Source organism: Streptomyces sp. SID13666 (genome assembly GCF_010548325.1).
In the GTDB taxonomy this organism is placed as follows: domain Bacteria; phylum Actinomycetota; class Actinomycetes; order Streptomycetales; family Streptomycetaceae; genus Actinacidiphila; species Actinacidiphila fildesensis.
On record NZ_JAAGLX010000010.1, the window covers coordinates 115,343 to 172,452 of the forward strand.

At 70.6% G+C, this 57,110-nt stretch carries 49 protein-coding genes, 9 tRNA genes and 1 riboswitch (2 of these 59 running past the window's edge); of the genes, 28 read left to right on the plus strand and 30 right to left on the minus strand.

Going from position 1 to position 57,110, the window contains the following annotated elements; translation table 11 throughout:
* Both G3I60_RS16210 and G3I60_RS16215 read left to right on the plus strand, forming a co-directional pair.
* Positions 1-381, plus strand: partial view of a GntR family transcriptional regulator gene (locus G3I60_RS16210; protein WP_138355839.1) — the 3' portion only. The gene continues 297 nt to the left of window position 1, outside the view; the window shows 381 of its 678 coding nt (coding positions 298-678); its start codon lies beyond the left edge, outside the window; the stop codon is at positions 379-381.
* A gap of 119 nt (positions 382-500) precedes the next feature.
* Entirely contained in the window at positions 501-1,151 is a 651-nt protein-coding gene (locus G3I60_RS16215) for a hypothetical protein (RefSeq protein WP_138355838.1), read from the plus strand.
* A 63-nt stretch (positions 1,152-1,214) separates the two neighbouring features.
* Here the strand turns inward: G3I60_RS16215 and G3I60_RS16220 are convergent, their stop codons facing one another.
* Complete coding sequence (locus G3I60_RS16220) at positions 1,215-1,943, minus strand: SLATT domain-containing protein (protein ID WP_164295184.1); 729 nt, start codon at positions 1,941-1,943, stop codon at positions 1,215-1,217.
* A 223-nt stretch (positions 1,944-2,166) separates the two neighbouring features.
* Here G3I60_RS16220 and purD point away from each other — a divergent pair, with 223 nt between their 5' ends.
* From purD to G3I60_RS16240, 4 genes are all read left to right on the plus strand, one after another.
* Positions 2,167-3,426 (plus strand): phosphoribosylamine--glycine ligase, encoded by a 1,260-nt coding sequence (gene purD, locus G3I60_RS16225; RefSeq protein ID WP_164295159.1) that lies wholly within the window; start codon positions 2,167-2,169, stop codon positions 3,424-3,426.
* A gap of 228 nt (positions 3,427-3,654) precedes the next feature.
* Complete coding sequence (locus G3I60_RS16230) at positions 3,655-5,379, plus strand: hypothetical protein (protein ID WP_138355836.1); 1,725 nt, start codon at positions 3,655-3,657, stop codon at positions 5,377-5,379.
* Positions 5,380-5,545: 166 nt separating this feature from the next.
* Complete coding sequence (locus tag G3I60_RS16235) at positions 5,546-7,084, plus strand: N,N-dimethylformamidase beta subunit family domain-containing protein (RefSeq protein WP_164295158.1); 1,539 nt, start codon at positions 5,546-5,548, stop codon at positions 7,082-7,084.
* Between the two features lie 102 nt (positions 7,085-7,186).
* Positions 7,187-8,086, plus strand: a complete 900-nt coding sequence (locus G3I60_RS16240) for a phosphoribosylaminoimidazolesuccinocarboxamide synthase (protein WP_138355834.1) — start codon at positions 7,187-7,189, stop codon at positions 8,084-8,086.
* A gap of 157 nt (positions 8,087-8,243) precedes the next feature.
* Here G3I60_RS16240 and G3I60_RS16245 read toward each other — a convergent pair.
* The 8 genes from G3I60_RS16245 to G3I60_RS16280 all read right to left on the minus strand — a co-directional run bounded on the left by G3I60_RS16245 (position 8,244) and on the right by G3I60_RS16280 (position 12,833).
* Positions 8,244-8,316 (minus strand) — tRNA-Gly (locus G3I60_RS16245).
* Between the two features lie 33 nt (positions 8,317-8,349).
* On the minus strand, positions 8,350-8,994 hold the full coding sequence (locus G3I60_RS16250; RefSeq protein WP_138355833.1) for a response regulator transcription factor: 645 nt from the start codon (positions 8,992-8,994) through the stop codon (positions 8,350-8,352).
* Positions 8,991-10,271: a histidine kinase gene (locus G3I60_RS16255; protein WP_164295157.1), complete on the minus strand. Its 1,281-nt coding sequence runs from the start codon at positions 10,269-10,271 to the stop codon at positions 8,991-8,993. Before G3I60_RS16255 ends, G3I60_RS16250 begins: the two co-directional genes overlap by 4 nt.
* Before the next feature lie 20 nt (positions 10,272-10,291).
* Complete coding sequence (locus G3I60_RS16260) at positions 10,292-11,116, minus strand: ABC transporter permease (RefSeq protein ID WP_138355831.1); 825 nt, start codon at positions 11,114-11,116, stop codon at positions 10,292-10,294.
* Positions 11,113-12,039, minus strand: coding sequence for an ABC transporter ATP-binding protein (locus G3I60_RS16265; protein ID WP_164295156.1), 927 nt, complete (start codon positions 12,037-12,039; stop codon positions 11,113-11,115). Before G3I60_RS16265 ends, G3I60_RS16260 begins: the two co-directional genes overlap by 4 nt.
* A gap of 154 nt (positions 12,040-12,193) precedes the next feature.
* Positions 12,194-12,266, minus strand: a tRNA-Gly gene (locus G3I60_RS16270).
* 58 nt (positions 12,267-12,324) lie between these two features.
* Positions 12,325-12,396: transfer RNA gene (locus G3I60_RS16275), tRNA-Gly, on the minus strand.
* A 119-nt stretch (positions 12,397-12,515) separates the two neighbouring features.
* A complete protein-coding gene (locus G3I60_RS16280) occupies positions 12,516-12,833 on the minus strand; it encodes an Lsr2 family protein (RefSeq protein ID WP_138355829.1) in 318 nt (105 codons plus the stop codon).
* 355 nt (positions 12,834-13,188) lie between these two features.
* Here G3I60_RS16280 and purS point away from each other — a divergent pair, with 355 nt between their 5' ends.
* From purS to G3I60_RS16300, 4 genes are all read left to right on the plus strand, one after another.
* On the plus strand, positions 13,189-13,434 hold the full coding sequence (gene purS / locus G3I60_RS16285) for a phosphoribosylformylglycinamidine synthase subunit PurS (RefSeq protein WP_138355828.1): 246 nt from the start codon (positions 13,189-13,191) through the stop codon (positions 13,432-13,434).
* Between the two features lie 56 nt (positions 13,435-13,490).
* Positions 13,491-14,165: a phosphoribosylformylglycinamidine synthase subunit PurQ gene (gene purQ / locus G3I60_RS16290; RefSeq protein ID WP_164607389.1), complete on the plus strand. Its 675-nt coding sequence runs from the start codon at positions 13,491-13,493 to the stop codon at positions 14,163-14,165.
* A complete protein-coding gene (gene purL, locus G3I60_RS16295; RefSeq protein WP_138355826.1) occupies positions 14,162-16,411 on the plus strand; it encodes a phosphoribosylformylglycinamidine synthase subunit PurL in 2,250 nt (749 codons plus the stop codon). The genes purQ and purL overlap by 4 nt, the downstream gene beginning before the upstream one ends.
* 100 nt (positions 16,412-16,511) lie before the next feature.
* Positions 16,512-17,312, plus strand: coding sequence for a PIG-L deacetylase family protein (locus G3I60_RS16300; RefSeq protein WP_164607333.1), 801 nt, complete (start codon positions 16,512-16,514; stop codon positions 17,310-17,312).
* 458 nt (positions 17,313-17,770) lie between these two features.
* Here the strand turns inward: G3I60_RS16300 and G3I60_RS16305 are convergent, their stop codons facing one another.
* Together G3I60_RS16305 and G3I60_RS16310 are read right to left on the minus strand one after the other, a co-directional pair.
* The gene (locus G3I60_RS16305; RefSeq protein WP_138355824.1) at positions 17,771-18,127 is read right to left on the minus strand and encodes a hypothetical protein; all 357 of its coding nucleotides are present in this window, start codon (positions 18,125-18,127) and stop codon (positions 17,771-17,773) included.
* A gap of 1,051 nt (positions 18,128-19,178) precedes the next feature.
* A complete protein-coding gene (locus G3I60_RS16310; RefSeq protein ID WP_138355823.1) occupies positions 19,179-19,640 on the minus strand; it encodes an ATP-binding protein in 462 nt (153 codons plus the stop codon).
* Between the two features lie 245 nt (positions 19,641-19,885).
* Between G3I60_RS16310 and G3I60_RS16315 the strand changes: the two genes are divergently transcribed.
* The 6 genes from G3I60_RS16315 (at position 19,886) to purM (ending at position 25,016) form a co-directional block, all read left to right on the plus strand.
* Positions 19,886-20,746 (plus strand): helix-turn-helix transcriptional regulator, encoded by an 861-nt coding sequence (locus tag G3I60_RS16315; RefSeq protein ID WP_164607335.1) that lies wholly within the window; start codon positions 19,886-19,888, stop codon positions 20,744-20,746.
* A 5-nt stretch (positions 20,747-20,751) separates the two neighbouring features.
* Positions 20,752-20,955, plus strand: a complete 204-nt coding sequence (locus G3I60_RS16320; RefSeq protein WP_164607337.1) for a DUF397 domain-containing protein — start codon at positions 20,752-20,754, stop codon at positions 20,953-20,955.
* Between the two features lie 64 nt (positions 20,956-21,019).
* Positions 21,020-21,223: a DUF4177 domain-containing protein gene (locus tag G3I60_RS16325; RefSeq protein WP_138355820.1), complete on the plus strand. Its 204-nt coding sequence runs from the start codon at positions 21,020-21,022 to the stop codon at positions 21,221-21,223.
* A 69-nt stretch (positions 21,224-21,292) separates the two neighbouring features.
* On the plus strand, positions 21,293-22,096 hold the full coding sequence (locus G3I60_RS16330; RefSeq protein WP_164607340.1) for a maleylpyruvate isomerase family mycothiol-dependent enzyme: 804 nt from the start codon (positions 21,293-21,295) through the stop codon (positions 22,094-22,096).
* A 210-nt stretch (positions 22,097-22,306) separates the two neighbouring features.
* Complete coding sequence (purF, locus tag G3I60_RS16335) at positions 22,307-23,824, plus strand: amidophosphoribosyltransferase (protein WP_138355818.1); 1,518 nt, start codon at positions 22,307-22,309, stop codon at positions 23,822-23,824.
* Between the two features lie 124 nt (positions 23,825-23,948).
* Entirely contained in the window at positions 23,949-25,016 is a 1,068-nt protein-coding gene (gene purM / locus G3I60_RS16340; protein WP_138355817.1) for a phosphoribosylformylglycinamidine cyclo-ligase, read from the plus strand.
* A 109-nt stretch (positions 25,017-25,125) separates the two neighbouring features.
* On the opposite strand, the gene G3I60_RS16345 is transcribed toward purM, so the two are convergent.
* Entirely contained in the window at positions 25,126-25,383 is a 258-nt protein-coding gene (locus tag G3I60_RS16345; RefSeq protein ID WP_138355816.1) for a DUF3073 domain-containing protein, read from the minus strand.
* A gap of 378 nt (positions 25,384-25,761) precedes the next feature.
* Positions 25,762-26,874, minus strand: a complete 1,113-nt coding sequence (locus tag G3I60_RS16350) for a Glu/Leu/Phe/Val dehydrogenase dimerization domain-containing protein (protein ID WP_138355815.1) — start codon at positions 26,872-26,874, stop codon at positions 25,762-25,764.
* A gap of 386 nt (positions 26,875-27,260) precedes the next feature.
* On the opposite strand from G3I60_RS16350, the gene G3I60_RS16355 reads away from it, so the two are divergent.
* On the plus strand, positions 27,261-28,106 hold the full coding sequence (locus tag G3I60_RS16355; protein ID WP_164607341.1) for a hypothetical protein: 846 nt from the start codon (positions 27,261-27,263) through the stop codon (positions 28,104-28,106).
* 480 nt (positions 28,107-28,586) lie between these two features.
* Complete coding sequence (bldC, locus tag G3I60_RS16360; RefSeq protein WP_003949541.1) at positions 28,587-28,793, plus strand: developmental transcriptional regulator BldC; 207 nt, start codon at positions 28,587-28,589, stop codon at positions 28,791-28,793.
* A gap of 438 nt (positions 28,794-29,231) precedes the next feature.
* On the opposite strand, the gene G3I60_RS45455 is transcribed toward bldC, so the two are convergent.
* The 6 genes from G3I60_RS45455 to G3I60_RS16390 form a co-directional block, all read right to left on the minus strand.
* Positions 29,232-29,414, minus strand: a complete 183-nt coding sequence (locus G3I60_RS45455; RefSeq protein ID WP_138355813.1) for a DUF6274 family protein — start codon at positions 29,412-29,414, stop codon at positions 29,232-29,234.
* Between the two features lie 140 nt (positions 29,415-29,554).
* A tRNA-Asp gene (locus G3I60_RS16370) sits at positions 29,555-29,629 on the minus strand.
* 161 nt (positions 29,630-29,790) lie between these two features.
* Positions 29,791-33,780, minus strand: a complete 3,990-nt coding sequence (gene hrpA, locus G3I60_RS16375) for an ATP-dependent RNA helicase HrpA (RefSeq protein WP_164295150.1) — start codon at positions 33,778-33,780, stop codon at positions 29,791-29,793.
* 313 nt (positions 33,781-34,093) lie between these two features.
* Positions 34,094-34,167: transfer RNA gene (locus G3I60_RS16380), tRNA-Phe, on the minus strand.
* Between the two features lie 4 nt (positions 34,168-34,171).
* Positions 34,172-34,246 (minus strand) — tRNA-Asp (locus tag G3I60_RS16385).
* Positions 34,247-34,284: 38 nt separating this feature from the next.
* Positions 34,285-34,357: transfer RNA gene (locus G3I60_RS16390), tRNA-Glu, on the minus strand.
* 220 nt (positions 34,358-34,577) lie between these two features.
* Here G3I60_RS16390 and G3I60_RS16395 point away from each other — a divergent pair.
* From G3I60_RS16395 to G3I60_RS16430, 8 genes are all read left to right on the plus strand, one after another.
* Positions 34,578-34,928, plus strand: a complete 351-nt coding sequence (locus G3I60_RS16395) for a metallopeptidase family protein (protein ID WP_187145304.1) — start codon at positions 34,578-34,580, stop codon at positions 34,926-34,928.
* A gap of 130 nt (positions 34,929-35,058) precedes the next feature.
* The gene (locus G3I60_RS16400; protein WP_164295149.1) at positions 35,059-35,529 is read left to right on the plus strand and encodes a hypothetical protein; all 471 of its coding nucleotides are present in this window, start codon (positions 35,059-35,061) and stop codon (positions 35,527-35,529) included.
* A 295-nt stretch (positions 35,530-35,824) separates the two neighbouring features.
* A complete protein-coding gene (locus G3I60_RS16405; RefSeq protein ID WP_164607344.1) occupies positions 35,825-38,182 on the plus strand; it encodes a DEAD/DEAH box helicase in 2,358 nt (785 codons plus the stop codon).
* Between the two features lie 106 nt (positions 38,183-38,288).
* Positions 38,289-39,848 carry an amino acid permease gene (locus G3I60_RS16410; protein WP_164607346.1) on the plus strand — a complete coding sequence of 520 codons (1,560 nt, stop codon included), beginning with the start codon at positions 38,289-38,291 and terminating at the stop codon, positions 39,846-39,848.
* Between the two features lie 83 nt (positions 39,849-39,931).
* Positions 39,932-40,004 (plus strand) — tRNA-Lys (locus tag G3I60_RS16415).
* Positions 40,005-40,194: 190 nt separating this feature from the next.
* A tRNA-Lys gene (locus tag G3I60_RS16420) sits at positions 40,195-40,267 on the plus strand.
* 148 nt (positions 40,268-40,415) lie between these two features.
* Positions 40,416-40,706 (plus strand): ribosomal protein L7/L12, encoded by a 291-nt coding sequence (locus tag G3I60_RS16425; protein WP_244809254.1) that lies wholly within the window; start codon positions 40,416-40,418, stop codon positions 40,704-40,706.
* A 166-nt stretch (positions 40,707-40,872) separates the two neighbouring features.
* Positions 40,873-41,367, plus strand: coding sequence for a GtrA family protein (locus G3I60_RS16430; protein ID WP_187144931.1), 495 nt, complete (start codon positions 40,873-40,875; stop codon positions 41,365-41,367).
* 5 nt (positions 41,368-41,372) lie between these two features.
* Here the strand turns inward: G3I60_RS16430 and G3I60_RS16435 are convergent, their stop codons facing one another.
* From G3I60_RS16435 to G3I60_RS16485, 11 genes are all read right to left on the minus strand, one after another.
* Entirely contained in the window at positions 41,373-42,854 is a 1,482-nt protein-coding gene (locus G3I60_RS16435) for an MFS transporter (protein WP_164607348.1), read from the minus strand.
* A 111-nt stretch (positions 42,855-42,965) separates the two neighbouring features.
* The gene (locus tag G3I60_RS16440; RefSeq protein ID WP_164295145.1) at positions 42,966-43,481 is read right to left on the minus strand and encodes a MarR family winged helix-turn-helix transcriptional regulator; all 516 of its coding nucleotides are present in this window, start codon (positions 43,479-43,481) and stop codon (positions 42,966-42,968) included.
* Between the two features lie 85 nt (positions 43,482-43,566).
* Positions 43,567-44,454: an endo alpha-1,4 polygalactosaminidase gene (locus G3I60_RS16445; protein ID WP_164607350.1), complete on the minus strand. Its 888-nt coding sequence runs from the start codon at positions 44,452-44,454 to the stop codon at positions 43,567-43,569.
* Positions 44,451-45,215 (minus strand): spherulation-specific family 4 protein, encoded by a 765-nt coding sequence (locus tag G3I60_RS16450; RefSeq protein ID WP_164607352.1) that lies wholly within the window; start codon positions 45,213-45,215, stop codon positions 44,451-44,453. The genes G3I60_RS16445 and G3I60_RS16450 overlap by 4 nt, the downstream gene beginning before the upstream one ends.
* Positions 45,212-46,294, minus strand: coding sequence for an NAD(P)-dependent oxidoreductase (locus tag G3I60_RS16455; RefSeq protein WP_164295142.1), 1,083 nt, complete (start codon positions 46,292-46,294; stop codon positions 45,212-45,214). Before G3I60_RS16455 ends, G3I60_RS16450 begins: the two co-directional genes overlap by 4 nt.
* A gap of 9 nt (positions 46,295-46,303) precedes the next feature.
* Entirely contained in the window at positions 46,304-47,017 is a 714-nt protein-coding gene (locus tag G3I60_RS16460; protein ID WP_138355802.1) for a sugar phosphate nucleotidyltransferase, read from the minus strand.
* Between the two features lie 104 nt (positions 47,018-47,121).
* Positions 47,122-48,114, minus strand: coding sequence for an SDR family NAD(P)-dependent oxidoreductase (locus G3I60_RS16465; RefSeq protein WP_164295141.1), 993 nt, complete (start codon positions 48,112-48,114; stop codon positions 47,122-47,124).
* Positions 48,115-48,176: 62 nt separating this feature from the next.
* Positions 48,177-49,598, minus strand: a complete 1,422-nt coding sequence (locus tag G3I60_RS16470) for a hypothetical protein (RefSeq protein WP_164295140.1) — start codon at positions 49,596-49,598, stop codon at positions 48,177-48,179.
* Entirely contained in the window at positions 49,595-51,118 is a 1,524-nt protein-coding gene (locus G3I60_RS16475) for a DUF3492 domain-containing protein (protein ID WP_164607354.1), read from the minus strand. The genes G3I60_RS16470 and G3I60_RS16475 overlap by 4 nt, the downstream gene beginning before the upstream one ends.
* A gap of 228 nt (positions 51,119-51,346) precedes the next feature.
* A complete protein-coding gene (locus tag G3I60_RS16480) occupies positions 51,347-53,590 on the minus strand; it encodes a hypothetical protein (protein WP_164607356.1) in 2,244 nt (747 codons plus the stop codon).
* A 574-nt stretch (positions 53,591-54,164) separates the two neighbouring features.
* Positions 54,165-54,806, minus strand: a complete 642-nt coding sequence (locus G3I60_RS16485) for an N-acetylmuramoyl-L-alanine amidase (RefSeq protein ID WP_164607358.1) — start codon at positions 54,804-54,806, stop codon at positions 54,165-54,167.
* 380 nt (positions 54,807-55,186) lie between these two features.
* Here G3I60_RS16485 and G3I60_RS16490 point away from each other — a divergent pair, with 380 nt between their 5' ends.
* Both G3I60_RS16490 and G3I60_RS16495 read left to right on the plus strand, forming a co-directional pair.
* Entirely contained in the window at positions 55,187-56,419 is a 1,233-nt protein-coding gene (locus G3I60_RS16490) for an LPXTG cell wall anchor domain-containing protein (RefSeq protein WP_164295137.1), read from the plus strand.
* A gap of 283 nt (positions 56,420-56,702) precedes the next feature.
* A riboswitch (cyclic di-AMP (ydaO/yuaA leader) is annotated at positions 56,703-56,839 on the plus strand.
* A 12-nt stretch (positions 56,840-56,851) separates the two neighbouring features.
* Positions 56,852-57,110, plus strand: the start of a protein-coding gene (locus G3I60_RS16495) for a M23 family metallopeptidase (RefSeq protein WP_164295136.1). Its footprint extends 761 nt past the window's final position; only the first 259 of its 1,020 coding nucleotides appear in the window; its start codon is at positions 56,852-56,854; the stop codon falls past the right edge of the window.

Here is a 57,110-nt window from a genome sequence, read left to right on the forward strand (position 1 = left end):
CGCATCGAGGGCGACCAACTGCGGGAAGTGCCGGCCGATGTCCTCGCGTCGGTGCGCCGCCGTGGCGAGGCCGCGGCGCGGGCCGCGCGGTCCGGCATGCTCGACGTACTCATCGGCTGTGACATCCGCTTCTGGCGCGAAGTCGCGGCATTGTCGGGCAATCCACACATTTGCGAATTCCTCGACCGGATCCGCACCCAGACCTGGATGTACTCGATCCCGTATCTGCGCGCCCATCCGATGCTCGCGGGCGTCTGCTGGTCGGACCACGTCGAACTCGTCGACGCCGTCCGGGACCGCGATCTGGCCGCGGCACGCCGTATCGTCGCCGACTACAACGAGCACGCCCTCGCCCTCATGGCGAAGCTGGCCCCCCGATAACGAGGGCGGGCGACCGCGCGAACGACCCTTCAGGACAGCCGGAAGGGTTCCACCTCCTGACGCCGACCGCGCCTCGCACTACGCTGGCCCGACGATCGCATAGACGACTTGGAGCGCCTGTGGCCTGCGACTTGTGGCTGGTTCCCCTTGTGGATGTGCTCTGCCACAGCCCCGAAAACCCTTTCTCCGAGGAACTGGCCCGCTACGACAAGGCCTTGAACGACGCGGGCCTGCCGCCGGTGCCCGTCCACACCTATATGCCAGGGCTGTCCGGCGACGTCGGCCCGGTCGCCGGCTTCGACTACGACGCCCTGCATTTCCTGCGCCGGGCCTTCCTGTTGAACCTGCAGGGCCTGGAGGTCACCCCCGTCGACGCGCTCGGCGGCGACTACGAGCAACTGCTGGAGATGTTCGAGGCGACCGCCCAGCAGTCGCACCTCGTCTGGCACTACGACCACGCCGGCGCGTACGTGCCGCTGGACTTCCCGCACCCGGTCGTCAACGACGAACTGCTCGAAGGCGGCGGCCCGCTGGGTTCGAGCCACGGACTGCTGCGCGATCTCGCGTCCGTCGCGGCGGCGATCGGCATCGACGCGGCCAACCCGCCGCAGGCCCCGGCCCCGCCGGACCGGCCCACCGGACTGGAGGAGCCGGCCGCCCCGCCGTCGTACGATCCCAGCCCGTTCGCCCGCGAACGGCATGTCTGGCTCGGCCTGCACGCGGCGGCGACCCGCTCGCTGGCGCAGGGCTCGATGGTGGTCTTCAGCTGAGGCGGCCTCCGGTCGAGGCGACGTTCGAGGCGGCCCTCAGCTGACGGAAGGGCCGCCGGCCGCTCAGCGGGCCGGCCCCTCCGGGGGCCGCTGGCGCGGCATGTTCGGACGGCCGCCGGGTGCCATCGGGAAGCGGCCGGCGGGGACCCCCTCGGTGCGCGCGGCCCACGGCACGGTGGCCTGCGCGCGCAGCGGCGCGGTCCGCGTCCCGAACTCCGTCATCCAGTCCGCCGTCTCCATCCTGACCAGGTCCGAGACGTCCTCGCAGAACCGGCGCAGCACCGCCAGACAGCGTTCGGCCGCCTCGGCCGCCGTGCCCTCGGTGGGGCCCAGCACCTCGCGGACGCTCTCCGACGCCCAGTCGAAGCGCAGCGCCTCCAGCCGCCGCTGCACCGCCTGCGCGGTGGCGACGTCCCGCATCCAGCCGGACGTCAGCCCGAAGCAGCGGTCGATGCCGACACAGGCCGCGGCGAGGAGCAGCGCCACATAACCCCAGCGCGCGGCGCCGGCCGCGGCCCCGGTCAGCTCGATCAGCGGCAGCCCCGCGCCCACGGTGCCGAAGAACGCGGCGGCCAGCCGCAGCCCGCGCGCCCCGTGCCGCTTCCAGACCCGGTCGGCGAGGTACCAGTCGGTGGTGTTGAGCGCCCCGGACTCGGCCCAGCGGTAGAGCTCCTCCAAGCGTTCGGCGGGCTCGCCCCAGTCGCCGAGCGGAAAAGGCAGCGCCCGCAGGTCCTCCTGGCTATGCAGAGCCCGTTGAACGGGCTCCTCCCGGGGAGCCTCCTCGGGATACATGTCCGGCTGGCTCACTGCGCGCTCCCTCGCATTCCGGCGCTCGTCTTCCGACACGACGAAGCTCCCTTCTTACCGCCGAACGGCTGACCATGGGGGAAGGATTTTTGGATTTCATCCCTTAAAGGCCGCGTGGTCAGGTATGGGCCGAACATCCGTCCCACTCGAAAGAGTGAGCCGCCGCGCGCGGCACGGGGCTCCGCACGGGGCCACTACCCTTGGGCACGTGAAGGTCCTTGTCATCGGCGGCGGCGCCCGCGAACACGCCCTGTGCCGCTCACTGTCCCTCGACCCCGATGTCACCTCGCTGCACTGCGCCCCCGGCAACGCCGGGATCGCGGAGGTCGCCGAGCTGCACCCGGTCGACGCCCTCGACGGCGCCGCCGTCGCCGACCTCGCCGTCTCGATCGGCGCGGACTTCGTGATCGTCGGTCCGGAGGCCCCGCTGGTGGCGGGCGTCGCCGACGCGGTCCGGGCCCGCGGTGTCGACTGCTTCGGCCCGTCCGCGGAAGCCGCGCAGCTGGAAGGCTCCAAGGCGTTCGCCAAGGAGATCATGGCCGGCGCGGGGGTGCCCACCGCCCGCTCCTACGTATGCACCACCGCCGAGCAGATCGACGTGGCGCTGGACGCCTTCGGCGCCCCGTACGTCGTCAAGGACGACGGACTGGCCGCGGGCAAGGGCGTCGTCGTCACCGATGACCTCGCCACCGCCCGCGCGCACGCGCTGGCCTGCGACCGCGTCGTCATCGAGGAGTTCCTCGACGGCCCCGAGGTCTCGCTGTTCGCCGTCACCGACGGTGTGACGGTCGTCCCGCTGCAGCCCGCCCAGGACTTCAAGCGCGCGCTGGACGCCGACGAGGGCCCCAACACCGGCGGTATGGGCGCGTACTCGCCGCTCCCGTGGGCCGACCCCAAGCTGGTCGACGAGGTCGAGCGGACCGTTCTGCAGCCCACCGTGGACGAGCTGCGCCGCCGCGGCACCCCGTTCGCCGGGCTGCTCTACGCGGGTCTGGCGATGACCTCGCGCGGGGTGCGCGTGATCGAGTTCAACGCGCGCTTCGGCGACCCCGAGACCCAGGTCGTCCTCGCCCGTCTCAAGACCCCGCTGGCCGGTCTGCTGCGGGCCGCCGCGACGGGCCGCCTCTCCGAGGTGGAGCCGCTGCGCTGGAGCGAGGGCGCGGCCGTGACCGTCGTCATCGCCTCGTACAACTATCCGGACACCCCGCGCACCGGCGACCCGATCACCGGTCTGGCGGACGTCGTGGAGCAGGACGAGCACGCGTACGTGCTGCACGCAGGCACCAGGATCGACGACGAGGGCCGCGTGGTGAGCGCGGGCGGCCGGGTGCTGTCCGTCACCGCCACCGGCGCTGACCTGGCCAAGGCCCGGGAACGGGCGTACCGCGCGGTCGCCCGGGTGCGGCTCGACGGCTCGCACCACCGGACCGACATCGCGGCCAAGGCGGCGGGAACCGGCCAGTCCTGAATCAGCCCTTGGGGTGGCTTTGCCCAAAGCCACCCCAAGGAGTGATGGCTTCTCCATCCGGCTGACGTGGCAGCGGTCCCCAACTACTGTGCCCCGGAAGCGCACTGCCGGACGGCGTGGTGCTGTGCGGCAAGTAGCCGTACAGACATTGCGATGTCCGTGGGCGGTGCGACAGTGGGATAAGCCGCCGACGGCGGTCCTGACAGTGAGACGGGGGTGAGCCGCCCGATGGCTGGAGAAACAGGTGAGGGAGTCGCACGCTCCCGTGCGCTGGCGGTGCTGCGGATCCGCAGCACCGCGCTCGCCGTGGCGCTGCTGCCCGCCGCAGCCGCCGTCGTCCTGCTCGTGGGCGGCGCCACCGGGCGGATCGGCGACAGCTGGGACGCGCTGCGGTGGTCGGTGGTCGGCGGAGCGCTGGTGGTGCTGGTGCTCGCGGGCGCCGTCGCCGCCGTCGTCGTCCGGGCCCGCCCCGCGGTCAGCCCGACGGTCCCGGTCGCCGAATCGTCGGCCCCCGACCTGTACCGGATGGTCCATGACCTCGCGGTCCGCCTCCAGGTCCCCACGCCCTCCTCGATAGAGCTCACCCCGGACTGCGACAGCTGGCTGGAGGACCGCCGCCCGGACGGAGCGGGCGCGGGCCGCTGGGGCCGCCGCCGGGAGCCGGCCGCGCCGGTGCTGGTGATCGGCTCGCCCTTCATGTGGTGGATGCGGGTCGCCGAGCTGCGTGCCCTGCTCGCCCCCGTCGTGGCCGGCACCGGACCGTCCGCCGACCCGGACATAGCCGCGGCCCGGCGCTTTATCCGGGGTCTGGACGCCGCAGCCGGCGTCGCCTCGGCGCGTTCACGCGGTCTCGTGTGGCCCGCGTACGCCTTCCTCGGCTGGGTCGCGCGGCTGCTGCTGCGCGGCTGCCGGGCGCATGCCGCCGAGATGGAGCGCGGCGTGGCCGCGTCCGCCTCGGAGCGCGCCCAGGCGGTGGACTACGGGCTGCGGATCGTCGCCCAGGAGCAGGTCGGCCTCGCCTACGCGGGCTGGGACCGGCTGCTGACGAGGGTCGCGCTGCCCGCCTGGCGGATGGGCCGCTGGCCGTCCCGGCTCGACGCCGGAGTGGTGGCCGCGCTCACCGATCTGTCCCGCCGCGACCGGCTGGCCGAGGGCTTCGAGTCCCGGCTGGGCGAGCGCCCCGCCTGCGATCTGCTCGAAGAGCCCGGCACCGTCGACGAGGCGGCCTCCCTGCTGGCGGCCCGGCTCTTCCACGGCGGCCCCGAGGGCCACGGCCCGGACTGGTCGCCGGTCGACTGGGACTCGTACCCCGAGGAGGTCGTGGACCGCATATGGCGTTCCGAGGCCGCCCTGCTGATCAGGGTGCTGGACGAGCCGGGCAGCGCCGTACCGCGCCCCGAGCGCGACCGGCCCGCGGTCATCACCGTGCAGACCGCCGAGCACACCGCGGAGAGCCGCGCCGGCGCCGGGCTGCTGATGGGCGCCCAGGCCGCCCGCCAGGCGGCCGTGGCCGGCTCCGTGGACTTTCCCGACGAGCCCGGCCGGGCCACCATCGCCCGGGTGATCGACCGGCTCTCCCGGGGCGGCAGCGAGGAGCTGGCGGCCCGGATCACCGGCCATGTCGCCCGCGAGGAAGCGGCCCGCGACGCCAACCGGACCCCCGCCACCGGCACCTCCCTCGCCCCGGTCTACCAACTGCTCCCGCCCCGCACCGGCCGCGAGCTGCTCACCGAACACGTCACCGCGATGGTCTGCTGCGCCGCCGTCGACACCGCGGGCGCCACGGCCGGCCTCGACTGGCTGGACGGGCCCGCCCTGCTCGTCAACGGCTCCCGCCGGGCGGACCTCGCGTGGCCGGTGCTGCGCCTCGTGGAGAACGGTGACGCGGCTCCGCTGCGCTCCTGGCTCACCGCGGTCGGCGTCCGGCTGGAGAAGCCCGTCCGCCTCGTCTGACACAGGGGCCACGCCGCACCCGCCGGATGACAGTTTCTGCCCCACTCGGAGCGAAACTGTTCCGATTATTCGCCACGAACAGTAACCAGGGGAGTGCGTTATGTGATGTGCTGGGTTCGGACGCGTGGGACTCGACCCGGGGGCGTGGCGAAGAAGGGGGGCACACGTGGGGACGGAGCAGATCCGGCGCTGGCAGTCGGGAGCGCTCGCGCATGGGGTGACCGACCCGTTCGGACAGGGCCCGTTACCGTGGCTGCGCGGCGCCGAGCAGTATCTGGACGACGAGGGGAACGTGGTCCCCTGGTACGTCGACCTCTCGGTGAGCCGCGGCGAGGCACCGGCCCGCCCGCAGGTACCGGGCCCGCGCACCGCCGATGACGTGCGCTGCCAGGTCAAGGGCTTCGCCTCGGCCGGCGCGGTCGCCCCGGGCGCGGCCATCGACTTCCGGGTGACCGTGGACCCGCCCCAGCAGTTCACCGTCGACATCTACCGCATCGGCCACTACGGCGGTGACGGCGCGTGCCACATGACGGCCAGCCCGCGGCTCTCCGGCATCGTCCAGTCGGCCCCGCTCGCCGCCGGCCGCACCGTCTCCTGCCATCACTGGTGGCAGTCCTGGCGGCTGCAGGTGCCGGGGTACTGGAAGACCGGCGCCTATGTGGCGGTGCTCACCACCGCCGACGGGTACCGCAGCCATATCCCGTTCACCGTCCGTGACGCACGCCCGCCGACCCCGCGCCGGTACCCGACCAAGGAGCCGCCGCACGCCCCCGCGCTCGACGCGGACCTGCTGCTGGTGATGCCCGACGTCACCTGGCAGGCGTACAACCTGTACCCGGAGGACGGCAGGACCGGCGCCAGCCTCTATCACGCGTGGGACGCCGAAGGCCGGCTGCTCGGCGAGGAGGAGGCGCCCGCCACGGTCTCCTTCGACCGTCCCTACGCGGGCGCGGGGCTGCCGCTGCACGTCGGCCACGCCTACGACTTCATCCGCTGGGCGGAGCGGTACGGCTACGACCTGGCCTACGCGGACGCCCGCGATCTGCACGCCGGCCGCGTCGACCCCTCCCGGTACCGCGGCCTGGTCTTCCCCGGGCACGACGAGTACTGGTCGGTTCCGATGCGCCGCGCCGCCGAGGCCGCCAGGGACGGCGGCACCTCGCTGGTGTTCCTCTCCGCCAACTCCATGTACTGGCAGGTCGAACTGGGCCCCTCGCCGGCCGGTGAGCCCGACCGGCTGCTGACCTGCCGCAAGCGCCGCGGCGACGCCCGCGGCCGCAGCGCCCTGTGGCGGGACCTGGGCGAGCCGGAACAGCTGCTGCTGGGCGTGCAGTACGCCGGCCGCGTCCCCGAACCCGCCCCGCTCGTCGTCCGCAACGCCGACCACTGGCTGTGGGAGGCCACCGGCGCGGCCGAGGGGGACGAGATCGAGGGCCTGGTCGCGGGTGAGGCGGACCGCTACTTCCCGCGCACCGCGCTGCCCGAGTCCACCGACCGGATCCTGCTCGCGCACTCGCCGTACGAGGACGCCGACGGCCGCCGCCGCCATCAGGAGACGTCGCTGTACCGGGCACCGAGCGGCGCCTATGTCTTCGCCTCCGGCACCTTCGCCTGGTCCCCGGCGCTGGACCGTCCGCACTATGTGGACCCCCGGATCCAGCGCGCCACGGCCAACCTCCTGGACCGGATCTGCAAGCACGATTAGGTTCCGATGGGTTCCGACCTGCCCGCTCGGCCGGACCCTGTCGGGTTGCACCCTCCCTCGTGCGGGAGAATCGGGAGCTGAGCCGCCGAGTGGGGAGGACCCATGTCCGGATTCGTTGAGAAACCCGTACCCGTCCAGGTGCCGGGACTGGTGCACCTGCACACCGGTAAGGTCCGCGACCTGTACCGGAACGCGGCCGGTGAACTGGTGATGGTGGCCAGCGACCGTACGTCCGTGTACGACTGGGTGGTGCCCACCGAGGTCCCCGACAAGGGCCGGATCCTCACCCAGCTGTCGCTGTGGTGGTTCGACCAGCTCGCCGACCTGGTTCCCAACCACGTCATCTCCACCGACGTCCCGGCCGGCGCCCCCGCCGACTGGGCCGGCCGCACCATGGTCTGCAAGTCGCTGCGGATGATCCCGGTCGAGTGCGTGGCCCGCGGCTACCTCACCGGCTCCGGCCTCGTCGAGTACGACGCGCACCGCACCGTCTGCGGCCTCGCGCTCCCCGAGGGCCTCGTCGACGGCTCGGAGCTGCCCGCGCCGATCTTCACGCCCGCCACCAAGGCCGAGGTCGGTGAGCACGACGAGAACGTCTCCTACGAGGAGGCGGCCCGTCAGGTCGGCGCCGAGACCGCGGCCCTGCTGCGCCAGACGACCCTCGCGGTCTACAGCCGGGCCCGCGATGTCGCCCGGGACCGCGGCATCATCCTGGCGGACACCAAGTTCGAGTTCGGCTTCGACGGTGACGAGCTCGTCATCGGCGACGAGGTGCTCACCCCGGACTCCTCGCGCTTCTGGCCGGCCGATCAGTGGAAGCCCGGCCGGACCCAGCCGTCCTTCGACAAGCAGTTCATCCGCAACTGGCTGACGTCCCCCGCCTCCGGCTGGGACAAGAACAGCGAACTGCCCCCGCCGCCGCTGCCGCCCGAGATCATCGAGCAGTCCCGCGCCAAGTACATCGAGGCCTACGAGCGCCTCACCGGCACGACCTGGTCCTAGCAGCCGGCTGCCCCAAGTGCCCGGCCGCGCACCCTGCGGCCGGGCACCCGGGCAGCCGCGTACGACGAAGGCCGCGTACGACGAAGGCCGCGTACGACGAAGGCCGCGTACGACGAAGGCCCCGGTGGAGAAATCCACCGGGGCCTTCGTTCTGCTGAGCGGACGACCAGGTTCGAACTGGCGACCTCAACCTTGGCAAGGTTGCGCTCTACCAACTGAGCTACGTCCGCATCGCGCGTGCTGTGTGCTTTGCGCGAGAGCCACTATACCCAACCGCGCTCCCGGGCGATGCGCGCGGCCTCATGACGGTTCTCCGCGGACAGTTTCGTGGCGGCCGAGGAGAGGTAGTTGCGCACCGTTCCCTGGGACAGCGCGGCCCGCCGGGCGATCTCCGCGATCGGCGCGCCGTCGGCCGCCAGATCGAGGACCTCGGCCTCGCGGACGGTCAGCGGGGAGTCCCCGGCGCTGATCGCGTCGGCCGCCAACTCCGGGTCCACGTAACGGCCTCCGGCGTGCACGGTGCGGATGATCTCGGCCAGCCGCTGCGCCGAGACGGTCTTGGGAACGAAGCCCCTGACGCCCGCCGTGAGGGCCCGCTTCAGGTGTCCTGGACGACCGTGACCGGTCACGATCATGGTCCGGCAGCCGGGCAGCTCGGCCCGCAGGGATGTGGCGACCGCCACACCGTCGGCGCCCGGCATCTCCAGATCCAGGACCGCGACATCCGGCCGGTGCGCCCGTGCCATCGCGAGTGCCTCGGGCCCGGAGGCGGCCTCGGCGACGACGAGGATGTCGTCCTCGTAGGACAGCAGCGCGGCGAGCGCGCCGCGGATGAGGTGCTCGTCGTCGGCGAGCAGAACGCGGACGCGCGCCTCGCCGGCCTCACCGGTCCCGATCGGATGCGTCATGCGGCTCCCTCCGTGCTCTGCGAACCTACGGCGGTGGTACCGGGGGCACCGGAAGCGGCTTCCCGGCGTTGCAGCGGCACGCATGCCGTCAGCCGGAACACCCCGCCCGTGTCCGGCTCCGCGGTCAGCGTGCCGCCCAGCGCGCCGACGCGCTCGCGCAGCCCGGTCAGCCCGGTCCCCGGCGTCGTCGGAGCGGCCACGGCGGGGACGGCCACCGCTCCGTCGTTCTCCATGGTCAGTACGGCCGAGCCGGCCGGCTCGACCAGCAGCCGGATGACGCAGCTGCGCGCGTCCCCGTGCCGCAGCACGTTGGTGGTGCCCTCTCGGACCACCCAGGCGATCACGGACTGGACGGCGGGCGACAGCGTCGCCCCGTCGTCGCCCTCGGCCCGGCAGTCGACGCCCGCGGCCCGCAGCACCGACAGCGCGCCCGCCAGCTCCACCTGAAGGTCCACCGACCGGTAGCCGCGGACGACCTCGCGCACGTCGCGCTGCGACTCCCGCGCGATGCGCTGCACCTCCACCATCTGGTCGATGGCCTCGGGCCGCCCCCGCTGGGCGAGTTGGACGGCGAGTTCGCTCTTGAGCGCGATCACCGAGAGATTGCGTCCCATCACATCGTGCAGATCCCGTCCGAACCGCAGCCGCTCCTCCGCGACCGCCAGCCGCGACTGCGCCTCCCGTGCCCGGTCCAGCTCCCACACGACGACCAGGATCCAGGCGGAGCCGCGGTAGGTGAACGCCATGGCGGCGCCCCCCGCCGCCACCGCGACGGCGTAGCCGGTGGTCTCACCCGCCGGCAGTCCCGCCGCCGCCGAGCACACCGCCACCAGTGCGGCCGTACCCATCACGAGCAGCACGATCCGGCGCGGTCGGCGGATGTTCAGCACCGCGGGGCCGATCGCGAAGGCGGTGAAGCCGGAGACGATCTGGACCGCCTCGCCCCCGGGGAGCAGGGTGCCGCGCGCCCGCAGGACCACGACGACCAGCACCGCGAGGGCCGTCGTGGCGCCGGCGGCGGCGAGCAGCCGGGTCGGCCGCTCGCGCCGGCCCAGCGCCCAGTCCAGCACCCGGGACACCAGCACCGCGCACAGCACGGCCTGCCCCAGCAGCGCCCACAGGACGACGCGCGCACCGATCGGACTGTCGGAGCGCTGGACCGCGCCGAGGACCAGGAACACCTCGATCAACGCGAAGGAGTACAGCGACCACCGCGTGTAGAGCTCGAAGCGGGCCGGATCGCTGCGCCGCTCCCACCATCCCGTCAGCTTCGGCACGGTCGTCCCCCTGGGCCTGGTCAGCGACGTGGTTCCCAGCGGAACCACCGGCGTACAGCAAACACCGCGAGCGCGGTCCAGGCCACCGCGAGCCCCAGCGTGCGCAGGATCTCGCCCGCCCCGGCGCCGCCCAGCCAGCCGAACCGTACGAGGTCGGTGACGGGCGTCACGGGCAGCAGCCGGCACAGATCGTGGGCCCAGCCGGGCAGCAGTTCCACCGGTACGAAGAGCCCGGATCCGATGAGCGACACCATGAACAGCGGCAGGGTGGTCAACTGCGCCACCTCCACACTCCGGGTGAAGACGGTCGAGACGGCCGCCAGCGCGGCCAGCAGCAGCACCCCCAGCAACACGCCCGCGACGAGTAGTTCCGGCCGCCGGGGAGCCGGCAGGTCCAGCAGCAGCGCACCGGTGGCGATCAGCGCCGTGCACTGCGCGAGCGCCACGGCGGCCGCCGGGAGGGCCGTCCCGGCCAGGATCTCCAGATCCGACGGTTCCCCGGTCCGCAGCCGCTTGAGCACCAGCTCCTCGCGCCGCGCCACATAGGCGGTCACCAGGTTGTAGTAGACGACGAGGAGCAGGATGACGCCGATGCCGCCGCTCATCGTCTGGGCGTTGCGGGTCAGTCCGGCTTCCCTGAGGTCGTGGGTCGGGACCACGGAACGCGTCGCCCAGACCATGCCGACCGGTAGCAGCAGCGCGGTGTACATCGCCGTCCGGTTGCGCCACAGCAAGGTGAGCTCGGCCCGGCCGAGCGCCACCAGCCGCGTACGGCTCCGGGTCCGTGGGCCCGTCGCCGGCACCGTGCCCGTTCCCTTCAGCGTTCCCGTACGCGTCGTGCTCATCGTGCGTCCCCCTTCGCGATGTCCATGAACGCCTCTTCCAGCGACGCGTGCCGCGCGTCGAGTCCGAGGAGCTGTACGTCCCTGTCGCGCGCCCACGTCAGCAGTTCCAGCAGGTCCTCCTGCAGCCGTTCGGTCCGCACCTCGATCCGGCGCCCGTCGGCGGCCGACGGGACGGACAGCGGCAGCCGGTCCGGCGTCACGCCCTCCGGCAGAGTGAAGTGGATCCGGGCCGGCCGGGCCGCCGTCACCTCGGCGGGGGTGCCGGTCGCGACGATCCGTCCGCCGCGCATGATCGCCAGCCGGTCGGCGAGGCCCTCGGCCTCCTCCAGGTAGTGCGTGGTGAGCAGGACGGTCGTGCCCCGGTCCCGCAGCTCGCGCACCAGTTGCTGGGTCTCATGGCGGCCCTCCGCGTCGAGCCCGGTGGTCGGCTCGTCCAGGAAGAGCACTTCGGGACGGCCGAGCAGCGCCATCGACAGGTCCAGGCGCCGCCGTTCACCGCCCGACAGCTGTTTGACGCGCACCTTGTGGCGGGTGCCGAGGCCCACCATCTCCAGCGCCTCGCCGACCGGCCGGGCCCCGGTCGTGCAGCCGGCCCACATACGGGCGGTTTCGGCCACCGTCAGGTCGGAAGGAAACCCGCCCTCCTGGAGCATTACGCCCATCCGCGGCCGCACCAGCGCCCGCTCCCGGTAGGGATCGTGCCCCAGCACCCTGACCTGCCCGCCGCTCGGCCTGGCCAGCCCCTCCAGCACCTCGACGATGGAGGTCTTGCCCGCCCCGTTGGTCCCCAGCAGCGCGAAGAGCTCGCCGCGCGCCACCGTGAACGTCACTCCGCGTACCGCCTCGAATTGACCGTCATATCGGCGGCGCAATCCGGCGACATCGATCACCTTCTCGTGCGTGTCCCCGCTGTACGTGTCCATATATCCAGCGTTCCGCCGGCCGGGACGTGCGGGCAGTGCGCGGTGTCATCGCCATTGATGACGAATGTCATGAAGCGCCCGTGTCGCCGACGCGAAGAAGGCGGAAACAATGAAGTCCCCGGTCGGAGATCCGACCGGGGACTTCATTGAACTGAGCGGACGACCAGGTTCGAACTGGCGACCTCAACCTTGGCAAGGTTGCGCTCTACCAACTGAGCTACGTCCGCACCGCGCTGTTGCGCAGGACTACTCTACCCGATCCATTGGACCGGTCAGAACAGTCAGAGCGGGTGACAGGGATCGCACACTGCGCCTCCCCCCTGGAAGGGGGGCGCTCTACTACTGAGCTACACCCGCGTGACTATCGACGACCTGGTCTTTCGACCCTGCCCTCGGCGTGCTCCAAACAGTAGCGGAACACAGGGGGTGCCTGTCCAGTCGGTAGGGCGCAAGATCACGGACGGACGCCCTCCGGCTCAACTCGCTTCGTTGAACGCCTCGTAGACCTTCTTCGGGATGCGGCCGCGCGGCGGCACGTCGAAGCCGTTGGACCGGGCCCACGCGCGCACCGCGGCCGGGTCGGGCGCGACGGCCGTGCGCTTGTAGACCTTTCCCGAGCGGGCGTGCTTCCGGCCGGCGCCGACATACGGCGACAGAGCGCTCCGCAGCTTGTCGGCATTGACCGCCGACAGGTCGATCTCGAAGGACTTTCCGTCGATCCCGAAAACGATCGTCTCCGCTGCCTCGCCGCCGTCGAGATCGTCGGAGAGGCTGACCACTACGCGCTGCGCCATGGGTGTCGGTCCTTTCGTGCGGAATCGGCTTCTGCCGGCCTCCTGGCTACCACTGATCAACGACTGATCTGCGGCTGAGCTGGGTCGATGCGATGAAGCCGACAAGTCGGGGACAATAAGTTTTCATTTGTACGATGCCATGCATTACGTCGGGAAGCCGGAGGATTATTCCTCCGCGTGTCCCGTCGCAATCGGGACCCTACGTTTCTTGAAACGCATCCCCTAGAGAATCGCACGGCCGATACTTAAACGTGATGAGCGTCAACCGGCGGAGAACAGGATATCTACCCGCGTAGATTTTTGCGACGGGTACGCTGAAGTCACTTCACGCACCACCACAACACCGGGAGTGCCAGTGGCACGCGTCGTAGTCGACGTCATGCTCAAGCCGGAGATCCTCGACCCCCAGGGCCAGGCGGTGCACCGTGCACTGCCGCGTCTCGGGTTCGAAGGGATCGCGGACGTCCGCCAGGGAAAGCGCTTTGAACTCGAGGTCGAGGGGCCGGTCGACGACGCCGCCCTCGCCCGCATCCGGGAGATGGCCGAAACCTTCCTTGCCAACACCGTCATCGAGGACTTCTCCGTGAAGGTGGAGTCGTGACCGCCCGCCCGTCACCCACCGCCACCCCAAACGAAGGCCCTCCGGGCCGCTGGAACATTCGAGTCGGCGTCGTCACCTTCCCCGGAACGCTCGACGACCGCGACACCCAGCGCGCGATCCGCGTCGCCGGTGCCGAGCCGGTGCCGCTGTGGCACCGCGACAAGGACCTCCACCAGGTCGACGCGGTCGTCCTGCCCGGCGGTTTCTCCTACGGCGACTACCTGCGGGCCGGCGCGATCTCGCGCTTCTCCCCCGTCATGGAGTCGGTCATCGCGGGCGCCAGGGACGGTCTTCCGGTCCTCGGCATCTGCAACGGCTTCCAGGTGCTGACCGAATCGCACCTGCTGCCCGGCGCGATGCTCCGCAACAACCACCTGCACTTCATCTGCCGCGACCAGAAGCTGCGGGTGGAGAACGCGGACACCGCCTGGACCGCCGATTACTCGGCCGGCCAGGAGATCTCCATCCCGCTGAAGAACATCGACGGCCGCTATGTGGCCGACGAGCGGACGCTGGACGAACTGGAAGCCGAGGGCCGCGTGGTCTTCCGCTACCTCGACGTCAATCCCAACGGCTCGCTGCGCGACATCGCCGGCATCTCCAACGCCGCGGGAAACGTCGTCGGCCTCATGCCGCACCCCGAGCACGCCGTCGAGCCGCTGATCGGCACCGGTCGCACCGACGGTCTGGGATTCTTCACCTCGATCCTGAAGAAGCTGGTCACCGCATGACCCTCGATACCGTCACGAACGCCGAAAAGACCCCCGAGGCCGACCAGCCCTGGGCCGAACTCGGCCTCAAGCCCGACGAGTACGCGCGCATCCGCGAGATCCTCGGCCGCCGCCCGACCGGCGCCGAACTCGCGATGTACTCCGTCATGTGGTCCGAGCACTGCTCGTACAAGAGCAGCAAGGTCCACCTGAAGCAGTTCGGCGAGAAGGCCCCCGAGAACGACGCCATGCTCGTCGGCATCGGCGAGAACGCCGGCGTCGTCGATGTCGGCCAGGGCTACGCGGTCACCTTCAAGGTCGAGTCGCACAACCACCCCTCGTACATCGAGCCCCACCAGGGCGCGGCCACCGGCATCGGCGGCATCGTCCGCGACATCCTCGCGATGGGTGCCCGGCCGGTCGCGGTCATGGACCCGCTGCGCTTCGGTGCCGCGGACCACCCCGACACCAAGCGCGTACTGCCCGGCGTCGTGTCCGGCATCGGCAGCTACGGCAACTGTCTGGGCCTGCCGAACATCGGTGGCGAGGTCGTCTTCGACGCCTGCTACCAGGGCAACCCGCTCGTCAACGCGCTCTGCGTCGGCGTCATGAAGCACGAGGACATCCACCTCGCCAAGGCGTCCGGCGCCGGCAACAAGGTCATCCTCTACGGCGCCCGCACCGGCGGCGACGGCATCGGCGGCGTCTCGGTCCTCGCCTCGGAGACCTTCGACGACGCCAAGCCCAGCAAGCGCCCCGCCGTCCAGGTCGGCGACCCGTTCCAGGAGAAGCTCCTCATCGAGTGCACCCTGGAGATCTTCAAGGCCGACCTCGTCGACGGCATCCAGGACCTCGGCGGCGCGGGCCTGTCCTGCGCCACCTCCGAGCTGGCCTCGGCCGGCTCCGGCGGCATGCGCGTCGAGCTCGACACCGTCCACCTGCGCGACTCCTCCCTCTCGCCCGAGGAAATCCTCATGAGCGAGTCCCAGGAGCGCATGTGCGCGATCGTCGAGCCCGGCAAGGTCGCGCGCTTCCTCGAGATCTGCGAGAAGTGGGACGTCATCGCCACCGTCATCGGTGAGGTCACCGACGGCGAGCGGCTGGAGATCTTCTGGCACGGCGAGCAGATCGTCGACGTCCCGCCGCGCACCGTCGCCCACGAGGGCCCGGTCTACGACCGCCCGTACGCTCGTCCGTCCTGGCAGGACGCCCTCCAGGCCGACGACGCGAACAAGCTCGCCCGCCCGGCGGGCGGTGATGAACTGCGCCGCCAGGTGCTGGCCCTCGTCTCGTCGCCGAACCAGGCGTCGAAGTCCTGGATCACGGACCAGTACGACCGGTTCGTGCAGGGCAACACGGTGCTGTCGCACCCCGAGGACTCGGGCATGGTCCGCATCGACGAGGACACCAACCTCGGCGTCGCCATCGCCACCGACGGCAACGGCCGCTTCACCAAGCTCGACCCGTACACCGGCGCGCAGCTCGCGCTGGCGGAGGCGTACCGCAACGTCGCCGCCACCGGCGCCAAGCCGCTCGCCATCTCGGACTGCCTCAACTTCGGTTCCCCCGAGGACCCGGACGTCATGTGGCAGTTCGCCGAGGCCACCCGCGGTCTGGCCGACGGCTGTCTGATCCTGGGCACCCCGGTCACCGGCGGCAACGTCTCGCTCTACAACCAGACCGGTGACGTCGCCATCCACCCGACCCCCGTGGTCGCGGTGCTCGGCGTCATCGACGACGTCAACCGCCGTACGCCGATGGCGTTCGCGGAAGAGGGCCAGCTCCTCTACCTCCTCGGTGACACCAAGGAAGAACTGGGCGGCTCCGCCTGGTCCGAGGTCGTCCACAGCCACCTCGGCGGCCTGCCGCCCGCGGTGGACCTGGAGCGCGAGCGGCTGCTCGGCGAGATCCTCATCGCCGGCTCCCGCGACGGTATGATCGACGCAGCGCACGACCTCTCGGACGGAGGCCTCATCCAGGCCGTCACCGAGTCGTGCCTGCGCGGCGGCAAGGGCGCCCGTATCGTCGTCCCGGACGACCTCGACCCGTTCGTCTTCCTCTTCAGCGAGTCGGCCGGCCGCGCGGTCGTCGCCGTCCCGCGCAGCGAGGAGCTCCGCTTCAACGACATGTGCGGCGCGCGGGGCCTCCCGGCCGCGCGCATCGGTGTCGTGGACGGCGAGACGATCGAGATCCAGGACCAGTTCACGATCCCGCTGAGCGAGCTGAAGCAGGCGCACGAGGCGACGATCCCGGCTCTGCTGGCCTGAGACCGCCTCTCGGCTCGGCCCCGGCTCCTCTTCCGAGGAGCCGGGGCCGAGCCGTTCGCATGCCTGCCGGCGCCTGCCAGGGCCTGTCAGGATGGCCGGGATGACGACGATTCTCGCGTTCCATGCCCATCCGGACGACGAGGTGCTGCTCACCGGCGGCACGCTGGCGCGGTTGGCCGCGGAGGGTCACCGGGTGGTCGTGGCCGTCGCCTGCGACGGGATCATGGGCGAGGCGACCGGCCCGGACGGAACCCTGCGCCTGGACGAACTGCGGGCGAGCGCCGCGCTGCTGGGCGTCGCCCGAGTGGTGCACCTCGGATACGCCGACAGCGGCCACGGCCCCCTGCTGTTCCCGGACCCACCGGACCGGGTGCGCTTCGCCCGCGCGGACGTGGACGAGGCCGCGTCGAAGCTTGCGACCCTGTTGAGTGAGGAGCGGGCCGACGTCCTGCTCAGCTACGACGCCCAGGGCGGCTACGGCCACCGCGACCACGTCCGGGTCCACGAAGTGGGCGCGCGGGCGGCCCGGTTGACGGGCACCCGCGTCCTGGAGGCGACGCTGCCGCGCGAGCCCATCGACCGGGTGTTCCGTGCGCTGCGCCTCCTCCGGGTGCCGGTCCGCTACGACCCGGAGGTCATGCGCACGTCCTTCACCCCGCGAGCGGCGATCACCCACAGCATCAACGTCCGCCCCTACGCCCAGCAAAAGCGCGCCGCCCTCGCCGCCCACCGATCCCAAGTGGGAGAGGGCAAAGGCCGCTCGTCGGCACTGTTCCGCCTACTGATCCGCCTCCCGGCACCGATCTTCGGACTGGTGTTGGGGAGAGAGTGGTTCGTCGAGGCGGGGGCGCCGCCGGGGCCGGGGAGGAGCGGGGACCTGTTGGGGGCCGGTAGGGGCTGAGGTCAGATACGGAGTGCTCTTCTGCGGCGCTGCGCACCTTGACCGGGCGGAGGGGGAGGCCCGGCGCTGCGCGCCTGCCAGCGAGGCGGTCCGCTGCGCTCCCCTTGCCGGGTGGTGGGCCGGTCGCCGCCGGAGGTGCCCTGGGAGTGGGGTGCGGGGCGATCCGACGGCCACCGCCGTATCGCCGAGCCCGCTGGGTCTCCAGTCGCACTACCAGCAGGTGATCTGCATGATGTAGACGCGTTCGTGCCGGGGAATGATCTGGCACAGAAACATGCCTCCAGGCACCAGGACGTTCTCGCCCCTGGGGGAGGCGTCTTGGTGGGTTGTGCCGTCAAGGTAGAGAGCCTCTGCCGCACGGACCAGTTCGTCGGCACGCTTTTCCACGGCGGCAACCAGGGCGGGCGGTGCCCCACCGATGACGTGTTCTTCGTTCGGGTCGTACTCCCAGCACCAATTCATCCGGCCACTGCCGCGCGTGCCTCTTCGGTCAAGGCGACGATTTCGTCCATGGCCGCACGCCAGGCTGGATCTTCTCTGGGGAGAGTCTGAGCCGCTCGCTCCGCCTTGCGCCGCCGCTCGGAGAGGTCCGGGCGACGCTCGATTTCGACTTCGCCTGACCAGATCAGCAGCCACATCCGAATAGGGCCGAGCGCGTCGTGCTGGGCAGCCATGGAGAACGCTTCGTTCTTCTGGCGCTCCATCTCCTCCAGCCGGTGCGGTGCGATCCGGGCGAGGGCGACCCGTAGAGCGTCAGGGGTTCGCTCGGGCCTGGGGATCAGCTCTCCGCCAGGGTGCTCGGGCTGCGTACTCATGGTCGTCTCCTCGGGTCGCACGAGCCACGGTACGCCAGCCAGAATCGTCGGAGCGGGAGGAACCGTCGCCTCCGTGAGGAGCCTCGGACTCCAAGGTTGTACCGGTCACGCTCAGCTCGCCGCACGATTTTCGGCGACGTTACCCCGAAGGAAAGGCACTCCAGAGCCTGAACCCGGGCCACGAACGACTGGTTGAGACCCGGACGGCGCGGCTCGGTCTGTGCGTGGGGAGAGAACGAAGGGGTGGGGAAGGGCGTGCCTGCTGGCGACGGCAGTGCGTATTGCTCCGGCGGTTCTTCGTGGCACGGCGGGTGGGTGGCTGAGGTCAGAGCGATACGGAGTGCTTTCTGCGGCGCTGCGCACCTTGACCGGGCGGAGGGGGAGGCCCGGCGCTGCGCGCCTGCCAGCGAGGCGGTCCGCTGCGCTCCCCTTGGCGGGTGGTGGGCCGGTCGCGGCCGGAGGTGCCCTGGGGGTGGGGCGTTTGAGGGGCCTTCGCAGGGGGCCGGGTTCGCTTCGCGCCACGGGCATGGCGCATGGGGGCGTGGTGGATTCAGGCGGGCCGCAGTTGGCGGGCTCTCGGACGGTGCCGGGCTCGCTTCGCGCCCCGGGCGGGGTGGTGGGCCGTGCGGTGCGCCTCCGGTTGACGTTTTGATCCGCTCTTCTCCCGGCGAAGTGGGGTGGCTGTGACACCTGGTGTTCCGTGGGACCTGTGAGGTGGTTTTTGAGTTGATGTGGATCACTAAGGGCGGTCAAAACTCAACATGCCGGGGCTGCGGCCACACAGTTCGTTCCCTTGGGAGCGGCCGGAGTTCGAGAGGCGGGGTGCGCCCCAACCCGCCGGGCCGTGCTGCCTCGTCGGCCGCAGCTCCCCTCCACCCCGCCCGGGGAGCGCAGCGGACCGGAATCCCTCCGCCTCGCCGGGCCGCGCAACGGACCGCTTCCCTGGCAGGCGCGCAGCGCCGGGGCCTCCCCTCCGCCCGGTCAAGGTGCGCAGCGCCGCAGAAGAGCACTTCGCACTGCTCTGACCTCAGCCACCGCCCGCCCGTTCCGGTTACGCGGCAGCGGACCCCGCCGCGATGTCCGCCCACACGAGCTTCCCCGCGAGCCCGAAGGGCTCCTCCCCGAGCAGGTGGCACCCCCACGCCGCCGCGAGCCCGGTGACCAGCCACATGCCGCGCCCGTGTTCGGCCTCGTCCGTGACGGTCAGGAACTCCGGCTTCGCGGGACTGGTGTCCCACACCCCGAGCCGCAGGTTTCTCTCCCGCCAGTGCAGTCGCAGACTGACCGGCCCGCTGGAGTGCTCCAGCGCGTTCGCGACGAGTTCGGCCGCGACGAGCTGCGCCACTTCGATCATCGGCGCCAGCCCGTACGCGTTGAGCACCGCTCTGAGCGTGCAGCGCGCGATGCCGGCGCCGCGCAGGTCGTGCGGGATCTGGAGCGAGTAGTCCCACTCGTCGTCGGCGCCCGCGCCCTCACCGGGCGGGGTTCGAGGGGGTTCGTCCTTCGCGTTCATGCGGCTCTCCGAACGGTTCTGGGAAACGCCCCCACGCGGTGGCCTGTCGCCCCTCCCGTGCCGGAGGCATGGGTGTAGCGATGCGCTGCCGTCTGATTGCGAGCGTGCGCCGTGTGATGGACGCATCACCGACGGTAGGGGGCATGTATGCTCCGTGGCAAGTTTGCGGACGGGGGATCAAGTGTTCTGGTGGCAGGCCGACTTGGGCGCACGGGACACTTGGACGAGCAGGAGAGGAAGGTGCCATGCCCGCAAGGGACGTCCCCACCGCACGTCAGGTACGGCTCGGAACCGAGCTCCGAAAGATGCGCGACAGGGCAGGCAAGACCGCCCGGGAGGCCGCCGGGCTGCTCGGCAACGACCAGGCGAAGATCTCGCACATGGAATCCGGCCGGATCGGCATCAGCGAGGAGCGGATCCGCCGCTTGGCGGCGTTCTATTCGTGCGACGACGAGACGCTGATCGACGCGCTCTGTGCCATCGCCAAGGAGCAGCGCGGCCAGGGCTGGTGGGACGAGTACCGGGGCGTCCTGCCGCCCGGTTTCGTCGACATAGCGGAACTGGAACATCACGCCACGTACCTGAGGTCGCTCCAGGCGCTCACTCTGCCGGGGCTCTTCCAGACCGAGGACTACGCCCGCACGATTTTCGCCGGTGGCATTCCGCGCATGCCCGAATCAGAGGTCGCTGTCCGGGTGGAGCACCGTTTGCGACGGAGAGCGATCTTCCAGCGTGCTTCGCCGCCCTCGTACGAAGCGATCATCCACGAGGCCGCGCTGCGCATGAGGTTCGGTGGCGCGCAGATCACATCCGCGCAGCTCGAACACCTTCTGGAGGTCGCCCACTGGCCCACGGTGACGGTGCGAGTCATTCCGTTCACCAACGAGACGTTCATCGAGGCGACGCAGACCGTGCTCTATGCGGGCGGGATCGCCGCCGAGCTCGACACTGTTCAGATCGACAGTCCCTTCGGCGGGTACTTCCTGGACTCGGAGGCCCAACTCGACAAATATCGGGCCTTCTTCAACGCTGGCGAGAAGGCGTCGCTCGACCCGAAGAAGTCGATCTCGTTCATCCGACAGATTGCACGGGAACTGCGAGACTGACCGGCATGACCTCATCGTTGCAGTGGCAGAAGTCCTCCTTCTCGGGAGCCGGCGGCGAGAACTGCGTAGAGCTGGCGGCCGCCGTCAACGGAACCGTCCTCCTCCGGGAAAGCGAAGCGCCCGGCGTTGTCCTCTCCACCACCCCCGCCCGCTTCGCGGCCTTCCTCGACGTCCTCAAGGCCGGCGGATCCGCCCCCGCCGCCCCGTAATCCCGCGGGAGCGTGGTTGGGTGGCGGCGGACGGATTCCGTACGTACGCACGAGGGGCTGGGCCATGTTCGAGTACAAGGTTGTTTCGTTCCGCGAATCGCTGATCGGTGACGCGCTGGACGGCGACAAGTTGGAGAAGACGCTCAACAAGCACGCCGGTGACGGCTGGGCGCTGAAGTCGATCACCGCGGCCGACGTCAAGGGCCGCATCGGCCCCGGCGCCGTCGAGGGTCTGCTGCTGACCTTCGAGCGCCCCCGCCAGGGCTGAGTCCGGGGCCGGGCCCCGGGCGGTGAAAGCCCGGGGACAACCCGGGGGGAGCCCCCTAGGCTCGGAGGCATGACGTCAGCCGGTCGCCGTGCCCGTAGTTATGACCCTGCCAGGACGCGTGCCGCGCTCGTCGCGCAGGTGGGGGCGGTGCGGGTGGCGGTGCGTTCGTTGACGGACGAGCAGTTGGGGTTGCCCTCCGGGCTGCCCGGGTGGGATGTGCGGCTGCTGGTGGCGCATATCGTGCGGCAGATCGATGCCGTCCGGTTGCTGCTCGGCGAGCCCGTGCCGGATCCGGTGCCTCCGGTCACCGGGTTGTCGGTGTGGGCGGTGTCCACCGCCGCCATCGCGGACCGGCTGGACGCTTCGACGCGGGAGACCGCCGCCGGCATCACCGACGTCAAGCACGCGCTCGACGCGGCCGCCGAGCGGATCGAGCCCTTCCTGGACGAGGCGGTCCGGGCGGACCGGATCGTTCCGCATGTGTTCGGGGCGATGCGGGCGCTGGACATGACCGTCACCCGGCTCGTGGAGCTGGTGGTGCACGGCGACGATCTGGCGCGCGCCACCGGTGTGGAGGTGGTGCACGACCGGCAGGCCGTCGCGGCCGTCACCCGGCTGCTGGCCGACGCGCTGGCGGTCAAGGCGCCCGGGAACTCCGTCGAGGTCCGCATTCCGCCGTATGCGGCCGTTCAGTGCGTGGAGGGGCCCCGGCACACCCGGGGCACGCCGCCGAACGTCGTCGAGACCGATCCCCTGACGTGGATCCGGCTCGCCACCGGCCGGACCGACTGGAAGACCGCGCTCCACGCCGCCGCCGTCTCGGCGAGCGGGGAGCGGGCCGATCTCGGTCCCTATCTCCCGGTCCTCGGCTGAGCCACCACCAGCGCTCGGCTGAGCGGGTCCGCAGGGCCCCCGTCCCCACCACCCCGTAGTGGGGTGCTCACACGGTGTCCGCTCAGGGCCCGTAAAGCACGTGATCCTCGCCTCACCTGCGGTGAGACACCCGTGGTCACACCCGTGATCGCGGGGTTCGCGGTCCGTCGCCCGTTCGGACGCGGGTCGAATCTGCCTTAGACTCGCTGTGTGCCTCGTGGTGATGGACGACTCAACCACGACCTGCTCCCCGGCGAGAAGGGCCCCCAGGACGCTTGCGGCGTCTTTGGTGTCTGGGCCCCCGGCGAAGAGGTCTCCAAGCTCACCTATTTCGGTCTGTACGCCCTGCAGCACCGCGGACAGGAGTCCGCGGGCATCGCTGTGAGCAATGGCTCCCAGATCCTGGTCTTCAAGGACATGGGGCTTGTTTCCCAGGTCTTCGACGAGACCTCCCTCGGCTCTCTGACCGGCCATATCGCCGTCGGTCACGCCCGCTACTCGACCACCGGTGCCTCGGTGTGGGAGAACGCCCAGCCCACCTTCCGTGCCACCGCCAACGGGTCGATCGCGCTCGGTCACAACGGCAACCTGGTCAACACGGCGGAGCTCGCCGAGATGGTCGCCGACCTGCCCCAGGGCAATGGCCGGGCCACGCGGGTGGCCGCCACCAACGACACCGACCTGGTGACAGCGCTGCTGGCCGGACAGGTCGACGAGGACGGCAAGCCGCTCTCCGTCGAACTCGCCGCCGGCAAGGTGCTGCCTCTGGTCAAGGGTGCTTTCAGCCTTGTCTTCATGGACGAGCACACGCTGTACGCGGCGCGTGACCCGCAGGGCATCCGCCCGCTGGTGCTCGGCCGGCTGGAGCGCGGCTGGGTCGTCGCCTCGGAGTCCGCCGCCCTCGACATCTGCGGTGCCAGCTTCGTCCGGGAGATCGAGCCCGGCGAACTGATCGCGATCGACGAGAACGGTCTGCGGACCACCCGGTTCGCCGAGGCCAAGCCCAAGGGCTGCATCTTCGAGTACGTGTACCTGGCGCGCCCTGACACCGACATCGCGGGCCGGAACGTCTATCTGTCCCGGGTGGAGATGGGCCGCAAGCTCGCCGCCGAGGCCCCCGTCGAAGCCGATCTGGTGATACCGACTCCGGAGTCCGGCACGCCGGCCGCCGTCGGCTACGCCGAGGCGAGCGGAATCCCGTACGGCACCGGCCTGGTCAAGAACTCGTACGTCGGCCGGACCTTCATCCAGCCGTCGCAGACCATCCGGCAGCTGGGTATCCGGCTCAAGCTGAACCCGCTCAAGGACGTCATCCGCGGCAAGCGCCTGATCGTCGTGGACGACTCGATCGTCCGCGGCAACACCCAGCGCGCACTGGTGCGGATGCTCCGTGAGGCGGGGGCCGCCGAGGTCCACATCCGGATCTCGTCGCCGCCGGTCAAGTGGCCGTGCTTCTTCGGCATCGACTTCGCGACCCGCGCCGAACTGATCGCCAACGGCATGTCCGTCGAGGAGATCGGCAAGTCGCTGGGCGCGGACTCGCTCGCGTACATCTCGCTGGACGCGATGGTCGAGGCGACGACGATCGCCAAGCCGAACCTGTGCCGCGCCTGCTTCGACGGTGTCTACCCGATGGATCTGCCCGACCCGGAGCTGCTCGGCAAGCAGCTCCTGGAGAGCGAGCTGGCCGGTGGCACCGACGCCGCCGACGCGCTGCGCCGTCCGTAGTCGGGCAAACTCGGACTACTGCCGTGACGCTCCACCCGGGAGTCGGCGCCCGTGAAACCGGCTCCCCTGATCGCCGCCCCGGCGATCGCACCGCATCTACTCGACGACGTGAAAGTTCCCAGCCATGCCTGAGAATACCGGCGCCAGCTACGCCTCCGCCGGCGTGGACATCGAAGCGGGCGACCGCGCTGTGGGCCTGATGAAGCAGTGGGTCAAGAAGGCCACCCGGCCCGAGGTCGTGGGCGGCCTCGGCGGGTTCGCCGGACTCTTCGACGCCTCCGCGCTCAAGCGCTACGAGCGGCCGCTGCTCGCCTCCGCCACGGACGGCGTCGGCACGAAGGTCGACATCGCCCGCCGGATGGGCGTCTACGACACGATCGGCCACGACCTGGTCGGCATGGTCGTGGACGACCTGGTCGTGTGCGGCGCCGAGCCGCTCTTCATGACCGACTACATCTGCGTCGGCAAGGTCTACCCGGAGCGGGTCGCGGCGATCGTCAAGGGCATCGCCGAGGGCTGTGTCCTGGCCGGCTGCGCGCTGGTCGGCGGCGAGACCGCCGAGCACCCGGGCCTGCTGGGCCCGGACGACTTCGACGTCGCGGGCGCCGGTACCGGTGTGGTCGAGGCCGACGAGGTGCTGGGCGCGGATCGTATCCGTTCGGGTGACGCGGTGATCGCGATCGAGTCGTCGGGACTTCACTCCAACGGGTACTCGCTGGTGCGCCACGTCTTCTTCGACCGGGCCGGCTGGGAGCTGGACCGGGACGTTCCGGAGTTCGGCCGGACCCTCGGCGAGGAGCTGCTGGAGCCGACCAAGATCTACTCGCTGGACTGCCTGGCGCTCACCCGGCTCGCCCCGGTGCACGCGTTCTCGCACATCACCGGCGGCGGTCTGGCCAACAACCTGGGCCGCGTGATCCCGGACCACCTGCACGCCACCGTCGACCGTTCGACCTGGCGGCCGGACCCGGTCTTCACCACCGTCGGTGAGCTGGGCGGGGTGGAGCGGCTGGAGCTGGAGAAGACGCTGAACATGGGCGTCGGCATGATCGCCGTCGTGCCGCAGGACTCGGTGGATGTGGCGCTCGCCACTCTCGCCGACCGCGGTGTGGAGGCATGGGTGAGTGGCGAGGTCGTCGAACGCGGTGACCACGCCGAGGCCGTGACCCTGACCGGCGACTACGCGAAGTAGCCAGGTCCGGGCGCCTGGGGTCTGTCCAGCGGACAGGCCCTAGGCACCATGGGCCATGACGAAACCCGGTCCGGGGCGGGCCCCGGACCGGGTCTGTAGAAGTGCAGCGTCAAGAGTGACGACGTTGCGGCGAGGGCTCGGAGTCCTCGTCGTCGTCATCATCGTTGTAACGACTCGCGTACTGTGCGTACGGATCGTCGTCGTCGTTCTCGTCGTCATCGTCCACAACAGGCTCCGGCGGAAGTACCGGAAGTGGTGACGATGCGCCCAGCTCGTCGGCCAGACGTGTCAGATCTGTACCGCCGCTGTTGTACTTCAGCTGGCGGGCGACCTTCGTCTGCTTGGCCTTGGCCCGGCCGCGCCCCATGGCTCGACCCCCTCAACGGCGGGGCTCGATGGCCCCGAGTCTTGACACGCGTTCATGAATCGGAGCGGTCTCTCCGGGGAGGGACCGGTCCGTAGGCCCTCAACGGTACCTGCTTCCGGAGCCGCACGGTACGTCGCCCGCACGACGCGCGTCGGAGCGGGAGCCGAAGTGGGCCCTGTCCTGGCTGGTCAGCCGTGATTTTACCCGGTTCTAGCGCGAACTTGCTATCGCGTCGTGCGTTCGGTCACCCACCGCGTCAGCGGGTGGACCACCGGGCCGTTCCGGGGGAGATCACCGGGCGGTCGCCTGCCCCCGGACAGGCGACCGCCCGCCGCACACCAGGTGAGCGGCGGGTGACCGGCGGGTAAGTGGCTGAAATCAGCCTGCCTCGGGACGCAGCCAGTCGGCGGCCGGGGTCCGGTCCGCGATGCGCTGCTCGGCGAGCCGGTCCGCGGCGGCGGCCGGCGGAATGCCGTCGGTCCGCGCACGGTCGAAAATGGCGGCGGTGGTGTCGAAAATCTTCGTCGCCTTGGCCTTGGCCCGGTCGAAGTCGAAGCCGTGCAGCTCATCCGCGACCTGGATCACGCCACCGGCGTTCACCACGTAGTCGGGCGCGTAGAGGATCCCGCGGTCGGCGAGGTCCTTCTCGACGCCCGGGTGGGCGAGCTGGTTGTTGGCCGCGCCGCACACGATGGTGGCGGTGAGGGCCGGCACGGTCTCGTCGTTCAGCGCGCCGCCGAGCGCGCAGGGCGCGTAGACGTCGAGCGGGGTCCGGATCAGGACATCGGCGTCGGAGACGGCGCTGATCTGCGGGTGGCGGGCGCGGATCCGGTCGACGGCGTCGGCGCGGACGTCGGTGATCACGACCTCGGCACCGTCCTCGATCAGGTGCTCCACCAGGTGGTGGCCGACCTTGCCGACGCCGGCGATGCCGACCCGGCGGCCGCGCAGCGTGGGCTCGCCCCACTGGCTGCGGGCGGCGGCCCGCATGCCCTGGAAGACACCGAAGGCGGTCAGCACGGAGGAGTCGCCGGCGCCGCCGTTCTCGGGGGAGCGGCCGGTCGTCCAGCGGTTCTCGCGGGCGACGACGTCCATGTCGGCCACGTAGGTGCCGACATCGCAGGCGGTGACGTAACGGCCGCCGAGCGAGGCCACGAAACGGCCGTAGGCGAGCAGGAGTTCTTCGCTCTTGATCGCTTCCGGATCACCGATGATCACGGCCTTGCCGCCACCGTGGTCGAGGCCGGCCAGAGCGTTCTTGTACGACATGCCGCGGGAGAGGTTGAGGGCGTCGAGCGCGGCCTCTTCGTCGGTCGCGTAGTCGTAGAAGCGGGTACCGCCGAGGGCCGGGCCCAGAGCGGTGGAGTGGAGCGCGATGACGGCCTTGAGGCCGCTGGCACGGTCCTGGCAGAAGACGACTTGCTCGTGTCCGCCCTGTTCCGACCGGAACAGTTTGGAGACGACGCTGGAAGTCTGAAGAACGTCGGTCACGGTGGTGACTCCTGCAGTCCAGAGGTTGCCCTCCGTGCGGGTGGGGAGGGCCGGTTGGCGCAAGCGTATTGCCCGCAGGCGGCCCGTACGGCCGTAGGGCCCGGCCGGGTGATCGCCAACGGCCTCCGCTGCGCACGGTACGTCCTCCCGAGCACCGCTCCGGGCCGCGCCGTAGCGGGCCGCGGCCGCCGGAAGGCACTCTGAGGGAACGCGGAAAGAGCGCGGAAAAAAGTGGACGAGGGTGTTCCGGAGCTGTGCGGAACGACACTCCGGAGGACCCCTCGGCCGGCGCCGGCCCCCCGGACGGGCACAGTGCTGTGGATCACCCCCACCGCGGGCCGGAGCGTGGGACGATTCGGGTGAGAGCCGGTCACGAGGGAGCGGGTGTGGGCTTGTCGTCGGTGCTGGTCCCGTACGCGGCGTATCTGCGGGTCTACGAGCCGCTGGCGGCGTTCCCCGAGCCCGAACGCACCCACTGGTACCGGTATGCGGCCGCGGGCGAGGTGCGGACCGCACAGGACGAGCTGCGGCAGTCGCTGGCCGACCTGCTGCCGGTCCCGCCGGTGGCCGTCCCGGTGCACGAGAGCCGCGACGCCTTCGTGGCCGTCGTCAACGGCGTGACGCACATCTGCCCCTGGCGTACCCGGCTGCGCGGCTGGCTGGCGCTGGACGCCCTCTCCGAGCAGTTTCCGGAGATCGTGCTGGACGCCGTGCTGCCCGCCGTGGTGCGCGCGCAGGCCGAGGCGGACCACGAGGCATGGCGGGAGCGCAACCCGGACGCCCGGCCGTGGATCCGCTCAGCGACCTGGCACGTACCGGTCCGCTGGTTCGCCCTGTTCGGCGATGACGAGCGGGAGTACGAGCCGGCCGGGCTCGGCGAGTCCAAGGAGCCGCTGATGCGGTACCGGACGCCGATGGTGCAGGCCCGCCGCCGGGTGGCGCGCGGGCTGCGGGTGCTCAAGGACGCGCTGGAGGAAGGCCCGCTGATCGACGGCCTGATCGACGTGGGCCGCTGGCTCGAGGAGTTCCACCCGCGTTCCATGGTCGAGCTGGACTACGGCGGCCTGGTGCACGCGATCCCCGAGGCGGATCTCGCGGAGGACCGGTCGGCCGCCGATGTGGCCGAGGGTCTGGCCGCGCTCAAGGACGGGTCGGGAGCGGCCGCCTCCGAGGCGTACGAGCGGCTCACCGAGCGCTGGCGGACCATCCGCGAACTGCAGTTCGCGAGCTGACGCCGGCGGCTGCCGACGCGCCGCCGGAGGGCCGGGGACGTTGGTCCCGATCCGGGCCATTGGCTCAAGCGTGACGGAGAGCACGTAACTGGACTCTTGCGGACATCCCTACCGGTCGTGCCAATATGGGACAACGAGTCCTGGAAGAGCTTATTCCGTCCAGCAATGGGCGGGTTGTCCGGTATTGCATATCTTGAGGGTGGGGATGGGGCTGGTGATCCAGCTGTGACTGATCGTCACTCTGGAGTGACTGTCCGTTATGGCATGGTCCATCGGCTTCCGTAGAGCTTGAACCCCTGAGAGGGCAATTCCATCGGTTTGGCCGACGAGGCTGGACGGATGGTGTAGTTGTAGTGCCGAGGACAAGCCGTTCGTCCTATTACCGACTCGGCCCGCGTCCGCCATTTCGGGCAACACGGGTCAAGGTGCAGAATTTAGAGGAAGAACCGCGCTGGTTCGGTTCTCTCGAGGAGGCCGCTCATGACCGCTCGCACCCCTGATGCCGAGCCGCTGCTGACCCCCGCTGAGGTCGCCACGATGTTCCGCGTGGACCCGAAGACGGTCACACGGTGGGCCAAGGCTGGGAAGCTCACGTCCATCCGCACGCTCGGCGGGCACCGCCGCTACCGCGAGGCGGAGGTCCGCGCACTTCTGGCGGGCATTCCGCAGCAGCGCAGCGAGGCCTGACTAGCCCTTACATGCCCTTTAGGGCCGTCTTATGGGGCCCCCACCCCATAAGTCACCTGCTCCACCAGCTCCACGGGCTCCCTGCCCCCATCGGGGACGCCACAAGGACACAGAAGGTCGCATCGGACTCCGCCGGGTCCGATGCGATCTTTTTTGTGCTCCCAGGGGCCCTTGAGGGGCGCCACGAGGCCACTGAGGGGGCGTTGCGGGACGTTGCGGGGCTTTCGCGGGCAGTTGCGCCGGGCGGCGCGGCCGGCCGTACGCGCGCCTCTGTGGGGTCCGCTGTGGAGTCTTGTGGGCATCTTGCGCGGACCTGTCGGTGCCGACCGATGCGCATCGCGGGCAGATCGGGCACAGGTGCAATTGCACATATTAAATTGACACCCCCCAGAAGGGGGTCGAGTTCCCCACGTCTTGGAAATCTTTGGGTGACGCCCGTCACACGCACGGGTCTTGTGGCTGCTCAGATCCTTGCGGTAATGGGGAATCGGGCTTCAGAAGCGCAAGCCGCAGCAGGCGGTGGCAGGTGACGCAGTGTCGGGTGAGGTGCCTGGTCCCTGAAGCGGCCGCCAGGTGGGCGCGCAGGAGCGCCCTCGTCTCGTGCCTGGGAGTCGGCGTCATACCGAAGGCGTACCGGCGGCCGCCAGGACCCGTCAAGACGGCGCACAGCCCCGGCCGCCGGGCGGGGCACGGGGAGCGGCGCGGGCCGCCGGCAACGCGAAAGGCCCGGATCCACAAGGGATCCGGGCCTTTCGATGATGCGGTCCTGACGGGATTTGAACCCGCGGCCTCCACCTTGACAGGGTGGCGAGCACTCCAAACTGCTCCACAGGACCAGGCTTTGCCGCGCTGAACCTTCCTGCGCTGCGAGAGAGACTGTACAGCAGGTCAGGGGGTGGGGTCGAACCCGTTCGGCGGCACGGCCGCGGACCGGCCAACGGCCCCTCGCGGACCGTCCCCCGGGACCGGCCCGCGCCGGCCCCCGCACCCGGAGCCGTCAGCCCCAGGCCTCGTCCAGCACCTTGAAGATCCGCTTGTCGGAGACCGGCTGCGAGGTGCCCAGCGCGTGCGCGAAGTAGCTCACCCGTAGCTCCTCGATCAGCCAGCGAATGTCCCGAACCTTGTCCGGAACCGGGCGCCCGGCCGGCCGGGACGCCAGCAGCTCCGCGTACTCGCGCTGGATCTCCAGCACCTTCTCCATGCGCATGGTGTCCCGCTGGACGTTCGTGGGCATCTGCTGGAGCCGGCGGTCGACCGCCACCAGGTACCGCATGAGGTCCGGGAGCCGCCGCAGCCCGGTGGCCGTGACGAAGCCGGCCGGCACGAGGGCCGCCAGCTGCTCCCTGACGTCCGTGAGGTTGGCGACCAGTACCAGGCTCGTGGTGCCCTTCAGACGGCGCTCACAGGCCTGCCAGGCGGCCAGCACCTGCTGGACCCGGGCCACCGTCTTCACGGTCACGTCGACCAGGTCGGTGCGCACCTTGTCGAAGAGCTTGCGGAACGATTCCTCGTCCCAGGCCGGCCCGCCGTGGTCGGCGATCAGCTTGTCGGCGGCGGCGGTCACACAGTCGTCGAAGAGCGCCTGGATGCTGCCGTGCGGATTGCGCGAGAGCGCCAGCTTGGCCTCGTTGTTCAGCTGGCCCTGGGCGAACTTCGACGGGTTCGAGGGGATGTTGAGCAGGATCAGCCGGCGGGTGCCGCGCCACATCGCCGCGCTCTGCTCGGCCTCGGTGTCGAAGAGCCGCACGGCGACGCTCGCGCCCTCGTCGACCAGCGCGGGGAACGCCTTCACGGGCTGACCGCCGTATGGGGCATCCCCAGCGCGGAGCGCGAGGGGAAGGGTCTCGAAGGTGCGCGGCAGGCTCCCGATGGTCCACTGCGTCAGGCCGGTGCGCTGCTCGATGCCGATGGCGTCGGCGGCCTTGGAGATGACCTCACGCGTCTTCGGCTTGAGCCGCAGCGTGAGCGCCTCCAGGTCCTTGTCCTCGGCGAGCTTGCGGCCGCGCTCGTCGGTCACCCGGAAGGTGATCTTGAGGTGGTCGGGGACCTTGCCGAGGTCGAAGTCCTCGACGTCCATCCGGACGCCGACCATCCGCTGCAGCTCGCGGGCGAGGGTGTCGGGCAGCGGCTCCTGGACGGGCACCACCCGGTCCAGGAACGCCTTCGCGTAGTTCGGCGCGGGGACGTAGTGCCGGCGGATCGGCTTGGGGAGCGACCGGATCAGTTCGGTGACGACCTCTTCGCGCAGGCCCGGGATCTGCCAGTCGAAGCCGTCGGGGACGACCTGGTTGAGCACCTGGAGCGGGATGTGGACGGTCACGCCGTCCGCGTCCGCGCCCGGCTCGAACTGGTACGTCACCTTGAACTTGAGCCGGCCCTGGCGCCAGGAGTCCGGGTAGTCGTCCTTGGTGACGGTCTGGGCCGCCTCGTTGATCAGCATCGACTGCTCGAAGTTGAGCAGTTCGGGTTCGTCCCGGCGCTTCTGCTTCCACCAGGAGTCGAAGTGGGCGCCGGATACGACGTCTTGTGGCAGCTTCTGATCGTAGAAGTCGAAGAGCGTCTCGTCGTCGACCATGATGTCCCGGCGGCGGGCCCGGTGTTCGAGCTCCTCGACCTCACCGAGCAGCTTGCGGTTGTCGTGGAAGAACTGGTGATGGGTGCGCCAGTCGCCCTCGACCAGCGCGTTACGGATGAACAGATCCCGCGAGACCTCTGCGTCGATCCGTCCGTAATTCACCTTGCGCTGCGCGACGATCGGCACGCCGTACAGCGTCACCCGCTCGAACGCCATCACCGCGGCTTGATCCTTTTCCCAGTGGGGCTCGCTGTAGGTGCGCTTCACCAGGTGCTGCGCGAGCGGCTCGACCCACTCCGGCTCGATCTTCGCGTTGACCCGCGCCCACAGCCGCGAGGTCTCCACCAGCTCGGCCGACATGATCCAGCGCGGCGGCTTCTTGAACAGCGCCGAACCGGGGAAGATCGCGAACTTGGCGCTGCGGGCGCCCAGATACTCGTTCTTGTCGGTGTCCTTCAGCCCGAGGTGCGACAGCAGCCCGGCGAGGAGCGAGGTGTGCAGCCGCTGCGAGTCGGGAGCGGCGTCGCTCTCCTTCTCCTCCAGATGGATGCCCATGGTCTTGGCGACCGAGCGCAGCTGGCTGTAGATGTCCTGCCACTCGCGGATCCGCAGATAGTTCAGGAACTCCGACCGGCACATCCGGCGGAAGGCCGAGGACGACAGCTCCTTCTGCTGCTCGCGCACATAGCGCCACAGGTTCAGATACGCCAGGAAGTCGCTGGTCTCGTCGGCGAACCGGCGGTGCTTCTCGTCCGACTGCTGCTTCTTCTCCGCGGGCCGCTCACGCGGGTCCTGGATCGACAGCGCTGCCGCGATCACCATGACCTCACGGACACAGCCGTTGCGGTCGGCCTCCAGCACCATCCTGGCGAGCCGCGGGTCGACGGGCAGCTGGGCCAGCTTGCGGCCCAGCGGCGTCAGCCGCTTCTGGTGGTCCTTCTCCTTCGGGTCGAGCGCGCCGAGCTCCTCCAGGAGCTGGACGCCGTCCTTGATGTGACGGCTGTCCGGCGGGTCGATGAAGGGGAACTTGGCGATGTCGCCCAGCCCGGCCGCCGTCATCTGGAGGATGACGGACGCCAGGTTGGTGCGCAGGATCTCCGCGTCGGTGAACTCCGGGCGGGACTCGAAGTCCTCCTCGGAGTACAGCCGTACGCAGATGCCGTCCGAGGTACGCCCGCAACGGCCCTTGCGCTGGTTGGCGCTGGCCTGCGAGATCGCCTCGATCGGCAGCCGCTGGACCTTGGTGCGGTGGCTGTAGCGGGAGATACGGGCATTGCCCGGGTCGATCACGTACCGGATGCCGGGCACGGTCAGGGACGTCTCGGCGACGTTCGTGGCCAGCACGATGCGGCGGCCGGCGTGCTTCTGGAACACCCGGTGCTGCTCGGCCGAGGAGAGCCGCGCGTACAGTGGCAGCACCTCGGTGGAGCGCAGGTTCAGCTTGTTGAGGGCGTCCGCGGTGTCGCGGATCTCCCGTTCGCCGGAGAGGAAGACCAGGATGTCGCCCGGGCCCTCGCGCTGGAGCTCCTCCGCCGCGTCGCAGATCGCGGTGACCTGGTCGCGGTCGTCGTCATCGCCCTCTTCGGCGAGCAGCGGCCGGTAGCGGACCTCCACCGGGAACGTCCGCCCGCTCACCTCGACGACCGGGGCGTCCCCGAAGTGCCGGGAGAAGCGCGCCGGGTCGATGGTGGCCGAGGTGATGATCACCTTGAGGTCGGGGCGGCGGGGGAGCAGTTGGGCGAGGTAGCCCAGGATGAAGTCGATGTTGAGGCTGCGCTCGTGCGCCTCGTCGATGATGATCGTGTCGTACTGCAGCAGCTCGCGGTCGGTCTGGATCTCCGCGAGCATGATGCCGTCGGTCATCAGCTTGACCAGGGTGCGGTCGCCGACCTGGTCGGTGAAGCGGACCTTCCAGCCGACGGCCTCGCCGAGCGGGGTGTCCAGCTCCTCCGCGATCCGGTCCGCGACGGTACGGGCGGCGATCCGGCGGGGCTGCGTATGGCCGATCAGGCCCCGCACCCCGCGCCCCAGTTCCAGACAGATCTTGGGGATCTGGGTGGTCTTGCCCGAGCCGGTCTCACCCGCGACGATCACGACCTGGTGATCGCGGACGGCCGCCAGGATCTCGTCCTTCTTCTGGCTGACCGGCAGCTGCTCGGGGTAGCTGATCTTCGGCACGGCGGCGCGCCGGCGTTCCACACGCGCCTCGCCCTGCTCGATCTGGCCGGCGATCTCCGCCAGCACCGCCGCGCGGGCTTCGGTCTTGCGGATCCGGCGGGCGCCTTCAAGACGGCGGCCGAGCCGCACTTCGTCGCGGAGCGACAGTGCGGAGAGACGGGATCCCAGGTCGGCGAGGGTGGCGGGGCCGGGCTGGCCGGCGGCACTGGAGGCGGAAGCAGGCTGCGTAGACATACGGCCCCCAGGATCTCACCCGGCCGGAAGAGTCCGCGAATCATTTCGCCGCGGTGCGAGCGGGGCTCGACGCGTACCGGACCGGGGGCGGCGCGCGGCCGGGGCGGGAGATCCGCCAAAAGTCGTTGAATCCGGGCCTGAATGGCGGGGGATCGACGGGGGTGCGGGGCGGGGCTCCGGTGCGGGGGAGTGTGACGCATCGGACACCGGCGAAGAGCTGGGCGGGGGAGTTCCGAGCGGAGGAGTTCTGCTGGGGAAGTTCTGCTGGGGAACGACGAAGGCCCCGTCCGGAGACGGGGCCTTCGTCGTGCGGTGGCTGGGGCCGGGGTCGAACCGGCGACCTACCGCTTTTCAGGCGGTCGCTCGTACCAACTGAGCTACCCAGCCGCAGCGGTCCTGACGGGATTTGAACCCGCGGCCTCCACCTTGACAGGGTGGCGAGCACTCCAAACTGCTCCACAGGACCTAGCTATGTGTAAGACGAGTCTCACACACGGTAAAGCGTACCCCCAACGGGATTCGAACCCGTGCTACCGCCTTGAAAGGGCGGCGTCCTGGGCCACTAGACGATGAGGGCTAATTGGCCCGCCTTGGGCGCTTGCCGGCGCCGTCGGGGACGAGAGAAGCATATGGGATGCCGCCGGGTATCGCCAAAACGGTTTACCGGCCGGTCGCGGGGGCGGTCGGGGCCGGGTGCGGGGTGGGGTGAAGGGCCAGGTGAAGGGTGGGCCGAGGGGGCGCCCGGAAGTGATGCCGTACGCCGGGGGAAAGTGCCGCCCATGACCGACAATGGGCGGGTGCTGGAGATGACGCGCGAGGAGTTCGAGGAACTGGTCGGCGAAGCGCTCGACCGGATTCCGGCCGAGCTGACACGGCTGATGGACAACGTCGCCGTATTCGTCGAGGACGAGCCCGACCCCAAGGACCCCGATCTGCTCGGCCTCTATGAGGGGACACCCCTGACCGAGCGCGGTGAGTGGTACGCCGGGGTCCTGCCGGACCGGATCACGATCTACCGGGGGCCGACGCTGCGGATGTGCGACAACCGCGCGGACGTGGTCGCGGAGACCGAGGTGACGGTCGTTCACGAGATCGCCCACCACTTCGGCATCGACGACGAGCGGCTGCACGCGCTCGGCTACGGGTGAGGTGACGGGCGGGCCGCACGCGCTCGGCCATGGGGTGACGTGACGGGCCGGGCGTGTCCTGGGGGGTGGCACGGGCGTTGGGCACCAGAGACCCTGCCCGCCGCGTCCTGACTCCCCGAGGTGCATGCACGTGCCCCCTTCCTCCTCCCGCGCCGCCGCGCGGACCGCCGGAGCCCTACTCGCCGCCACCGCCGTCCTGCTGACGGCCGGCTGTATGAGCACCGGGGACTCGCGGGACGATCCGCGGCCGCAGGGGGTCTCACCGTCGGCGCGGGTCGGCGCGGGGCCCGATGGAACGCTGCCGGACGGCACCAGGGTGGTGCCGGGCGGGCACAAGGCCAAGCCGAACGGGTCGCCGTCCGCGTCCGCCTCCGCCGGCGGGGTGCCGCCGGTGAGCGGTGCCCCCGCCGCCGTGAAGCCGGCACCGTCCCCGGGAGCGGGCAAGCCGTCCGCCGGGCCGGGCGGTGCCACCCCCACCACGCCGGCGTCCAGCCCCACGCCTTCCGCCACGGTTTCGGCGACCACCGAGCCTCCGGCTCCGCCCGCGTCGACGCCCGCCTCGCCGTCGGAGTCACCCGTCGAATCGGCCCCAGCGGCGTAACCGGCCCATCCAGCGCATCCAGTGCATCCGGTGTAACCGGCATCACTCGCCGGCCCCGGTGAATCCGCCGTATCCGGTGTAAAGTAGGTGGCCTAGCAGCGTGCTCCCGGCCCGATTGGTCAATCGGGCCGGAGATGCGTATGCTGGTAGATCGTTTGATCCTAATGCCCGGCGCCGAATCCGAAGAGCGCCGCGTGGCGCGTTCCTTTTCTCCAGGCTGCTGACCGCATTGAGGCGGTTGTATGCGAACCCCGGAGCTGGCGCGTGCCGAGTCTCCGAGAGGTTCAGCTTTAGCATGCCCATTAACACCGCCGACCGTACCGCCATGCCCATGGACGACTCCGTGGCTGACGACACCACGATCGACACCACGGCCGAGATCACCGCCGTCGAGTCCACCGAGACCGACGCCGTCGAGGCCGACACCACCACCGACTTCACCGTCACCGAGGACGACGCGGCCGCCGACGCCGTAGTCGCCGGTGACGACGCTTCCGCCGAAGAGGTTTCCGCCGAGGCCGAAGAGGCCGAGGAAGAGGAATACACCGGCGTCACCTTCGGCGAGCTGGGTCTCGCCGAGGGCATCGTCCGCAAGCTCGCGCAGAACGGCGTCACCAAGCCGTTCCCGATCCAGGCCGCGACCATCCCGGACGCCCTGGCCGGCAAGGACATCCTCGGCCGTGGCCGTACCGGCTCCGGCAAGACGCTCTCCTTCGGCCTTCCGCTGCTGTCGCTGCTCGCCGGTGGCCACACCGAGAAGAAGCGCCCGCGCGGCATCATCCTGACGCCGACCCGTGAGCTCGCCATGCAGGTCGCCGACGCGCTGCAGCCGTACGGCGACGTTCTCGGCCTCAAGATGAAGGTCGTCTGCGGCGGTACCTCGATGTCCAACCAGATCTACGCGCTGGAGCGCGGTGTCGACATCCTCGTCGCCACCCCGGGCCGGCTGCGCGACCTGATGAACCGTGGCGCCGCTTCGCTCGACAAGATCCAGATCGCGGTCCTCGACGAGGCCGACCAGATGGCCGACATGGGCTTCCTGCCCGAGGTCACCGAGATCCTCGACCAGGTTCCGGTCGGCGGCCAGCGTCTGCTGTTCTCCGCCACCCTGGAGAACGAGATCGACTCGCTGGTCAAGCGCTACCTGAAGGACCCGGTCACGCACGAGGTCGACGCGGCGCAGGGCGCGGTCACCACCATGACCCACCACGTGCTCGTCGTGAAGCCGAAGGACAAGGCGCCGGTCACGGCCGCCATCGCAGCCCGCAAGGGCCGCACGATCATCTTCGTCCGCACCCAGATGGGCGCCGACCGTGTCGCCGAGCAGCTCCTCGAGTCGGGCGTCAAGGCCGACGCGCTGCACGGCGGTATGACGCAGGGCGCGCGTACCCGCGTGCTGGAGGACTTCAAGGGCGGTCTCGTCAACGTCCTCGTCGCGACCGACGTGGCCGCGCGCGGTATCCACGTGGACGGCGTCGGCCTGGTGCTGAACGTCGACCCGGCCGCCGACCACAAGGACTACCTGCACCGCTCGGGCCGTACCGCCCGTGCCGGTGAGTCCGGCACGGTCGTGTCGCTGGCGCTTCCGCACCAGCGCAAGACCATCTTCCGTCTGATGGAGGACGCGGGCGTCGACGCCTCGCGCCACATCATCGGCGGCTCGGGCGTCTTCGACGAGGAGGTCGCCACGATCACCGGCGCCCGCTCGATGACCGACGTCCAGGCCGACTCCGTACAGAACGCCGCGGCGCAGGCCGAGCGTGAGGTCGCCGAGATGACCCGCGAGCTGGAGAAGCTGCAGCGCCGGGCCACCGAGCTGCGCGAGGAGGCCGACCGCCTCACCATGCGCTCGGCCCGCGAGCGTGGCGAGGACCCGGAAGAGGCCGTCGCCGCCAAGGCCCTGGAGATCGCCGAGGCCGCGGCTGCCGAGGCAGTCCGGATCGCGGCCATTCCGGTCCAGCCCGAGCCGCAGCGCCGTGACGACCGGGGCAACTACGGCCGTCGTGACGACCGTCAGGGCTCCGGTGGCTACCAGGGCCGCGACCGCCGTGACGAGCGCCCCTCCGGTGGCCGTTCGTTCGAGCGTCGTGACGACCGTCCGTCCTCCGGTGGTTTCCGCTCCGGCGGCGACCGCCCGACCGGTGGCCGTTCGTTCGAGCGTCGTGACGACCGTCCGTCCTCCGGTGGTTTCCGCTCCGGCGGCGACCGTCCCACCGGTGGCCGTTCCTTCGAGCGCCGCGACGAGCGCCCGTCCTCCGGTGGCTACCAGGGCCGCGACCGCCGTGACGAGCGCCCCTCCGGTGGCCGTTCGTTCGAGCGTCGTGACGACCGTCCGTCCGGTGGCTTCCGCTCCGGCGGCGACCGCCCGACCGGCGACCGTCCCACCGGCGGCCGTTCCTTCGAGCGCCGCGACGACCGTCCGTCCACCGGTGGCGGCTTCCGCTCCGGCGGCGCCGACCGTCCGGCCTTCAACCGTGACCGCCGCGAAGAGCGCCCGGCCACCGGCGGCGGCTTCCGCACCGGCGACCGCCCCGTGAACCGCGACCGCCGCGACGAGCGTCCGGCCGGCCGCACCTTCGAGCGCCGTGACAGCCGCCCGGGTCAGACCGGCACCGGCTCGATCGACCGCAAGCCGCGCTGGAAGGCCAACTGACCAGGCCTGAACCTGCCTGACCGAACGGGCCCGCCCGATGCCATTGGCATCGGGCGGGCCCGTTTTTCGCGCATGGTGTGCCCCCAGCGAGGGAATTGCTGGGGGCATGACAACTGTGCAGAAGGATCAGCAGGACCAGCCGGATCCCCCCGAGGGATCCGATGAGGAGCGCCTCGCCCAGCTCGGCTACACGCAGGTGCTGGCGCGGCGGATGTCGGCGTTCTCGAACTTCGCGGTGTCGTTCACGATCATCTCGGTGCTGTCCGGGTGTCTGACGCTGTACATGTTCGGCATGAACACCGGTGGCCCCGCGGTCATCATGTGGGGCTGGGTGGGCGTCGGGCTGATGACGCTCGTGGTCGGGCTGGCCATGGCGGAGGTCTGTTCGGCGTATCCGACCTCGGCCGGGCTGTACTACTGGGCACGGGCGTTGGCGCCCGAGCGCAGTGCCGCCGCCTGGGCGTGGTTCACCGGCTGGTTCAACGTGCTGGGGCAGGTCGCGGTGACCGCGGGCATCGACTTCGGGGCGGCGAGCTTCCTCAACGCCTATCTGACGCTGCAGTTCGACTGGCCGGCCACCCCCGGGCACACGATGCTCCTGTTCGCCGGGATCCTCGTCCTGCACGGCGTCCTCAACACCTTCGGGGTGCGGATAGTCGCCCTGCTGAACGACATCAGCGTGTGGTGGCACGTGATCGGCGTGGTCGTCATCGTCGGGGCGCTCGCGATCGTCCCCGACAGCCACCAGTCGGCGTCCTTCGTCTTCACCGAGTTCGTCAACAACACGGGCTGGAACAGCAGCCTCTACGTGGTGCTGATCGGCCTGCTGATGGCGCAGTACACGTTCACCGGCTACGACGCCTCCGCCCATATGACCGAGGAGACCCATGACGCGTCCGTCGCCGGACCGCGCGGCATCGTCCGGTCCATCTGGACGTCCTGGGTCGCCGGCTTCGTACTGCTGCTCGGCTTCACCTTCTCCATCCACAGCTACAGCGGCGCGCTGGACAGCGACACGGGCGTCCCGCCCGCGCAGATCCTCATCGACGGGCTCGGCGCGGCCGGCGGCAAGGCCCTGCTGCTCGTCGTGATCGTCGCGCAGCTCTTCTGCGGTATGGCGTCCGTCACGGCCAACAGCCGCATGATCTACGCGTTCTCGCGCGACGGCGCCCTCCCGTACTCCCGGGTCTGGCACCGCATCAACGAGCGCACCCGGACGCCCACCAACGCCGTCTGGCTCGCCGCCTTCGGCGCGATGCTGCTCGGCCTGCCGTATCTGATCAACCCCACCGCCTACGCGGCCGTGACGTCGATCGCCGTGATCGGTCTCTACATCGCCTACGTCATCCCGACGTTCCTGCGGTTGCGCAAGGGCGACGCCTTCGAGCGCGGGCCGTGGCACCTGGGGCGCTGGAGCCGGCCGATCGGGATCTTCGCGCTGGGGTGGGTCGCGCTGATCACCGTGCTGTTCATGCTGCCGCAGGTGAGTCCCGTCACGGCGAAGAGCTTCAACTACGCACCGGTGGCGGTCCTCGTCGTCCTCGGTTTCGCCGCCACCTGGTGGCTGGTCTCCGCCCGTCACTGGTTCCTCAAACCGGCCACCACGGGGGACACGGCCGGGCCCGGCGCGGGTGGCGGTCCCGGGGCCGACACGCCGACCGGCTGATCCGGGGCGCGGTCCGGGCGCAGATCATCCGCAGCCGATAAGACTCGGACCTGCGCCCCTCGCCGGGCTATGCTGCGGGTTGCGGGCCATTAGCTCAATTGGCAGAGCAGTGGACTTTTAATCCATTGGTTGTCGGTTCGAGTCCGACATGGCCCACTGTGAGAGCCGCAGGTCGTCCCCGGATGACCTGCGGTTTCTCTGTGTCGGGGTGGCTGGATCCGGTCCTGCGGGCGCCGGCGGCCCGGCCGTGCGGGGCCGCACCTCCGCCGCCGGCCCTTCCTGCGGCTGACCGGCAGCGATGCGGCGCGGACCCCGGTCCGCGCCCGGCTATGCTGGGAGGAACAACGGGCCGTTAGCTCAATGGTTAGAGCAGTGGACTTTTAATCCATTGGTTGTGGGTTCGAGTCCCACATGGCCTACCCGCAGGCGTACCGGTCTCGCCACCGGCGTCCTGCGAGAGCGCCCCGGTCGGGTTTCCCGACCGGGGCGCGCCTCTGTCCCCGTCCGGTAGGGGCTCCGACGGGGGTCCGGGTGGGGCCTTTGCCCACTTCGGTAGGGTCTTGTGGCGTGACCTACATAGTGGTGTTGTTCGCGCTCGTCGGCGCCGGCATGTTGTTTTCCGCGATCGAGCGGAAGGTCGACCGGGTCGAGCGGAGGATCCGGCTCATGGAGCGCCGTCAGGAGTTGATCCTGCGTCACCTCGGTATCGAAGAGGTGGACGCCCCCGACCTGCGGGAGATCAACGAGCTGGTGCGGCAGGGGAAGAAGATCCAGGCGATCAAGGCCTACCGCGAGCTCACGGGCGCGGGGCTGAAGGAAGCCAAGGAAGCGGTCGAGCGGCTGCCCGGGAACGTCTGACCTGCGGGGGAGCGCCCCCGCTGCGTCCTGCGGTGGAGATTGTCAGGGATGCCGCTAGGGGGCGGGGTAGGGATAACCCCCAGGTGCAATGGGGCATGAGCCGGATGGGTCGGGGTCCCCCGGTGCGGCAAAGTCAGTGACACCCGCCACTGACAAGGAGTTCGACATGGCCGCCACCTCGGTACCAGCCCCGGTCACCACCGGACCGTTGGCGGCCTTCGTGCGCTTCGTCGTCTGCGGCGGGGGAGTTGGGCTGCTGTCCAGCGGGGCGCTGCTGCTGGTCTCCGGCCATGCGCCGATCGCGCTGGCGAACGCGGTGGTGACCGTCGTGTCCACCCTGCTCGCCACCGAGCTGCACGGCCGCTTCACCTTCCGGGCGGGACACGCGCGGCCGGCCGACCACCTGAAGTCCGGCCTCACCGCCACCATTTGCTACCTGTTCACCACCGGCGCCCTGCTCGCCCTGCACGCGGTCCACCCGAACCCCGGGCCGCTGCTGGAGCAGAGCGTCTATCTGTCGGCGTCCGGCCTGGCGGGCATCGGCCGCTTCGTGGTCCTGAAGGTCATGGTCTTCGCGACCGGCTCCAAGGCCGCGGCCGGCACCCGCCCGGTCGGCAGGAAGGTCCTGCTGACCCGCCGGGCGGTCACCGTCGCCGCGTAGTCGCCTCAGGCCCGGCGGCGCCGGGCCGGGAGGGTCGTCACGGCGAGGACCAGGGCCACCGCGATCAGCCCGGCGCCGACCGTGAAGGCGAGATGGTAGCCACCGGTCAGCGCCGCGGGGGCGGACCGTCCGGCGCTCAGCAGGTGGGCGGTCCGGGAGGTGGCGAGGGTGTTGAGGAGCGCGAGGCCGAGCGCACCGCCGATCTGCTGGGTGGTGTTGAACAGGCCGGAGGCGACACCGGCGTCCCGTTCGGTGGCACCGGACATGCCGAGCCCGGTCAGGGCCGGGATGGCCAGCCCGAAGCCGGCGAGCGACAGCATCACGGGCAGCAGGTCGACGAGGTAACTTCCGTGCACGGGGACCCGGCTGAGCAGCAGGAGACCCGCGAGCAGCAGCGCCAGACCGGACACGACCATCGTGCGTTCGCCGAACCGGCCGGTCAGCCGGGCCGAGAAGCCGAGCGAGACGATCCCGATCACGACGGCGGACGGGAGCATGGCCAGCCCGCTCTTCGTGGCACCGTAGCCGAGCACGTGCTGCATGTAGAGGACGACGAGCACCTGGAAGCCGAACAGCGCGGCGATCATCAGGACCTGGATCGCGTTGGCCCCGGACACCTGGCGGGAGCGGAACACCCGCAGCGGCAGCAGCGGGGCGGCGGCCTTCGCCTGGCGGAGGACGAACCCGGCGAGCAGCGCGGCCGCCAGGGCGCCGAGACCGAGGGTGCGGGCCGAGGCCCAGCCGTTCTCACCGGCCTGGACGATCGTGTAGACACCGAGCATCAGACCGGCGGTGACGAGGGCGGCGCCCGTCGCGTCGGCCCCGGAGCGCAGGCCGAGGCCGCGGTCGGGGACGAGGGTGCGGGCGGCCAGCACACCGGCGGCGACGCCGATCGGCAGATTGATGAAGAAGATCCAGTGCCAGCTCGCGGACTGGGTGAGAACGCCGCCCAGCACCAGGCCGATCGAGGCCCCGGCGGCACCGACGAAGCTGAACGCGCCGATCGCCTTGGCCCGTTCGCGCGGCTCGGGGAAGAGCGTCACGATCATCCCGAGGCTCACCGCGGACGCCATCGCGCCGCCGACACCCTGGACGAACCGGCCGGCGATCAGCAGCTCGGGCGAGCCGGCCACCCCGCACAGCAGCGAGGCGGCGGTGAAGAGGGTGATGCCCGCCAGGAACATCCGCTTGCGGCCGATCAGGTCGCCGAACCGTCCGGCCAGGAGCAGCAGACCGCCGAACGCGATCAGGTAGGCGTTGACGACCCAGGCGAGGTCCGGCTGCGAGAAGCCGAGGTCGCTCTGGATGGCGGGCAGCGCCACGGTCACGATGCTGCCGTCCAGGATGACCATCAGCATCCCCGCGCAGAGGATCGCGAGGGCCAGCCAGCGGGAGCGGTCGTGGGGCGGGGTCCGCGGATCCGGATGCTGCTGGGTCGGGCGCTGGGTCCGGGTCCCGGTCTGCGGTGTGGATCTCGTCAGCGGCATGAGGGCGTCTCCCTGCTCGGGTGGTCGAGGCATGCGCGGCGTTCGCGGGCGTTCGAAGCCGACAAGAGAGACGCTAGCAGATAGTTTTGTAATAGACGATATCTTTCGGAACTAGATCCGGGCCTCCCGGGCCCGGCGGACCGGACGTGGTGATTCCACGGGGGTGGCCAGCCGGCCCTCGGTCAGCCGCTGCAGGGCGGCGGCGAACACCTTCCGCTCGCCCTCCGGAAGCGTGCCGAGCACCTCGCTGTGGATGCGATCGATGATCGCCAGGCCGTCGGTGATGTGCTGGACGCCGGCTTCGGTGACCGAGATGATCCGCGCCCGGCGGTCCGTGCTCGAAGGGCGGCGCTCCGCGAGCCCGGCCTTCTCCAGCTCGTCCATCGTCACGACCATCGTGGTCTTGTCGAGGTCCGCGAGCTCCGCCACCTGCGCCTGGGTCAGCTCACCCGGCAGCGCGTGGGCCAGTACGCAGTGCAGCCGCGGCGAGCTGTCGATCTCGGCGAGCGCCGCCGTCAGTTCGGTGGTGAGCACATGCGCGATGTGCTTCAGCTGGAACGTGAGGTCCGGGACGCTGCGGACCGGCGGGGTGGGCCGGTGCGCGTCCGGAGTCGCTGTGGGTGCCATGACGCGAGCGTAACAAAACTCGTCCTGTACGGGATCGTCCCGTAGGGGACGACATGGCATGGGTGGGGGTCTCGAGGGCCCCGGGCTAGCAGGGCTGCCGCCACGCGTCGAGGTTCAGGTGCTTGAGCATCGAGCTGAGGCGGAGCCGCCGGGCGGTCGGACAGAACTCCGTCGTCGCCAGGGAGTACTCGGTGTGGAACACCGCCTTGCCCGCCGTGATGAACGGGGTCAGCTCGTCGCACTCGTCGTTCTGCGCGCACTCCTCGTTGACGGCGAAGTCGAAGTCGCCGACCAGCTCCGGGATCTGCTCCAGGTCGTTCTTGAGGCCGACCGACATACCGCGCTCATGGGCGAGCCCGGCGAGCATGCGGTTGTACGCGAGCTGGTCGGCGGCGGTCAGCGGGAAGCCGGTCCGGTTGGTGTAGGCGTCCATGAGATCGGGCTCGACCCCGTCGAAGCCCTTGGTGCGGCACATGTCGAAACGTTGCGCCATCAAGGGGCGCAGCAGGTCGAGGCGGCGGATGTCCAGCCACCGCTCGCCGCTCCAGCCGTTGCCGAGGCCGAGGAGGGCGGTGGGGAACGCCACCCGGTCGGGGCGGAAGTTCTCCCAGGCGCCCGCGTTGACGTAGCAGATCACCTTGCGGCCGGCGGCGTGCAGCCGGGCGACGGTGGCGGCGTCGTTCTCGAAACCGTCGATGTCGTAGACGGGTACGTCGACGCTGGTGTCGACCTTGCCGCTGAGCTGCCACTGCCAGGCGGTGCCGGGAGGCGGCCGCCAGCGGTCGGACGGCGGGGCGGGGATGGGTGAGGGGATGGGGGAGGGGCGGTGGTGGTCCGGGCCGGGATCCGGGCCCGGATCGGGATCGGAACCGCAGGCGGCGAGCAGCAGAAGGAGGAGCGGGAGAAGAAACGAAGGGAGGAACGAGGGGAGGAACGCCGACGGCCGGGAGCCGGTGCCAGACCTGCGGATCAACGGTTCTCCTCCTGCTGGTGCCGATGCCGCCCCCGGAGCCCGGCGACATCGGTGAGGTCCGGGGACGTGAGGTCCGAGGACATGACGTCCGGGGACGTGAGGTCCGGAGACACACCCTGCCAGGGGTTGGCGCCGCTTCCCGGGACCGCGCAGTGCACGGCCGCGCCGCGCAGCCGGGCGGTACGGGAGGCGAGGCCGCAGAGCCTGGCCGGGACGTCGTACACGAGATGGCAGAAGCGGTCCGCCGGATACGTACTCGTCCAGGCCGGTACGGCCGCCGCCGCGCGGTACGTCGCCCAGCTGCCCTCGAACGTCACCAGCAGATCGGCGAACTCGGCGTACCCGGGCGCGGGGTGCACGCCCGGGTTGAGGACGACCGTCCGGGAACCGCCGGCCCGCGCGGTCCGCGCGGTCCGCGCGAGCCAGCGGTAGTAACTCAACAGCCCGGCGTCGGGCGCGGCCTGGTCGAAGAAGACGCCGTCCGTGCCGTACCACTTGCGGTGGCGGCGCAGGTCGGCGACGACCGCGTGGGTGGGGCGGCGGCCGTACGCGGTGTCCACGTATCCGAGGACGCGCACGCCCGCCGCCCGCAACTCCTCGGCCACCGCCACGAAGGCGGGGTCCCGGACCGTGCCCGGCCCGTCGGCGACGTTGAGCACGACGCCGTAGAGCAGGTCGGCGGCCCCTACCAGCGTCCGCCAGGCGCCGGGGTCGACGGCCGGGTGGACGTAGAGCGGGACGAGGAGCTTTCCGTCGCTCATGGCGCGGCCGTGACGCCGGCCGTGACGCCGGCCGTGACGCCGGCCGTGACGCCGGCCGTGACGCCGGCCGTGACACCGGCCGTGACACCGGCCGTGACACCGGCCGTGACACCGGACGGTGCCCTGGGCGGAACGGCTACCGGTGCGCCCTCGTTCCACAGGTCCGCGAGCGACTGCGCGAGGCTGAACTGGGGCCGCCAGCCCAGGGCCGCGGCCGCCGCGGAGATGTCCGCGCGCTGCCAGGACACCGCAGCCGAACGGTGCGACCCGGCCCCGCTCTCCTCGACCCGGCCCCGGAAACCGGACGCGGCGACCAGCCCGTCCGCGATGGCGCGCACCGGGGTGGCGCCGCCGCCCGCGATGTTCAGGATCCGCGGCAGCGGCCCCGGGGCCATGGCCGCGAGGACGGCGGCCCGCGCCACGTCCCGTACGTCGACGTAGTCGCGGTACGCGGAGAGATCGCCGACGCGGATCACGCCCTCCGCACCCTCCGGGAGCACCCGGCGCAGTTCGGCGACGAACCGGCCCGGCAGGCTCGCCCCCGGCGATCCCGGGCCGATCGGGTTGAAGACCCGCAACACCGTGGCGTCCAGGGCGGATTGGGCGACGATGAGCGTGCCGGCCAGTTTCGTGGCCCCGTACGCCCCCGGCGGCCGGGTCGGTGCGGACTCGTCGATGGACCGGCCGGGGGCCGTGGCCCCGTACTCCCCGGCAGAACCGAGGTGGACGAGACGGGCGGTGGGCGCGGCCCGCCGCAGCGCCTCGCAGAGGACGGCGGGTCCACGGGTGTTCACCTCCGCGAGCCGCAGCGGGCTGTTGCCCACCGAGCCCACGCAGTTGACGACGGCGTGTGGACCCAGCGCCCGCAGCGCCTCGGTGAGCGCGTCGACGGAGATGGTGGTGAGGTCGATCGGCAGGCCGTCGACCAGGGCAGGTGGGGAATCGGACGGGAGGGCGGGCGGGGCGACCGGGGTGGACCGGCCGGCGCCGAGCACCCGCACACCCGGGAGGGCGCGCAGCTGCCCGGCGACGTGGGCGCCGAGGAATCCGGTGGAACCCAGACAGAGAATGCGTCGCATGGCGTCGGGTCACGCCCCCTTGAGCAGCAGTCCGCGGTGGGTGGTGAACTCGGCGTTGGCCCGGTCGTAGTCGTCGGGACGTCCGATGTCGAGCCAGTAGCCGTCGAACTCGTAGGCGCTCGGCGGGGTCTTCGCGTTGAGCAGGTCGAGCACCACCTCGTCGAAGCCGAGCGGCAGCCCGGGTGTGTAGTCCAGGAGCGTGGAACGGGACAGGCCGTACACGCCCATCGAGACCCGGTAGTCGATGCTCGGCTTCTCGGTGAAGGCCACGACGTTGCCCGAGTCCGTGGTCAGCACCCCGAAGTCGATCTTCACCTTCCGGGCGTAGGTGGCGATGGTGAGCGGGCTGTCGGCGGTCTCGTGGTGCCGCAGCACGTCCCCGAAGTCCAGGTCGGTGAGGATGTCGCCGTTCATCACGAGGAACTTCTCGGGCAGCCGGTCGAGCATGGTGAGCAGCGGCCCCATCGTGCCGAGCGGGCTGTCCTCGGTGGAGTAGCCGACGCGCATCCCCCACTGCGAACCGTTGCCGACGTAGGCGCGGATGATGTGGCCCAGGTGGCCGATGGCGATGGTGCAGGTGGTGAAGCCGGCGTTCGCCAGCTGCCGCATCACGATCTCCAGGATCGCGTGCTGGTCGCCGATCGGGACGAGCGGTTTCGGCAGGGCGGTCGTGTAGGGCAGCAGCCGGACGCCCTTGCCTCCGGCCAGAATGACTGCGTGCATGTGGTTGGTCCCCCCTCTGGCCTGGCGGCCAGACGTCGCGTCCGGTTCCGGGGTTCGATCCGGGACCGGGAGATCCGGAAGAGTCGGTTCCGGGAAATCCGGAGTCAGATGTTGTAGAGCTCGGTCTTGTAGCGGGCGAGGTTCGCCGGGTCGCGGAAGAACGCGATGGTGTCTTCCAGCCCCTGCTCCAGGCTGTGGTCGGGCGCCCAGCCGGTCGCGTCACGCAGCCGCGCGGCGTCGCAGACCAGCCGCATCACCTCGGAGCCGGCGGGCCGGATCCGCTGCTCGTCCTCGATGACGTCCAGATCGGTCTCCATGAGCTTGCCGATCAGCTGCACCAGGTCACCGACGGAGATCTCGCCTCCCGTCCCCGCGTTGAACGTCCGCCCGACCACGCTCCCGGCGGGCGCGGTCCCCACCGCGAGGAACGCCCGCGCGGTGTCCCGTACGTAGGTGAAGTCGCGCGTCGGCCGCAGGTCGCCGAGCGTGATGGTCCGCTCCCCCGCGGCCACCTGCCCGATCACCGTCGGGATCACCGCACGCATGGACTGCCGCGGCCCGAAGGTGTTGAACGGCCGCAACGTCACCACCGGTGTACCGAAGCTCGCGAAGTAGCTGTCCGCGAGCCGGTCGCCGCCCGCCTTCGAAGCGGCGTACGGGGACTGGGTGTTGATCGGGTGGTCCTCGGAGATCGGTACGGTCTGCGCGGTGCCGTACGTCTCGCTGGTGGAGGTGTGCACCAGCCGTGGGATCTCCAGCTGGCGGACGGCCTCCAGCACGTTCAGCGTGCCGGTGACGTTGGTGTCCACGTAGGAGTGCGGTGCCTGGTACGAGTACGGGATCGCGATCAGCGCGGCCAGGTGGTAGACGGCCTCGGCGCCGTCCATCAGCCCCCGGACGGAGCCGGGGTCGCGGACGTCGCCCAGGACCACGTCCACCTGGCTCATCGTCTCGGCGTCCAGCGTCTCCAGCCAGCCGAAGGACGAGAACGAGTTGTACTGGGCCATCGCGCGCACCCGGTGGCCCGAGGCGACGAGCGCCTCCACCAGGTGTGAGCCGATGAAGCCTTCGGCGCCGGTGACGGCTACCAATGTCATGTCGAATGCTCCGGTTTCTCGAAAGGGGTTGGGGACGTGGGACAGGTTCGGTTCGGGGCACCTCATCGGTGCGATGTGGCGCGGCCCAGCAGGGAGCAGGCGACGGCGATCAGTACGGCCGCCGCGCTCGCGCAGGCGACCAGCTGCACGACCGGATGGTCACCGAACTCCCAGCACAGGAAGGCGATTTCGATCACGGCGGCCGCCATGCAGACCAGCGCGGCCGGCCACGCGGCGCCGAACGCCTGGAGCAGCAGCGAGAGCCACAGCACCGCGCCGAGCGTCAGCAGCGCGCACAGCCTCAGCGCGCCGGGTGCCGGTGCCCCCGGCCACAGGGCGGTGAGGGCCGCCGCGAGCGCCGCGAGGACGATCAGGTACCCCGCCAGGCACCCCAGCAGGACGGAGGCCGACCGGGTCCTGAAGCCTCCGGCGTCGACGCTGCGCCGCAGCGCGGCGACCCCGCGGCCGCGGAAGCGGTACAGCAGCCATTCGGCCGCGCCCATGCTCAGCGTCAGCGCGACCGCCGAGACACCGGCGCCCAGGGCCAGCACCAGGACCAGCACCGCGCTGGCCAGCCCGTACAGCCCGTACGGCAGGGACGCGACGAGCGGCGGGGGCGCGGGCGCGCCCAGCTCGGGCGGGGTGCGCAGCCCGCGTACGACCTGCCGGCCGGCGACCAGCAGCGCCGCCACGGGGGTCGCGATGACCAGACAGGCCCGCACCGTGGGGGGCAGGTCCCACGCCAGGAGCAGCGCGGCACCCACCGTCGTCGGGGCGAGGGCGAGCAGCAGATCCCGTTCCCGGCCCAGCACCAGCAGTGCCGTCGCCGCCGCCAGGTAGCTGGACTGCCCCACCGCGAAGGCGGCTTCACTGCCCCGCGACGCGAACGCGACCGCGAACGCCGACGCGAGCAGCGCCCCCGCCGGCGCGCCGCGCAGCAGACAGCGGGCGGTCGCCCGCCGCCCGTCCGAGCCGAGCCGCAGATAGGCGCGGTGCGCCAGGGCCTGGTTCCAGGCCCAGCCGGCGAGCGCGGCGGCGGACAGCGCCACCGTCCCGGCCGGCAGCCCGAACGCGTCCGGCGGACCGGAGAGCAGCGTCCCGCCCAGGACGTACGCCAGCCCCGGCAGGCCGAAGACGATGCCCCGCAGCAGACACCGCCAGGGGTTGATCCCCCAGGGATCGGGGCCCGGCTCCGGTGCCGGGTAGCGGCGCTTGCCCGCGCCCCGGGCGTGCAACTCCTCGGCCAGCTCGAAGAGATCGGACCGCCCGTACCGGTGCACGATGAGCTCGTGCGTCAGCCCGTCGGACTCCAGGACGGCGGCGATCTCGTCCGCGTGCACCGCGGCCGCGCAGACCTCGTCGAGGCGCTCGGCGAGTTCCTCCAGCGGGTCCTCGGCCCAGGAGGGCCGGCGGCGCTGCCGCTGCCGCGGCACCGTCGGCAGCGCACCCCCGTCGTGCGGCACGAGCCGCAGCGGGCCGCTCACTGGGCGACCTCCGTGACGGTGGTGTCGTCGACGACGGCCGGGCCGTGGTGGCCGTACTGGTCGCGGGACTGCCACTCCACCCCGACGGGGGTGAGGACGAGCCACGGCTTCCGGGCGGACAGTTCGCTGTAGATGCCGCGGAAGGTCTCGATCGTCTGACGCAGCGTGAACTGGTCGATCACCCGGAGCCGCGCGTCCCATCCCATGGACGCCCGGGTCGCCGGGTCGCGCAGCAGCGCGAGCGCGGCCTTCGCCATCGCGGCGGGATCGCGGGGCGGGACCACCAGACCCGCTTCGCCGACCGCCTCCCGCACACCCCCGACATCCGTGGAGACGGTGGCGCGTGCGCAGGACATGGCTTCGATGAGGGTGAACGGGAAGCCCTCGCTGATGCTGGAGAGCATCACGACGTTCCCGGCCGCGTACGCGTCGCGGATGTCCTCGACGCGCCCCTCGAACGTCACCGCGTCACCGACACCCAACTCGGCTGCCAGCGCGATGCATTGGTCGCGGTATCCTTCGCCGCCCCGCGGCGTTCCGCCGAAGAGCCGGAGCAGCGCCTGCGGGAGTTCGGCCCGTACGAGGGCGAAGGCGCGGATCAGGGTCTCCAGGTCCTTGATCGGGTCGACGCGCCCGGCCCAGCTGAGGGTGGGCACCGCGGGTTCCGGCCCGGCCATCGGGAAGGCGCCGGGGTCGACGCCGTTGTACACGGTGCGGATCCGGTCGGGCGCGGTCCCGCCGCGTTCCTCCCAGCGCCGGTTGTAGCGGCTGCCGGGGGTGACGAGCGCGGCGCGGCGGTACGACTCCTCGGCGAGCAGCCGGTAGAAGCCGAGCATGACGGCCTTGACGGGCCAGCCGTACGGGCCGGTCCGGTAGCCGAGATACCGCTCGCGCAGATAGACGCCGTGCTCGGTGAGCAGGAACGGTGTGCCGTGTTCGTGGTGCGCCAGCAGCCCGGGAAGGGTCGCCAGGCCGCCGCTGACGGCGTGCGTGATGCTTCCCGGCACGGGTTCGGCGGAGAGCGGACGCAGCGCGTGTTCCAGCAGGTCAGTGGCGGTGAGCGCGTCGTGCAGGGTGGGCCGGGCCGCCGCGGCGGCGACATGCGGCCGGTTCCAGACGTCGGTGAGGACGCGCAGGGCGTCCTCGGAGCGGAGCGCCGCGGAGAGCGATCCCGCGCGGGCCAGCGCCGCCAGCGCGTACAGCTGGGGAGCGAACTCCGCTTCCGCCGCCGGGTCGAGCAGGGCCAGCAGGAAGCGTTCGTAGCCGGCGCGGAACAGCTGCGCCTGGCGGCCGCGGGGTGCGCGGCCGGTCGGCGGCTTGCCCCACAGCGGTATCTCGGTGAAGTCCCGTACGTTGCCCGGAAGATCCCAGGCGAGGGACTCCCGCCCCGTGCCGGTCACGGCTATCAGACGGAAGTCGAAGTCCGGTATTCCCCGGACGAGTTGGTCGCACCACACGCTCACGCCGCCGTGGCTGTGCGGATATGTGCCCTCGGTCAGCAAGGTCACCTGGGTCTGCATGGCGAATCGGTCCCCCCACGGGTCCGTCGGTGAATGCGCCGCGTACGGTCCTTCGCGGCACTGGAGGGCGCTGGAGCGCCGGCTGTGTGCCGGCGGCTCCAGCGCCTTTCCACGTGATCGTTCGGTCGTGCTCGGTCCTGCTCGGTGGTGCTGCGCGTGGTGCCTGTGCTGCTCAGCTGCGGTGCGCGTGCTGCTCAGCTGTGGTGCGAAGCCGTCGCCGAGCCGGCGCTAGCGCCGTGCTGCCCTGGTGTTCTTGCGGTGCTGCTTCTGCTTGCCGGTGTCACCGGGGCCGTACGGAACCGGGTCGGTCGCACCCGTCGGCACGGGCAGTGCCTGTGCCGGGGCCTGCGCCTTGGCGACCTGGGCGCTCTGCGCGGCCTTCGCCGGCGTCGCGGTGGCGACGGCGGGTGTGGCGGCGGTGGCGAGCTTGAGCGTCACCGAGCTCTGCAGCGCTCCAGGTGCAACCCAGCCGGACAGCTGTCCGGCGTAGGCGCCACCGAAGGCCGTGGTGCCGATGAGCTGTGCCTGGCGGGTGCCGACAGGCATGCTCGCGGTCGACTGCAGGCCGCTCGGCGCGGTGACGGTGACGGTGTCACCGATCCGGTAGGCGGTGACCTTGTTGGCCTTGACGGCCGTGTCCCAGGCGGCACGCCTGGCCAGCTCGGCGGAGATGTCGGCCATCCGCAGGTTCACGATGGGCGTGCTGGCGGCGTACAGGTTCTTGTAGTCGCCGAGGATCTTCTCCATGACCGGATAGGCGATCCGGTCCTCGGCGAAGTTCGACTGGTGCACGTAGTGCGGCCGCGGGTTGTTGGACAGCACGTGCCCGAGGTCCGTCCGCGCCTCCAGCGGCACGATGTACGAGGCGTAGCCCGTCGCCGTGTCCATCGGCGTGTCCAGGCAGGTGGAGGTCGCGGAGCCCTCGCAGATGCCGCTGCCGCCGTCGGCCGCCCTGGTGTAGATCCAGTTGTACTCGTCGACCTCTTCGCTCGCCTTGCCCGCGTTGTAGAAGACGTTCATCGGGAAGCGCGGCACCGTCAGTGCCGGTCCGACCTCGCGCTGCTGCGGGTCGCGCGAGTTGTCGCTGCCCAGCACCGTCACCCCGGTCGCGCTCAGCGACGTGGCGAGGTTCGGGTTGTCGAGCGGCTGCTGCGGCAGGATCTTCAGGCCGGAGTGCTCACCGGTGAGCAGCTCCTGCTTGTTGACGGTGAGGCCGTGCTGCGTGGCCCAGGTCGTGTTGTCCTTGATCTGCGCGGTGATGTCCGCCTTGGAGGTCCACACCACCGCGCCGGTGGCGGTCGTCGAGCACTTCCACGGCACCACGGAGACGTCCTGGACGCAGCCGAGGTACGGGTGGGTGTAGGTGTGGTTGACCCAGCGGTAGGCGTTCTTGTCGGCGATGAGCTGCGTCGCGAGCGGGTCCGTCCCGCCGTGCTCCGCCTTGTAGTCCTCGCTGCCGCCGCCGTTGTACATCAGGTCCGGCGTGAAGCCGTTCGCCACCGACCACTGCTTGAGGTACGTGGCGTCCGCGGGCGTCATCCGGATGGGGTCCGGGTCCGACTGGTCGGTGCCGACCGCGCAGTCCACGTCGCCCGGGGTGCAGTTGAGCGTGGGGTTCCAGCGGTCGTCGCCGAGGAGTACGTCGTCCATGTGCAGGGCGAAGTAGTTCCGGTCGGCGCCGAGGTGGATGCCCTGGGTCATCCACTCGACCATGCCGCGGGCGAGCAGCCGGAACTGCTGCTGGTACTGGTTGTAGACGAACGTCACGACCAGTTCGCGCCGGCCGTCGTGGCTGTACTCCCCGACGAGCGAACCGCGGGCGGTGCTTCCCTGGATCGGCGCGTCCACGTAACTGGTGAACGTGGCTCCGGCGGCCTGGGTCGCGAGCGGTGTGGCGAGGAAGGCGTAACTCTCGCCGACGGTCGGTGAGTTGTCCTCGAAGGGGACGTTCCCCTTGAGGTAGCCGAAGGGTCCGGCGGTGGCGGTCACCGCGGCGGTGACGCCGTCCAGCGAGCCGATGTAGCCGGGGTCCTGCGCGTAGTTCAGCCCGACCTCGGGCCGGGCGTAGGTGTACGCGTCGACCTGCGGGATGCCGAAGGCCGTCTCGTACGCGGCCAGTGCCGCCATCTCGGCGGATCCGGCGCCGAACGGGTTGTCGTTCGGCAGGACGACGGCCTGGAACTTGGCGCGCGGCCGTCCGCTGACCGTGTCGCTCAGATAGGCCGCGGTGATCTGCGGCCGTGCGGCGCTGTTCAGGTCGAGCGTGGTGTACGGCGTGCCCGCGCTGTCGAGTTCGGCGGTGATGGCCTGGGTGGCCGGCCCGCCGTCGTCGACGACGAGCACCCGCAGATCGATCCTGGGTGTGACGGCCGCGGCGGTCGCATCCGCGGAACTCGGGCCGGCTGCGGGCCAAGTGAGGGTGAGCATCGCCGCGGCAGTACACGCGGTGGCAAGGCGGGTCGTTCGACCCATGGATTCCTCCCCCGGGAAGGCACGCCAAGGCAGCCCTCTCAGGCGCCCCCGGCCCTCCCTATTCCAATGAACTGGGTTGCAGTGGGATAGGTGCGACCGTCAGATCTCCCCGTCTTGAGGTCGCCCGTGTCACATCGTGGAGCAAAGGGCAGGGTTTGTGGAGGGGAATCGTGAAGGCGGTGAAAAAGGCACAGCATTGTTCATTTCCGAAAGCGGGTTCTTGGCTCTCGGGGCAGCTGGTGGTGCGGAAGCGAACCGGGTGGGGGATGGGTTTCCGCTGGTTGACGTACGTGTGAGCGAATAGTAATCAGCGGAAACGTTAAAGCAATATCCCGAGGTCGGGGGTATCGGGATGCATAAATGCGCGCGCCGGGAGGCGGCGGGAATTCAGGGATAAGTTACTGTCCAGGATTTGTCTCCGCTGTGTTCTGATTTCGTAACAGCGGGGGGCGGCGGAGTTCTGGACGGAGTTTAGGGCGCGGCGCCGAATCGCGATTGCGGGTGCGATTGCGATTGCGGGTGCGGGTGCGGGTGCGGGTGCGGGTGCGGGTGCGCTGCGCTGTCCTTCGGGGCGTCAGACTCCGTTGACGAGCCGGATGTACCGCACCCAGTCCCAGTTGGGCCCGGGGTCGGTGTGGTCGGTGCCCGGGACCTGGACGTGGCCGATGATGTGGTTGCGGTCCTTGGGGATGCCGTACTTGTCGCAGATCGCGGCGGTGAGCGCGGCGGAGGAGTGGTACATCGCGGCCGTGAAGTACGCCGGCTGGTCCACCCACCCCTCGTGCTCGATGCCGATGCTGCGCGTGTTGTAGTCCCAGTTGCCCGCGTGCCAGGCGATGTCGTGCTCGCGCACGCACTGCCCGATCGATCCGTCCGACGACTTGACGACGTAATGCGCGCTCGCCGCGTGCGCCGGGTCCTGGAAGACCCGGATGGTGTCGGCGTAGGTCTCCTGCGTGACGTGGATGACCACCAGGTTGACCGGGTAGCTCGTGATCCGGTTCGACGCCGTGTAGTTGCTCGTGCTCGCGGGGGACCAGACGGCCGACGGGTAATCGACGGTCGCGGCGTCGGCATGCTTCGAGCCGACGAGGCCTGCTGCCGCCACGGCGCCGAGGGCGAGGCCGCCGCGCAGCAGGGCGCGCCGGGAGGTCGCGGCGCTGCCGGGCGTGCCGGCGCTGCCGGGCGTGCTGGAGGTGCCGGGCCTGCGGTCCATGGAGGCTCCCTGGGACGTCATGGTGAGGTCGGGTGCATGACCATCGGGTGGGGCGTGACCATCGGGTGGGGCGTGACCATCGTGGGCCCCGCGCGCGAACGCTGCCAAGGGGCAGGGGAATTGGCAGTGGTCCAGACCGGTGAAGAGTACGCCGACGTGCCCTTCCGAGGCCGTTCCGCCATCGTTCCCGGCACGTCCTGGACCACTGCTTTCCGCTGTTACACGGAGGTGACGCTTCCCGCATGATCCAGGGATCGGTCGCGTGTGACGATCTCCCTACCGCAAGCCGCAGGGACCGAGCAGGAACGCTGAACGGAACGCCGCGCGGGGCGCAGAATCCAGCTCCACCATCCACGTTCACGTTCCCTGGGGGGATCACCATGTCTGCTCGCACCTTGTCGCGCCGTCCACGCCTCGCCGCCGCCGCTGCTGTCGCCGTGGCCGCCGTCTGCGGTACCGCGCTCATGCCGGCCGCCGCGTACGCCGACGCCCCGGCCACCAAGCCGCTGCACATCGAGTTCGGCACCCCTTCGCCGGCCGGCCCGCTCGCCCGGGGAGGGGCGACCGAGTCCTACACGGTCAGTGCGACGAACAACAACGACAAGGCTGTCGAGTTCAACGCGAACGTCTTCGGCATCCCCAGCGGCGCGAGCCCGCTCGACGGCTCCGAGGTGAAGCTCGCGGTCGTGCCGGTCTCGGCGCCGGCCACGGACATCGAGGTGGGGCGCCAGGACATGGCGATGGTGGTGCACCTCCACCCGCACGGCACGAAGTCCGCCCCCTTCTCGATCCCGGCCAACACCACCTACACCTGGAAGATCACTGTCGGGCTCAACGCCGACTTCCCCGCCAACGACGGAAATCTCACCCTGACCTTCGACACCGGCAACTACGAGGACAATCCCTCGCACTCGATCCCGTCGATCTCCTTCCAGGCCAGCCCCTCGATCAGGATCGGCACGATCAAGGATCACTTCGGCGGAGCCACCAAGGTGTCGGCCGCGAAGTCGGCGGTGTTCTCGCTCGATGTCGTCAACGAGGCGGGCGGTCACTTCAGCAAGCCTCTGCGCACCCAGCTCACCGCGTTCGGCGCCGGCGGCGACCCGGCGCTGGACCTGTTCGTGTGGCTCGAAGGCCGCTGGGTCGAGGTCGCGGCTCCGGACCACGTCAACACGTGGCTGCTGCCCGACATCCCCACCGGCTTCGCCGAGGGGACGTACCACTACAAGCTCATGTTCACGCTGCCCGCGGGCAAAGCCCCCAAGACGGCCAAGGTCCTCGAGCTGAACGCCCAGACCGGGCTGAGCAGCGGTAACACCAGCATCATCGCCGAGACCGACGAGAAGATCACCGTTCTCCCCACGCCCCCGGTCACCACTCCGACCGGCACCCCGTCGGCCACCCCGACCCCGTCGCCGTCCTCGACCACGAACAGCCCCGCCCCGTCGGCCCCGGCCGCCACGGACGCGCCCGTCGTCAACACCAAGGCCTCCCTCGCGCACACCGGTGCCAACGGCAGCAACGGCACCCTCGTCGCCGGCGCGGGCGCCCTGGTCGCCCTCGGCGCGGCCATGGCCTTCATCGGCCTCCGCCGTCGGCGCCAGCAGGGCTGACGCTCCGGTGTGACGCCCCCGTATGACGGGACCCCGGCCGGAATCCTCCGGCCGGGGTCCCGTCGTTCATCACGTTCCGTAGTGGGTCCACCCCACTCCGCATAACAACTGACACACACTCACATCACCGTCGTATCACTCCGATCACCCCTCTTCGCCCGGTAGCATCCCGTCCGCCCGATTAGTCGCCACTGCCAACTCCTCCTTTCGGCTTGGAAAAGACCCCCGGCTCAATTACCGTTCGATAACGCAGCGCGGTCGTCACTGCCGCCGTAGAGGCGGCACCGTGCGCTTGCCGAATCCCGTCCGCGGGAACCGGGGACCCACTCATTGGGGTGAATCGGGCTGCACTTTGGCCCGTAGGAGACCTTCCTGCTCCGAACCCGTCAGCTAACCCGGTAGGCGAGAAGGAAGGAAAGGAGAGCGCCACCCGTGGCGTCGAACCAGTCTGCCTACGCCCCATCACCCGAGGCTCCGGAAGCCGGGGAATGGGACGAATGGAACCCCACCGCGGAGTCCGTCGCCCCGGATAGGGGCAACAAGCACCGGCTCCCCAAGCCGCGTTCCATAGCCCGTGGTTCGACCGTATTGAGCGTCGCGGCCGTGGCCGCGATGGGCGCGGGCGGAATGGCGGCGGCCGCCGACAAGTCGCCGGTGCCGATCTCGCTCCCGGACCTCTCCGAGCTGCCGG

Coding starts and splice junctions, on each gene's coding strand:
- G3I60_RS16220 (WP_164295184.1), bottom strand. CDS start 1,943: ATGTATCCCGAGGAGGCTCCCCGGGAGGAGCCCGTTCAACGGGCTCTG.
- G3I60_RS16230 (WP_138355836.1), top strand. CDS start 3,655: ATGGCTGGAGAAACAGGTGAGGGAGTCGCACGCTCCCGTGCGCTGGCG.
- G3I60_RS16240 (WP_138355834.1), top strand. CDS start 7,187: ATGTCCGGATTCGTTGAGAAACCCGTACCCGTCCAGGTGCCGGGACTG.
- G3I60_RS16250 (WP_138355833.1), bottom strand. CDS start 8,994: ATGACGCATCCGATCGGGACCGGTGAGGCCGGCGAGGCGCGCGTCCGC.
- G3I60_RS16260 (WP_138355831.1), bottom strand. CDS start 11,116: ATGAGCACGACGCGTACGGGAACGCTGAAGGGAACGGGCACGGTGCCG.
- G3I60_RS16265 (WP_164295156.1), bottom strand. CDS start 12,039: ATGGACACGTACAGCGGGGACACGCACGAGAAGGTGATCGATGTCGCC.
- G3I60_RS16280 (WP_138355829.1), bottom strand. CDS start 12,833: ATGGCGCAGCGCGTAGTGGTCAGCCTCTCCGACGATCTCGACGGCGGC.
- purL (WP_138355826.1), top strand. CDS start 14,162: ATGACCCTCGATACCGTCACGAACGCCGAAAAGACCCCCGAGGCCGAC.
- G3I60_RS16300 (WP_164607333.1), top strand. CDS start 16,512: ATGACGACGATTCTCGCGTTCCATGCCCATCCGGACGACGAGGTGCTG.
- G3I60_RS16305 (WP_138355824.1), bottom strand. CDS start 18,127: ATGAGTACGCAGCCCGAGCACCCTGGCGGAGAGCTGATCCCCAGGCCC.
- G3I60_RS16310 (WP_138355823.1), bottom strand. CDS start 19,640: ATGAACGCGAAGGACGAACCCCCTCGAACCCCGCCCGGTGAGGGCGCG.
- G3I60_RS16315 (WP_164607335.1), top strand. CDS start 19,886: ATGCCCGCAAGGGACGTCCCCACCGCACGTCAGGTACGGCTCGGAACC.
- G3I60_RS16320 (WP_164607337.1), top strand. CDS start 20,752: ATGACCTCATCGTTGCAGTGGCAGAAGTCCTCCTTCTCGGGAGCCGGC.
- G3I60_RS16325 (WP_138355820.1), top strand. CDS start 21,020: ATGTTCGAGTACAAGGTTGTTTCGTTCCGCGAATCGCTGATCGGTGAC.
- G3I60_RS16330 (WP_164607340.1), top strand. CDS start 21,293: ATGACGTCAGCCGGTCGCCGTGCCCGTAGTTATGACCCTGCCAGGACG.
- purM (WP_138355817.1), top strand. CDS start 23,949: ATGCCTGAGAATACCGGCGCCAGCTACGCCTCCGCCGGCGTGGACATC.
- G3I60_RS16345 (WP_138355816.1), bottom strand. CDS start 25,383: ATGGGGCGCGGCCGGGCCAAGGCCAAGCAGACGAAGGTCGCCCGCCAG.
- bldC (WP_003949541.1), top strand. CDS start 28,587: ATGACCGCTCGCACCCCTGATGCCGAGCCGCTGCTGACCCCCGCTGAG.
- G3I60_RS45455 (WP_138355813.1), bottom strand. CDS start 29,414: ATGACGCCGACTCCCAGGCACGAGACGAGGGCGCTCCTGCGCGCCCAC.
- hrpA (WP_164295150.1), bottom strand. CDS start 33,780: ATGTCTACGCAGCCTGCTTCCGCCTCCAGTGCCGCCGGCCAGCCCGGC.
- G3I60_RS16405 (WP_164607344.1), top strand. CDS start 35,825: ATGCCCATTAACACCGCCGACCGTACCGCCATGCCCATGGACGACTCC.
- G3I60_RS16410 (WP_164607346.1), top strand. CDS start 38,289: ATGACAACTGTGCAGAAGGATCAGCAGGACCAGCCGGATCCCCCCGAG.
- G3I60_RS16430 (WP_187144931.1), top strand. CDS start 40,873: ATGGCCGCCACCTCGGTACCAGCCCCGGTCACCACCGGACCGTTGGCG.
- G3I60_RS16435 (WP_164607348.1), bottom strand. CDS start 42,854: ATGCCGCTGACGAGATCCACACCGCAGACCGGGACCCGGACCCAGCGC.
- G3I60_RS16440 (WP_164295145.1), bottom strand. CDS start 43,481: ATGGCACCCACAGCGACTCCGGACGCGCACCGGCCCACCCCGCCGGTC.
- G3I60_RS16450 (WP_164607352.1), bottom strand. CDS start 45,215: ATGAGCGACGGAAAGCTCCTCGTCCCGCTCTACGTCCACCCGGCCGTC.
- G3I60_RS16455 (WP_164295142.1), bottom strand. CDS start 46,294: ATGCGACGCATTCTCTGTCTGGGTTCCACCGGATTCCTCGGCGCCCAC.
- G3I60_RS16460 (WP_138355802.1), bottom strand. CDS start 47,017: ATGCACGCAGTCATTCTGGCCGGAGGCAAGGGCGTCCGGCTGCTGCCC.
- G3I60_RS16465 (WP_164295141.1), bottom strand. CDS start 48,114: ATGACATTGGTAGCCGTCACCGGCGCCGAAGGCTTCATCGGCTCACAC.
- G3I60_RS16475 (WP_164607354.1), bottom strand. CDS start 51,118: ATGCAGACCCAGGTGACCTTGCTGACCGAGGGCACATATCCGCACAGC.
- G3I60_RS16480 (WP_164607356.1), bottom strand. CDS start 53,590: ATGGGTCGAACGACCCGCCTTGCCACCGCGTGTACTGCCGCGGCGATG.
- G3I60_RS16485 (WP_164607358.1), bottom strand. CDS start 54,806: ATGGACCGCAGGCCCGGCACCTCCAGCACGCCCGGCAGCGCCGGCACG.
- G3I60_RS16490 (WP_164295137.1), top strand. CDS start 55,187: ATGTCTGCTCGCACCTTGTCGCGCCGTCCACGCCTCGCCGCCGCCGCT.